Source organism: Streptomyces sp. CRCS-T-1, assembly GCF_024442335.1.
Classification (GTDB): Bacteria; Actinomycetota; Actinomycetes; order Streptomycetales; family Streptomycetaceae; genus Streptomyces; species Streptomyces koelreuteriae.
The window spans coordinates 5803620-5861290 of record NZ_CP101651.1 but is presented as its reverse complement, the minus strand read 5'-3'; the positions used below and the strand labels follow the sequence as shown (position 1 = coordinate 5861290).

Annotated in this window: 47 protein-coding genes and 3 tRNA genes (1 of these 50 only partly in view); 34 read left to right on the top strand and 16 right to left on the bottom strand. The window is 72.6% G+C overall.

The window, feature by feature from the left end:
* Nucleotides 1-214 carry the final stretch of a TerD family protein gene (locus tag NNW99_RS26535; protein WP_215121637.1) on the top strand. Its footprint begins 1835 nt before the window's first position, so 214 of the gene's 2049 nt are visible here — the last part of the coding sequence; its start codon lies beyond the left edge, outside the window; its stop codon occupies nucleotides 212-214.
* A 45-nt stretch (nucleotides 215-259) separates the two neighbouring features.
* Here the strand turns inward: NNW99_RS26535 and NNW99_RS26530 are convergent, their stop codons facing one another.
* Nucleotides 260-1504 carry a CdaR family transcriptional regulator gene (locus NNW99_RS26530; RefSeq protein WP_215121636.1) on the bottom strand — a complete coding sequence of 415 codons (1245 nt, stop codon included), beginning with the start codon at nucleotides 1502-1504 and terminating at the stop codon, nucleotides 260-262.
* Between the two features lie 2 nt (nucleotides 1505-1506).
* Entirely contained in the window at nucleotides 1507-1659 is a 153-nt protein-coding gene (locus tag NNW99_RS26525) for a hypothetical protein (protein ID WP_215121635.1), read from the bottom strand.
* A 214-nt stretch (nucleotides 1660-1873) separates the two neighbouring features.
* On the opposite strand from NNW99_RS26525, the gene NNW99_RS26520 reads away from it, so the two are divergent.
* The 10 genes from NNW99_RS26520 (at nucleotide 1874) to NNW99_RS26475 (ending at nucleotide 13751) form a co-directional block, all read left to right on the top strand.
* Complete coding sequence (locus NNW99_RS26520; RefSeq protein ID WP_215121634.1) at nucleotides 1874-2869, top strand: DUF3068 domain-containing protein; 996 nt, start codon at nucleotides 1874-1876, stop codon at nucleotides 2867-2869.
* A gap of 240 nt (nucleotides 2870-3109) precedes the next feature.
* Complete coding sequence (locus NNW99_RS26515) at nucleotides 3110-4261, top strand: glycosyltransferase family 4 protein (RefSeq protein ID WP_215121633.1); 1152 nt, start codon at nucleotides 3110-3112, stop codon at nucleotides 4259-4261.
* On the top strand, nucleotides 4258-4983 hold the full coding sequence (locus tag NNW99_RS26510; protein WP_215121631.1) for a bifunctional 2-polyprenyl-6-hydroxyphenol methylase/3-demethylubiquinol 3-O-methyltransferase UbiG: 726 nt from the start codon (nucleotides 4258-4260) through the stop codon (nucleotides 4981-4983). The genes NNW99_RS26515 and NNW99_RS26510 overlap by 4 nt, the downstream gene beginning before the upstream one ends.
* Nucleotides 4980-9092, top strand: coding sequence for an alpha-(1->3)-arabinofuranosyltransferase (locus NNW99_RS26505; RefSeq protein ID WP_215121630.1), 4113 nt, complete (start codon nucleotides 4980-4982; stop codon nucleotides 9090-9092). The genes NNW99_RS26510 and NNW99_RS26505 overlap by 4 nt, the downstream gene beginning before the upstream one ends.
* Complete coding sequence (locus NNW99_RS26500) at nucleotides 9089-10450, top strand: condensation protein (protein WP_215121628.1); 1362 nt, start codon at nucleotides 9089-9091, stop codon at nucleotides 10448-10450. The genes NNW99_RS26505 and NNW99_RS26500 overlap by 4 nt, the downstream gene beginning before the upstream one ends.
* Nucleotides 10447-11220, top strand: a complete 774-nt coding sequence (locus NNW99_RS26495; protein WP_215121627.1) for a bifunctional 2-polyprenyl-6-hydroxyphenol methylase/3-demethylubiquinol 3-O-methyltransferase UbiG — start codon at nucleotides 10447-10449, stop codon at nucleotides 11218-11220. The genes NNW99_RS26500 and NNW99_RS26495 overlap by 4 nt, the downstream gene beginning before the upstream one ends.
* A gap of 15 nt (nucleotides 11221-11235) precedes the next feature.
* Nucleotides 11236-12141, top strand: a complete 906-nt coding sequence (locus NNW99_RS26490; RefSeq protein ID WP_215124469.1) for a hypothetical protein — start codon at nucleotides 11236-11238, stop codon at nucleotides 12139-12141.
* Complete coding sequence (locus tag NNW99_RS26485) at nucleotides 12138-12359, top strand: Trm112 family protein (RefSeq protein ID WP_215121625.1); 222 nt, start codon at nucleotides 12138-12140, stop codon at nucleotides 12357-12359. The genes NNW99_RS26490 and NNW99_RS26485 overlap by 4 nt, the downstream gene beginning before the upstream one ends.
* Nucleotides 12356-13183 carry an FkbM family methyltransferase gene (locus tag NNW99_RS26480; protein WP_215121624.1) on the top strand — a complete coding sequence of 276 codons (828 nt, stop codon included), beginning with the start codon at nucleotides 12356-12358 and terminating at the stop codon, nucleotides 13181-13183. The genes NNW99_RS26485 and NNW99_RS26480 overlap by 4 nt, the downstream gene beginning before the upstream one ends.
* Nucleotides 13149-13751: a hypothetical protein gene (locus tag NNW99_RS26475; RefSeq protein WP_215121622.1), complete on the top strand. Its 603-nt coding sequence runs from the start codon at nucleotides 13149-13151 to the stop codon at nucleotides 13749-13751. The genes NNW99_RS26480 and NNW99_RS26475 overlap by 35 nt, the downstream gene beginning before the upstream one ends.
* On the opposite strand, the gene NNW99_RS26470 is transcribed toward NNW99_RS26475, so the two are convergent.
* Nucleotides 13742-15118, bottom strand: a complete 1377-nt coding sequence (locus tag NNW99_RS26470; protein ID WP_215121621.1) for an MFS transporter — start codon at nucleotides 15116-15118, stop codon at nucleotides 13742-13744. The genes NNW99_RS26475 and NNW99_RS26470 overlap by 10 nt on opposite strands.
* 57 nt (nucleotides 15119-15175) lie before the next feature.
* Nucleotides 15176-16060: a RimK family alpha-L-glutamate ligase gene (locus tag NNW99_RS26465; protein ID WP_215121620.1), complete on the bottom strand. Its 885-nt coding sequence runs from the start codon at nucleotides 16058-16060 to the stop codon at nucleotides 15176-15178.
* Between the two features lie 167 nt (nucleotides 16061-16227).
* On the opposite strand from NNW99_RS26465, the gene NNW99_RS26460 reads away from it, so the two are divergent.
* Nucleotides 16228-17313 carry a MerR family transcriptional regulator gene (locus NNW99_RS26460; RefSeq protein WP_215121618.1) on the top strand — a complete coding sequence of 362 codons (1086 nt, stop codon included), beginning with the start codon at nucleotides 16228-16230 and terminating at the stop codon, nucleotides 17311-17313.
* A gap of 10 nt (nucleotides 17314-17323) precedes the next feature.
* Here the strand turns inward: NNW99_RS26460 and NNW99_RS26455 are convergent, their stop codons facing one another.
* Nucleotides 17324-18031: a FadR/GntR family transcriptional regulator gene (locus NNW99_RS26455; protein WP_215121617.1), complete on the bottom strand. Its 708-nt coding sequence runs from the start codon at nucleotides 18029-18031 to the stop codon at nucleotides 17324-17326.
* A 192-nt stretch (nucleotides 18032-18223) separates the two neighbouring features.
* Here NNW99_RS26455 and NNW99_RS26450 point away from each other — a divergent pair, with 192 nt between their 5' ends.
* From NNW99_RS26450 to NNW99_RS26415, 8 genes are all read left to right on the top strand, one after another.
* Nucleotides 18224-19495, top strand: a complete 1272-nt coding sequence (locus NNW99_RS26450; RefSeq protein ID WP_215121616.1) for an SLC13 family permease — start codon at nucleotides 18224-18226, stop codon at nucleotides 19493-19495.
* A gap of 82 nt (nucleotides 19496-19577) precedes the next feature.
* On the top strand, nucleotides 19578-21044 hold the full coding sequence (locus NNW99_RS26445) for an acyl-CoA synthetase (RefSeq protein ID WP_215121615.1): 1467 nt from the start codon (nucleotides 19578-19580) through the stop codon (nucleotides 21042-21044).
* A gap of 22 nt (nucleotides 21045-21066) precedes the next feature.
* Complete coding sequence (locus NNW99_RS26440) at nucleotides 21067-22434, top strand: carboxyl transferase domain-containing protein (protein WP_215121614.1); 1368 nt, start codon at nucleotides 21067-21069, stop codon at nucleotides 22432-22434.
* 97 nt (nucleotides 22435-22531) lie between these two features.
* Nucleotides 22532-22885 carry a CU044_2847 family protein gene (locus tag NNW99_RS26435; protein WP_215124468.1) on the top strand — a complete coding sequence of 118 codons (354 nt, stop codon included), beginning with the start codon at nucleotides 22532-22534 and terminating at the stop codon, nucleotides 22883-22885.
* On the top strand, nucleotides 22882-24579 hold the full coding sequence (locus NNW99_RS26430) for a trypsin-like peptidase domain-containing protein (RefSeq protein WP_215121612.1): 1698 nt from the start codon (nucleotides 22882-22884) through the stop codon (nucleotides 24577-24579). Before NNW99_RS26435 ends, NNW99_RS26430 begins: the two co-directional genes overlap by 4 nt.
* Nucleotides 24580-24652: 73 nt before the next feature.
* Nucleotides 24653-25681, top strand: a complete 1029-nt coding sequence (locus tag NNW99_RS26425) for a MoxR family ATPase (protein ID WP_215121611.1) — start codon at nucleotides 24653-24655, stop codon at nucleotides 25679-25681.
* The gene (locus tag NNW99_RS26420) at nucleotides 25671-29114 is read left to right on the top strand and encodes an SAV_2336 N-terminal domain-related protein (RefSeq protein WP_251057947.1); all 3444 of its coding nucleotides are present in this window, start codon (nucleotides 25671-25673) and stop codon (nucleotides 29112-29114) included. Before NNW99_RS26425 ends, NNW99_RS26420 begins: the two co-directional genes overlap by 11 nt.
* Before the next feature lie 137 nt (nucleotides 29115-29251).
* On the top strand, nucleotides 29252-30289 hold the full coding sequence (locus NNW99_RS26415; RefSeq protein WP_215121610.1) for a rod shape-determining protein: 1038 nt from the start codon (nucleotides 29252-29254) through the stop codon (nucleotides 30287-30289).
* A gap of 15 nt (nucleotides 30290-30304) precedes the next feature.
* Here the strand turns inward: NNW99_RS26415 and NNW99_RS26410 are convergent, their stop codons facing one another.
* The gene (locus NNW99_RS26410) at nucleotides 30305-31258 is read right to left on the bottom strand and encodes a sensor histidine kinase (RefSeq protein WP_215121609.1); all 954 of its coding nucleotides are present in this window, start codon (nucleotides 31256-31258) and stop codon (nucleotides 30305-30307) included.
* Entirely contained in the window at nucleotides 31255-31605 is a 351-nt protein-coding gene (locus NNW99_RS26405) for an STAS domain-containing protein (protein WP_251057946.1), read from the bottom strand. Before NNW99_RS26405 ends, NNW99_RS26410 begins: the two co-directional genes overlap by 4 nt.
* Before the next feature lie 192 nt (nucleotides 31606-31797).
* Between NNW99_RS26405 and NNW99_RS26400 the strand changes: the two genes are divergently transcribed.
* Together NNW99_RS26400 and uppS are read left to right on the top strand one after the other, a co-directional pair.
* Entirely contained in the window at nucleotides 31798-32478 is a 681-nt protein-coding gene (locus NNW99_RS26400) for an ANTAR domain-containing protein (protein ID WP_215124466.1), read from the top strand.
* 193 nt (nucleotides 32479-32671) lie between these two features.
* Entirely contained in the window at nucleotides 32672-34417 is a 1746-nt protein-coding gene (gene uppS, locus NNW99_RS26395; RefSeq protein ID WP_215121607.1) for a polyprenyl diphosphate synthase, read from the top strand.
* Between the two features lie 21 nt (nucleotides 34418-34438).
* Here the strand turns inward: uppS and NNW99_RS26390 are convergent, their stop codons facing one another.
* Nucleotides 34439-35326, bottom strand: coding sequence for a helix-turn-helix transcriptional regulator (locus tag NNW99_RS26390; protein WP_215121606.1), 888 nt, complete (start codon nucleotides 35324-35326; stop codon nucleotides 34439-34441).
* A 134-nt stretch (nucleotides 35327-35460) separates the two neighbouring features.
* On the opposite strand from NNW99_RS26390, the gene NNW99_RS26385 reads away from it, so the two are divergent.
* The 3 genes from NNW99_RS26385 to NNW99_RS26375 all read left to right on the top strand — a co-directional run bounded on the left by NNW99_RS26385 (nucleotide 35461) and on the right by NNW99_RS26375 (nucleotide 39268).
* On the top strand, nucleotides 35461-36735 hold the full coding sequence (locus NNW99_RS26385; protein ID WP_215121605.1) for an MFS transporter: 1275 nt from the start codon (nucleotides 35461-35463) through the stop codon (nucleotides 36733-36735).
* Between the two features lie 39 nt (nucleotides 36736-36774).
* Nucleotides 36775-37818: a zinc-dependent alcohol dehydrogenase family protein gene (locus NNW99_RS26380; protein ID WP_215121603.1), complete on the top strand. Its 1044-nt coding sequence runs from the start codon at nucleotides 36775-36777 to the stop codon at nucleotides 37816-37818.
* 190 nt (nucleotides 37819-38008) lie between these two features.
* On the top strand, nucleotides 38009-39268 hold the full coding sequence (locus NNW99_RS26375; protein ID WP_215121602.1) for an aromatic acid exporter family protein: 1260 nt from the start codon (nucleotides 38009-38011) through the stop codon (nucleotides 39266-39268).
* Between the two features lie 24 nt (nucleotides 39269-39292).
* Here the strand turns inward: NNW99_RS26375 and NNW99_RS26370 are convergent, their stop codons facing one another.
* Nucleotides 39293-39955, bottom strand: a complete 663-nt coding sequence (locus NNW99_RS26370) for a response regulator transcription factor (protein ID WP_215121601.1) — start codon at nucleotides 39953-39955, stop codon at nucleotides 39293-39295.
* 165 nt (nucleotides 39956-40120) lie between these two features.
* On the bottom strand, nucleotides 40121-41956 hold the full coding sequence (locus NNW99_RS26365) for a sensor histidine kinase (protein ID WP_215124465.1): 1836 nt from the start codon (nucleotides 41954-41956) through the stop codon (nucleotides 40121-40123).
* Between the two features lie 265 nt (nucleotides 41957-42221).
* Between NNW99_RS26365 and NNW99_RS26360 the strand changes: the two genes are divergently transcribed.
* From NNW99_RS26360 to NNW99_RS26350, 3 genes are all read left to right on the top strand, one after another.
* Nucleotides 42222-42770 carry a hypothetical protein gene (locus tag NNW99_RS26360; RefSeq protein ID WP_215124464.1) on the top strand — a complete coding sequence of 183 codons (549 nt, stop codon included), beginning with the start codon at nucleotides 42222-42224 and terminating at the stop codon, nucleotides 42768-42770.
* 36 nt (nucleotides 42771-42806) lie between these two features.
* Nucleotides 42807-43766 (top strand): Clp protease N-terminal domain-containing protein, encoded by a 960-nt coding sequence (locus tag NNW99_RS26355; protein WP_215121600.1) that lies wholly within the window; start codon nucleotides 42807-42809, stop codon nucleotides 43764-43766.
* A gap of 106 nt (nucleotides 43767-43872) precedes the next feature.
* Nucleotides 43873-44829 carry an ankyrin repeat domain-containing protein gene (locus NNW99_RS26350; RefSeq protein ID WP_215121598.1) on the top strand — a complete coding sequence of 319 codons (957 nt, stop codon included), beginning with the start codon at nucleotides 43873-43875 and terminating at the stop codon, nucleotides 44827-44829.
* Between the two features lie 125 nt (nucleotides 44830-44954).
* Here the strand turns inward: NNW99_RS26350 and NNW99_RS26345 are convergent.
* From NNW99_RS26345 to NNW99_RS26335, 3 genes are all read right to left on the bottom strand, one after another.
* Nucleotides 44955-45031: transfer RNA gene (locus NNW99_RS26345), tRNA-Ile, on the bottom strand.
* Between the two features lie 190 nt (nucleotides 45032-45221).
* Nucleotides 45222-45294 (bottom strand) — tRNA-Asn (locus tag NNW99_RS26340).
* A gap of 5 nt (nucleotides 45295-45299) precedes the next feature.
* A tRNA-Asn gene (locus tag NNW99_RS26335) sits at nucleotides 45300-45372 on the bottom strand.
* 160 nt (nucleotides 45373-45532) lie between these two features.
* Here NNW99_RS26335 and NNW99_RS26330 point away from each other — a divergent pair.
* The 4 genes from NNW99_RS26330 (at nucleotide 45533) to NNW99_RS26315 (ending at nucleotide 51220) form a co-directional block, all read left to right on the top strand.
* Nucleotides 45533-45838, top strand: coding sequence for a YtxH domain-containing protein (locus tag NNW99_RS26330; protein ID WP_189725003.1), 306 nt, complete (start codon nucleotides 45533-45535; stop codon nucleotides 45836-45838).
* 155 nt (nucleotides 45839-45993) lie between these two features.
* Nucleotides 45994-47445 (top strand): FGGY-family carbohydrate kinase, encoded by a 1452-nt coding sequence (locus tag NNW99_RS26325; protein WP_215121597.1) that lies wholly within the window; start codon nucleotides 45994-45996, stop codon nucleotides 47443-47445.
* 113 nt (nucleotides 47446-47558) lie between these two features.
* A complete protein-coding gene (locus NNW99_RS26320) occupies nucleotides 47559-49292 on the top strand; it encodes an ABC transporter ATP-binding protein (protein ID WP_215121596.1) in 1734 nt (577 codons plus the stop codon).
* Nucleotides 49292-51220 (top strand): ABC transporter ATP-binding protein, encoded by a 1929-nt coding sequence (locus NNW99_RS26315; RefSeq protein WP_215121595.1) that lies wholly within the window; start codon nucleotides 49292-49294, stop codon nucleotides 51218-51220. The genes NNW99_RS26320 and NNW99_RS26315 overlap by 1 nt, the downstream gene beginning before the upstream one ends.
* 103 nt (nucleotides 51221-51323) lie before the next feature.
* On the opposite strand, the gene NNW99_RS26310 is transcribed toward NNW99_RS26315, so the two are convergent.
* Entirely contained in the window at nucleotides 51324-52598 is a 1275-nt protein-coding gene (locus NNW99_RS26310; protein ID WP_215121593.1) for an RNA polymerase sigma factor, read from the bottom strand.
* Between the two features lie 138 nt (nucleotides 52599-52736).
* Between NNW99_RS26310 and NNW99_RS26305 the strand changes: the two genes are divergently transcribed.
* Together NNW99_RS26305 and NNW99_RS26300 are read left to right on the top strand one after the other, a co-directional pair.
* Complete coding sequence (locus NNW99_RS26305; protein WP_215121592.1) at nucleotides 52737-53357, top strand: hypothetical protein; 621 nt, start codon at nucleotides 52737-52739, stop codon at nucleotides 53355-53357.
* Entirely contained in the window at nucleotides 53354-54349 is a 996-nt protein-coding gene (locus tag NNW99_RS26300; protein WP_215121590.1) for a nucleotidyl transferase AbiEii/AbiGii toxin family protein, read from the top strand. The genes NNW99_RS26305 and NNW99_RS26300 overlap by 4 nt, the downstream gene beginning before the upstream one ends.
* A gap of 6 nt (nucleotides 54350-54355) precedes the next feature.
* Here the strand turns inward: NNW99_RS26300 and dnaG are convergent, their stop codons facing one another.
* Nucleotides 54356-56278: a DNA primase gene (gene dnaG, locus NNW99_RS26295; RefSeq protein WP_215121589.1), complete on the bottom strand. Its 1923-nt coding sequence runs from the start codon at nucleotides 56276-56278 to the stop codon at nucleotides 54356-54358.
* 29 nt (nucleotides 56279-56307) lie between these two features.
* The gene (locus tag NNW99_RS26290) at nucleotides 56308-57573 is read right to left on the bottom strand and encodes an NAD(P)/FAD-dependent oxidoreductase (protein WP_215121587.1); all 1266 of its coding nucleotides are present in this window, start codon (nucleotides 57571-57573) and stop codon (nucleotides 56308-56310) included.
* Nucleotides 57574-57671 lie beyond the last annotated feature (98 nt).

Sequence of the window (57671 nt, the reverse complement as noted above, 5' to 3'; positions counted from 1 at the left end):
GCTCCCGAGGGACGGCTCCACCCGGATCACCGGCTTCCGGCTGTCCCTCTTCAAGGGCATGGGCAGCGGGCGGGGCAGCGCCGAGTCCGGCTTCATCCGCAGCGTCGACGACGCCGTGCAGCGGTTCTATTCGTCGGTGGTGGTCCACTTGGACGCCCCGGTCTCCGGGCGGGCGGCGGCGACGGCGACGGCGAAGGAGCGGGCGTCGGTGTGACATCCGCCGGGGGGGAGCATGGCCGGGGGCATCGCCGGGGGGCGGTCATCGCCGGGTGCGCATCGCCCCCAACTGCCCCCGCAGCCGCTGGGCCCGCAGCACCAGTTCCAGTTCGAAGCGGCGGTCGGGGTCGTCGATCTCGTCGCCCCAGAGTTCGCGGATCTGGCGCAGGCGGTAGCGGACCGTCTGGGGGTGGACGCCCAGGCGGGCCGCGACCTCCGGGGCTCCGCCCCTGGTCTCCAGCCAGGCGAGGAGCGTTTCCGCGAGGCGGCGGCCGTGGGTGGGGCCGCAGTGGGTGAGGGGGGCCAGGCAGCGCAGGGCCAGGTCGTCGATCAGTTCCTCCGGCTGGAGGAGGACCAGCGCCTCGGTGTGCTCGGTGCAGTAGAGGACCTCGCCCGAGGGGAGCAGCTCGCGTTCCATCAGGCGTACCGCCGCCTCGGCCCAGCGCAGTGACTTCGCCGCGTCGGCGAGCGGTACGGGCGGGCCGATCGCGCCGGACCAGCCGGCCAGGGCCCGGTGCAGCAGCTCGGGGCGGCCCGCCGCGCCCGGGTCGGGCACGACCATGCGGGGCTGCTCGTACTCCATGTCGAGCAGCACACCCTGGCCGACCGCGGGGGCCATGGCCTCCCGGGCGGGACGCAGCAGGACGCCGACGGCGACCTTGGCCGGGAGGGGCCAGCCGATCCGGGCGGCGCGTTCCGTGAGGGCCTCGGAGGGGTCGCCGCGATGGTGCTCGACGAGGAGAAGCTCCATCAACCGGCGCTGCAGACGCAGGCGTTCACCGGCCTGACGGGCCGCGGCCTCGGCGTAGCCGCGTACGGACTGGTCGACGAGGCCGTCCAGGTACTCGTAGCCCGCGTCGACGAGTTCGTACATCGCCGGGGGCGGGATCTCCACGCGCTGGCCGATGTCGGCGAAGCGGCGCCAGGCCAGGCGTACGCCCATGCGGTAGATGGCCTGGAGGGAGTCGAGGGAGCGGCCGTTCAGGCCCTCGCCGCGGCCGAAGTCCTGGAAGACGCCGGGCGGGACGGTGGGCCGCCCCTCGGAGTGTTCCAGGTGCTGCACGAAGACCTCGATGGCGCGGCGGATGCCGACCAGGGCCATGGGCTCGCCCGAGTCGTCGACGACGAACGGCAGATGGGGGTACTCGCGCTGTATCTCGCGGAGGATCTCCTCGGCGAGCTCGGGCGCCTCGGCCATGGCGATCGCCGCGAACCGGCGTACCTGGAAGCGCGGTACGTCGTGCCAGGCCGAGCGTGCGGTGACGGTTCCGGTGCGGGCAGCCGTCACCGTCAACTCCCCTGGCCCGCTTGCTCGTACGTGATCAAGGGGGTGTTCGGCTGGTCGGGTGTGGCCTGGAGCAGCGCGACCACGCCCAGCGCGGCGCCCACGGCAAGGGCGGCGGCGAGCGCGACGGTCAACGCGGCAGCGAGCAGTCTGGACATCGCAGGGTCAGCCTCTCTGTCCGGATTCGTCCGGTGTTCGTCCGGAGGTCGCCCCACCTTGGCGTCCCGTCCCTGCCTGTCGCGCCCAGTCTCGACAAGCATTGACACCCCGTCAAGAGCCGCCTACGGTTCCCGGCCCAACCGCATGCGCGCACTTCGTCGCCGTGCCGGTCTCCTCGTACGTCGAGCCGTCCCAAGCCACTGGAGTGCCCGGATGCGCCGTACAACCTCTCCGTTTTCCCTGGTCCTGCTGGGTCTCGGCACGTTCCTGCTGGTGCTGGCGCCCCTGCTCGCCTGGTATGTGCAACCGCGTGCCGCGGTGAATCCGATCGACATCGACACGACCGCCGTCTACACCGGCCGGGGCAGCGTCTTCGACACTGACCGGATCGAGACGGTTTCCGGCCGGAAGATCACCGTGACGCAGCGGGTCCGGGGCAATGTCGAGGCCAGTGAACGCAGCGGCAACGCCGTCTGGGACGTGATCACCACGGTCGACACGGACAAGTCGCTGCCCGCCGCCGATCCGCACGACGCGCTGGACTTCACACCGCACCGCTGGGTGATGGACCGCGAGACGACCCGTCCGGTGCACTGCTGCGGCGAGAAGCCGTACATCGAGGGCGAGGCCTATCTGAAGTTCCCCTTCGACGTGCAGAAACGCTCCTACCAGTGGTGGGACAACACCCTCGGCGACACGGTCGTGCTGCGCTACCGGGGCACCGCGAAGGTCCAGGGCTACACCGGCTACAAGTTCACCGGATCGGTGCCGCCGACCAGGACCGGCACACGGATGGTGCCCGGCAGCCTCGTCGACGAGCCGGGCCGGCCGCAGGTGCTGGCCGAGGAGTGGTACTCCAACCACGGGTTCGAGCTGATCGTGGACCAGGCCACCGGCCGGGTGATCTACGCGCAGACCGGGCCGAAGCGGACCCTGCGGGCGCCGGGCGGGAAGAAGGACGCGGCGGTGCTGCTGGACAGCCGGAAGGTCTCCTTCACGACCGCGACGCAGAAGGAAGCGGTGCGGCAGGCGAAGCGGGACAGCCGCCAACTGCGGATGGTGGGCGTGACGTTGCCGATCGGGGCGGCGGTGACCGGTTTTGTGCTCGCGGTGGTGGGTGGGCTTCTCGTGGCGCGTGGGCGGAAGGAGCCGGAGCAGCCTGTTCCGTCCGAAAAGCCGGACATGCCCCAGCCCACCCTCACGATGTGATGTGACGTCAGCTCTAACAAAGCCCGAAATTGTCACGCCGGTGAGTAGCCCTGACGAACGTCCGGGCGAAAACTGTCCAACCCCACCCGAGCACATCCCGTCCACACTCCCCTCCCAGGAAGAGCTCAGGCCCCCCCACAGGCCGACTTCTTCAAGACTCCCCTTTCAGACTCCCCTTCCGGACAGACCCTCACATTTTCCCACGTTGACTTCCGCACCCCGAGACGAGTTGGAGCACCCATGCCCCAGCACGTACCGTCCCGGCTGCGCGCCGCCTCCACCAGTGCGCAGCGGGCCCTTCCGGCGCTCCCCCCACATCCGCGCCGGATCGTGTTCCTCGCCCATCGTGATCTGGACAACCCCTCCGCCGGCGGCTCCGAGCTGCTGGTCGACAAGCTCGCCGACGGGCTGACCCGGCTGGGTCACCAGGTGACCCTGCTGTGCGGAGGCCCCGCGGCCTTCCGTGACTACCGGGTCGTGTCGGCGGGCGGCCCCTACGGGCACTATCTGCGCGCCCGTTCCGCCTTCGCCCGCCAGATCGGCGACTGCGATCTGCTGGTCGAGGTGTGCAACGGCATGCCGTATCTGGCGCCGCTGTGGCATCGCGGTCCCACGCTGTGTCTGGTCAACCACGTCCATACGGATCTGTGGAAGATGCGCTTCGGCGGGCCGCTGGCCCCGGCGGCGCGCATCGGCCGAAGACTCGAGCACTGGGCGCTGACCGGTGCGCGGCAGGGCGGCCTGATGGTCGCCGTGTCCCCTTCGACGGCCCACGCGCTGCGGGCGATCGGGGTGGAGCGGGACCGGATCCGGGTCGTGCACAACGGGGTCGAGGAGCCGGGGCCGCGAGCCGAGCGCTCGGCGGAGCCGTTGTTCGTCGCCGTCGGGCGGCTCGTCGAGTACAAGCGGATCGATCTGCTGCTGCGGTTGTGGGAGCGGGTGCGGCCGGTGACCGGCGGGCGGTTGGTGATCGTCGGGGACGGGCCGGAGCGCGAACGGCTGGAGCGGCTGGCCGGGCCCGGTGTGGAGTTCACCGGGTATGTGTCCGAAGCCGAGAAGCATCGACTGCTGTGTGCGGCCTGGCTGTTGCTGCATCCCTCCGCCGTGGAGGGATGGGGGCTGGTCGTGACGGAGGCCGCGACGCGGGAGACGCCGAGTGTGGCCTTCGATGTGCCCGGGCTCAAGGACTCCGTGGTCGATGGTGAGACCGGGGTGCTCGCGCGGGGTGAGTCGTCGTTCGCCGCCGCGTGGTGTGCGCTGGCCCTGGCCGGGCGGGAGCGGGAGTTGATGGGGAAGGCGGCTCGGGAGCGGGCCGCTTCCTATCGGTGGGACCGTACGGTTCGGCAGTTCCGGGTGGTGGCCGCGGAGGCGGTGAGGGGCTGGGGGCCGTGAAAGACCCCTCGTTTCGAAGATCTGTTGCCCTGTTCCGTGCCTTCCTCCGTGAACAGGACGATCCCGAGTACTGCTACTCGCTGCTCGCCCGTGACGCCGCCGACCAAGTCGAGGCGTATGACGGGCCCGTCGCCGGGCGTACCGTCCTGGACATCGGTGGGGGCAGTGGCTACTTCACCGAGGAGTTCCGGCGTCGCGGGGCCCAGGCCTATCTGTTCGAGCCGGACATGGCCGAGCTGGGTGAGAAGCCGCCCGGCGGTGCGGTGGTCGCCGACGGGTATCTGCTGCCCCTGCGGGACGGCATCGCGGATGTCACCTTCTCCTCCAACGTGCTGGAGCACGTGGCCGATCCGGAGACCTTTCTCAGTGAGCTGGCCCGGGTGACGCGCCCGGGCGGGCTGATCTATGTGTCGTTCACCAACTGGCTGTCGCCGTGGGGCGGGCACGAGTGGGCCCCGTGGCACTACTTCGGTGCCGAGCGGGCCCGGGCCCGCTATCTGCGGCGGACCGGCCGGCCCGCCAAGCACACGCTCGGCGAGAACCTGTTCGCGGTGCACATCGGCTCCACCCTGCGGCAGGTGCGTGCCCGCGACGACGTCACGGTCGTCTCGGCGCGCTCCCGCTACTGGCCCTTCCTCGCGGAGACCGTCGTCAAGGCGCCCGGGATCCGCGAGTTCGCCACCTGGAACCTCCTCCTCATTCTGCGGCGGTGTCCTACATGACAACCACGGTCCAGGCTCCTCCCCCCACCGCGACCGCGGCGGGTCCCCCCGAGGGCCCGCGGTCGCGACGCTGGCTGCTGGGTTTCTGGGCTGTGGTGTTCGTGTTGTTCCTCGCGGTGCAACCCGGGCGGCAGACCTTCGACACCAAGCTGGGCGTCACCGTCGACCCGGGGCAGTTCCTCGCAGATCTGGGCCAGTTGTGGCACGACCGGGCCGGGTTCGGCGGGATCCAGGACCAGTACGTCGGCTATCTCTGGCCGATGCTGCCGTTCTACTGGCTGTGCGACCTCGTACAGCTGCCGGTGTGGCTGGCGGAGCGGCTGTGGATGTCGGTCGTCGTGTCCGTCGCCTTCTGGGGTGCGCTGCGGCTGGCGGAACGGCTGCGGGTGGGCAGTGGGACGTCCCGGCTGCTGGGGGCCGTGGCGTACGCGCTGTGGCCGGTGTTCACGACGGTCATCGGGTCGACGTCGGCCGCCGCGCTGCCCGGCGCTTTCCTGCCGTGGGTGCTGCTGCCGCTGACGAACGAGCGGTACGCGGCCCGGGTCGCGGCGCTGCGGTCGGCGCTGCTCGTGCCGTTCATGGGCGGGGTGAACGCCTCGGCGACCCTGGCCTCGCTGCTGCCGGTCGGGCTGTATCTGCTGTCCCGGCCGCCCGGGCCCCGGCAGCGCAAGCTGATCGCCTGGTGGGCCCCGGCCGTGATCGTCGTGACGGCCTGGTGGTGGGTGCCGCTGCTGCTGCTCGGGGTCTACGGCGAGAACTTCCTGCCGTACATCGAGACGGCCCAGACCACGACGGACACCATGTCGGCGACCGAGGCGCTGCGCGGCGCCGGGAACTGGGTCGCCTATCTGCACTTCGGTGAGGCGTGGCTGCCCGCGGGGTGGGCCGTGGCCTCCTCGGTCCTCGTGATCGTGAGCTCGGCGCTGGCGGCCGGGCTGGGGCTCGCCGGACTCGCCCGGCGGGACGTGCCCGAGCGGCGCTGGCTGGTGCTGACCGTGCTGGTGGCGGCGCTGGTGCTGCTCGCCGGGTACGGCGGGGCGTTCGGGGCGCCGTTCCACGGGGTCGTGCAGGGCTGGCTGGACGGGTGGCTGTCGCCGTTCCGGAACATCTACAAGTTCCAGGCGGGCATGGCGCTGGCGCTCGTGCTGGGCCTGGTCCATCTGGTGGGTGTGGCAGCCGAGCCGCGCGGGGCCCGCCGGGTGCGCGGCCGGCGTCTCGCCCCGCTGATCGCGGCCGTGCTGGTCCTGCCGGGGCTGCTGCTGCCGTATCTCAACGGCTCGATCCTCAACCAGGGTTCCTTCCAGAAGCTGCCCACCTACTGGCAGGCCACGGCCGACTGGCTGGAGAAGTACTCCCCCGACTCCCGGGCCCTGGTCGTCCCGGCGACCGCGCACGGCATGTACACCTGGGGCTCCCCCATCGACCAGCCGCTCGACGTGCTCGCCGAGTCGCGCTGGGCGCAGCGCGACTACGTCCCGTTCGGCACGCCCGGCAACCGGCGCGCGATGGACGCTGTCGAGCAGGCGCTGCTGACGGGCGGCGAAGTCCCCGGTCTCGCGGACTACTTGAGCCGGGCGGGGCTGTACTACGTCGTCGTACGCAACGATCTCGATCCCGACCAGATCGGCGCGGTGCCGACCGCGACGGTGAAGCGGACGCTGGAGCAGTCCGGGTACGAGCGGGTGACGGGGCTCGGTCCGGTGATGACCGGCGGGCGGATCGCGCAGGACGCCCCGCTCCAGGTCGAGGGGCTGTACGCGCGGCAGCGGGCGGTGGAGATCTACCGGCCGGCCGACGCGGACGTGCTCCGGCCCGGGCAGGCGGGACTGGCCCCGGTCTCCGACACGGCCGTGGTGTCCGGCGGCCCGGAGGCGCTGCTGCCGCTGGCGTCCCGGCTGCGTGGGCGGGCGAGTGTCCTGACCGGCGACAACCATCCCGGGCTCGGCACCCCGGCCGTGCAGGTGGTGGGCGACGGGATGCGGCGTGCCGACACCCGGTTCGGCCTGGTCAACGCCGGTACGTCGTACACGTACACGGAGGACGAGCGCAACGCGCCCGACGCCCAGCAGGACCCGGGCGAGAAGCCGCGGCAGATCCTGCCCGCCGAGGGCACCGACCACCAGACCGTGGCCGAACTGCGCGGCGCCGCCTCGGTGACGGCGTCCTCGTACGGCAACTGGCTCTTCCATCTGCCGCAGTACGACCCGGTGAACGCCTTCGACGGCAACCCGGACACCGCCTGGGCGGAGGGCGCGCCGGACACCCCGGACGGGCAGTGGCTGCGGGTCGGCTTCACCGGCCCCTATGACATGCCGTCCTCCTTCAAGGTCACGCCGTTGCCGCAGGAGAGTGTGCGCGCGGCGGCCACGAAGGTACGGGTCGAGACGGAGAAGGGCTCGAAGACGAGCTTCCTCCAGCCGAACGGCAAGACGCAGCGGATCAAGGCGCCCGAGGGCACGAGCCGCTGGATGAAGCTGACGATCGTGGACTCTGTGGAGCGCCGGGCCGGTCTGACGGGCGCGGGCTTCTCCGAGATCGACCTGCCGGACATCCAGGTGACGCGGCTGCTGAAGCTGCCGGCCGACGCGGACAACGCCACCGCGGCCGCCACCGTCGTCTCCCTGCACCGCGCCGCCGACCCGACGGGCCTGTCCGCGACCGGCACGGAGGCCGGACTGCACCGCCGCTTCACCACACCGGCCGCCGGAACCTACGAGGTGAAGGCGAACGCGGTGCCGGTGCCGGGCGAGGAACTCGACCGGCTGCTCTACGAGGTCGCACCCGAGCAGCAGACCAGGATCGTCGCCACCGCCGACTCCACGGCGAGCCTCGGCGCGGGCCTGACGGCACGCAACCTCACCGACGGCGACCTCACGACGGCCTGGATCGCGGGCGACCGGCCGACGATCCACCTGAGCTGGGAGGGCAAGCAGCCGGTCGGCGAAGTCGTCCTGGCCCCCGCGGGCGGCCTGTCCACCCGCGCCTCCCAGGTGAGCATCAGCTCCCCCGACGGCGCGACGATCGCCGGCGTCGACGAGAACGGCTGGGTCCGCTTCCCGCCGATCACCACCGACCGGCTCGACATCACCGTCACCGAGACCGCCCCGCTGACCCTGCACAACCCGGTCGCCGACGAGGATCTGCGCCTCCCGGTGGGCCTGACGGAGGCGTACGTCCCCTCCCTCGACCAGTACCGCACCCCGCAGCCGGACGGCACCCGGAAGTTCTCCCTGCCGTGCGGCAAGGGCCCGGACGTGGCGCTGGACAGCGAGCTGTACCGGACGAGCGTGAAGGGGACGGTGCGGGATCTCGTGGAGCGGCGGGGCGTCGAGGTGACGCTCTGCCAGGAGGGCCGGGGCGACTCCGAGGTGCGGCTGCCCGCCGGCGAACACCGGCTGGAGGGCGGTGACGCGGGCCCGCTCGCCCTCACGGACGTGACCCTGACCCGCGGGACGGTTCCCGAGGCCGCGGCGGCCGGGCGTGAGCTGGAGATACGGGACTGGCTGGGCGACCGGCGCGAGGTCACGGTCGGCTCCGGCACGGCCTCGTACCTGACGACGTACGAGAACTTCAACGACGGCTGGAAGGCCACCCTGGGCGGCAAGGAGCTGACCCCGGTACGGCTGGACGGCTGGCAGCAGGGCTGGCGGGTCCCGGCCGGGGCGGGCGGCGCGGTCAAGCTGTCGTACGAACCGGCCACGACCTACGACGTCGGGCTGATCGGCAGCGGCGCCGGCATCGCGGTGCTGCTGGGCCTCGCCCTGTGGCGCCGCCGCGCCCCCAACCCCGACGCACCGCAGCCGGTTCCGCCGCTGCCCGGGCTGTGGCTCGGCACGGTGGCGCTGACGCTGGTCGCAGTGGTGATCGCGGGCTGGTTCGCGCTGCTGGTCCCGGCCCTGGCACTGCTGGCCTCGCGGCGGCACGCCCTGCTGGTGCCGATCGCGTTCGTCGCGCTGGCGGGAGCGGGTGTGCTTGCCGCGTTCGGGGCCGGGGAGCCGGTGGGGTCGGGCACGGGCGCGTTCGGGCATGTGGCCCAACTGCTGGCTTTGATCGGCCTGTTCGCGGGCCTGGTGAGCCTGCGAGAACCGGGGAAGGAAGAGCCCGCATGACCGCACCGGTACGCATCCCGTTCCCGGTGGTGGACGAGGTGTCCCGGCACTGCCTCCAGGAGCAGGAACCGGAAACGGTCCACATCGAGGTCCACCTCCCGGGCCCCCTGGAACCCGCCCGCCTGCGCAAGGCCTTCACCGAGGCCCTGCACCGGCATCCCCGCATCCTGATGCGGGAGGCAGGGGGGCCGTGGTTCCGCCGCCGCTACGAGTGGGAGCTGACGACGGAGCCGGACACGGAGGTGGTGACCTTCACCCCGGCGGGGCCGAGGGCGTTGCAGGACGCCAGGACGAGGGCACTGGCGGAGGCACCGCCCTTGACGATGTCGCCGCCGATCCGACTCGAAGCAGTCGCCGCCCTAGCTGCGGGCAATCGTGCCGCTGGGGCGGCACGGGTGGGCGCAGCGGCACCTCGCCCCGCCGAGCTGCGGACCCACCCGGCCCCAGCACCATCCCCGAGCACCACCCAAGGCACAGTCCTCCTCCTCACCATCAACCACACCGCCCTCGACGGCCCGGCCTGCCTCCGCATACTCGCCACCGCCGCAGAGCTCTACGGAGGCCAGGACAACAACCCCACCGCGCCCCCCACCCGCGCCGCGGAACCCGGAAAAGAACCCCCGGACACCCCCACCACCTGGTCACCCCCCGCGCGGGTAGCGCAAGGCACACCCGACCCCTCCCCCGGCAACGGCATGCTCGTCACCGAACTCCCCCTCCCGCACCGCCCCAAGGGCTCCCCCTACACCGTCAACGACCAGCTCATGGTCACCACGGCCCTGACCATCGCCCACTGGAACAGGGAACACGGCGCCCGCCCCCGCCCCCTGCGCATCACCATGCCCGTGGACGACCGCCCCCGCGACACCACGATGCCCATCGGCAACGGCACCCGCCTGGTAGAAGTGCCTTTCTCACCAGGTGAGTTGAAGGCGGAGATGTCCACCCTGCTCCGTCGCACCGCGGAACGCACCCGCGCGCTGAAATCCCAGCCCCGCCCCCAACTGGGCCACGGCGCCGCCCTGCTCACCTCCCCCTGGGCCCCGGTCGCCGCCCGCGCCGCCCTCACCCGCGGCCTGCGCAGGGCCGCCGCGCCCTGGACGTCGACGACCCTGCTCAGCAACATCGGCCGTATCCCGTACCCGCTGGACTTCGGCGAGGAGGCGGGCCGCGCGCACGCGGTCTGGTTCTCGGCGCCGGCCCGGATGCCGCGCGGCCTGACCGTCACCACCGCCTCCACGGCCGGCCGTCTCCACCTGGCCCTGCGCTGGTCCCGGTCCCTGCTCAGCCACGGCGACGGCGCCCACCTCCGCGACCTCTTCGAGCACTATCTGCACACCACGGAGGTCGCCCCATGACACCGACACCGGCCACGACACCCGCGACGACAACGACCACCGCCGGACGACGCCCGCCCCGCGACCTGCGCGACTTCTACGAGAACCCCGCCGTCCCGGTGGCGTCCGGCACCCCCCGCAGCCTCCGCCAGGCCCGCATGCTGGCCCGGGCCCTCGGACCGGCCGGCGACCGCCCCCGCACGGTCCTCGACATCGGCTGCGGCGACGGCACCGCCGCCGCCACCGCCGCGCCCCTGCTGCCCGGCCACCGTGTCATCGGCGTCGACTGGTCCCAGGACGCCCTCAGACGCGCCCGTACCCGCATCCCGTACGCGGTCCGCGGTGAACTCACCGGCGGGGGACTGCCGTTCGCCTCCGAATCCGCCGACGCGGTGCTGTTCAGCGAGGTGATCGAGCACCTCGTCGACCCGGACGCCGCGCTCGACGAGATCCGCAGGATCCTGCGCCCCGGGGGCCATCTGATGCTGTCCACCCCGAATCTGGCCGCCTGGTACAACCGCGCCCTGCTGCTCGCCGGGGTGCAGCCGGTCTTCTCGGAGGTCAGCCTGCGCGGCATCCACGGCCGCCCGGGCAAAGAGGTCGTAGGACATCTGCGCCTCTACACCGCCCGCGCGCTGAGGGAGTTCGTCGCCGCGTCCGGATTCACGGTCGTAGGACTCGAAGGCGCTCCCTTCCACGGCGTACCGCGCCCGCTTCGGCCGCTGGACCGGCTGGCCTGCGCCCGGCCGAAGCTGGCGTCGATCCTGCTGCTGCACGCCAGGAGGACGTAGCCCATGTGGTGGGGAGTGGCCGCGGCCCTGCTGGCGAACGTCCTGTACAGCACCGGATTCGTCCTGGAGAAACGCGCGCTCGCCGCCCTGCCTGAAGTATCGATCCGGCAGCCCGCCCGGCTGCTGCGGCTGGTGCTCGGCAGCCCGCTGTGGATCGGCGGTTCGCTCTCGCTCGCGGCCGGGTTCGCCGCCCAGCTCGCGGTGTACCGGACGCTGCCGATCGCCGCCGCGCAGGGCATCTTCGTCTCCGGCCTGGTGCTGCTCGTGCTGCTGTCGGCCCGGCTGCTCGGCGAGGAGACGACCGGCCGTGAGCGATACGCGCTGGGCGCGATCCTGCTCGCGCTGCTGATGGTGGTGCTGTCCCTGCGCGAGGGCTCGGACTCCGTCAGCCAGGAGGCGCCCTATCCGCTGATCCTGCTGGTGTGCGTGCCGTCGCTGGCGGCCGGGGTGTGGCTGTACGGCTCCGCCGAGCGCCGCGCCCGCAACCGGCACCGGCGCCCGACGACCGGCGTCGAGTACGGCGTGGCCGTGGGCCTGCTGTACGGCGTCAGCTCGCTGGCCATCAAGGGCGTGTCGAGCCATCTGACGACCAGCGGGATCGGCGGCGCGGTCCTGGATCTGCTGGCCTCCCCTTATCCGTATCTGCTGCTGTTCACCGGTGTGTTCGGACTGGTGATGTCGCAGGCGGCGCTGCAGCGCTGCCGGGCCTCGCTGATCGTGCCGGTGTGCACGACCGTGACCTGCCTGTTCACGGCGGTGCTCGGCACCCTGTCCTTCGGCGAGGCCCTGCCGGACGACCCGCTGCGGCTCGCGCTGCGGGTGGCGGGCACGACCCTGGCCGTCGCCGTACTGCTGACCATGCCCAAACACGACTCCGCTCCCCAAGAGCCCTCCCCAGCCAAGGAGTTGGCATCCCCATGAAGCCCGACGACCCGCTGCTGAAGATCCTGGCGTGCCCGCTCGACAAGGGCCCGCTGCATCTGCTGGCCGAGGAGACCGAGCGGGAGGAGGCGCTGTACAACCCGCGGTTGCGCCGCCGCTATCCGATCCTCGACGGCATTCCGCAACTGCTGCCCTCGTCCGGGGAGCAGGTGCCGGACGAGGAGCACGAGGAACTGCTCAAGAGGATGTCGCCGTGACCAGCCTGGCCGCCCGCCTCGCTCCCCTGCTGCCCACCCGGCTGGTGGCCGCGACGGCCCGGGCGCTGTATCCGCGGTTCGAACCGGAGCTGGCCCGGCTCGCCGAGCTGTGCCCGCCCGGGTGCCGTACGGCGGTGGATGTGGGCGGCTGGTACGGGCCCTGGACGCACCGGCTGTCCGGCCGCGCCGAGCAGGTCGTGACGATCGAGCCGGTGCCCCATCTGGCCCGGCTGCTGGCCGCCGCCGTCCCGTCGAACGTACGGGTGATCCGCGCGGCGGCCTCGGACCGTCCGGGCCTCGCCCGGCTGTGGCTGCCGTCGGACGACTCGGGCGACCGGGGCGTGTCCTCGCTGGTCCGGCGGGACATCCACGGCCGGGCGCTGGACGTCCCCTGTGTCACGCTGGACGATCTGGGGCTGCGCGACGTCGGCTTCATCAAGATCGACGTGGACGGCAACGAGCCGGCGGTGCTGCGCGGGGCGACGGGTCTGCTGGCCCGCGACCGCCCGGCCCTGTTCGTGGAGCTGGAGTCCCGGATCCAGCCGATCGCGCCGGTGGTGACCTATCTGGCCCTGCTGGGCTACGACGGCTGGGTGCTGCCGGGCGACACCTGGGTGCCGCTGGCCGAGTTCCCGCTGGAGGACCACCAGGCCGACGCCTCCTACGTCGTCTCCCACGGCCTGCTCCGCCGCGTCCTGCCCTCGCCGCTGCTCAGGGGCCCGCGCTACGTCAACTCGGTGCTGTTCCTGCCCGACGGCCGCCGCCCCGGCAGGGCCCCGGTGGGCGACGATGGGTCCCATGCCCTCCGGAAAGCGCCCCGCTAGCCCCTTCACCCCGCTCGATTTCCAGCTGGTGCTGCTGCGCCGCATGGCCGACCACAATCCCGGCCTGGTGGAGGACGCCCGGCACGCGCTGGGAGTCTCCCTGGCGGACATGCGCGAGGCGAACAAGCGCTGGCAGGCGATGATCCGCTCCCCGCGCCCGGCCTTGTCCCGCTATCGCTCGGTCCTCGGCGACGCGGAGTCCCGTACGCCCCGGCGCATCGGCGACCTCGACTGCGAGGCGTGGCTGTGGCCCGTCCCGCTCTGGCCCGACCTGCGCTTCGAGGTCCTCACCGCCCCGAACGGCGCCGTGTGGAACGAGTGGCTGGTCCGCGCGCCGGGCGCCGAGGGCCCGGAGCCGCGCACCCTCGACGATCTCGCCCCCTGGTCCTGCACGGTGGACGAAGCGGCCCGTGCCTTCGCCCCGGCCCGTCCCCTGGAGGGTTCGGCACCGACCCGGTGGGGGCTGGCCTTCACGGCGCCGGACGGGGCGGGGGCGCGGTGGGAGGTCGTCGCGGAGTTCACCTGGGGGCTGCTGCAGCGGATGGCGGTCACCGGCCGTCAGGACTGAGAGGGCTCCGGGGCCGCGCTCTTCGCGGGCACGCACCGCCAGGCGAGGACCGCTGCGGTCATATAGGCGAGCGCGCCGATGAACATGCTGGTGCGGATCCCGGTGCCGTAGTCGCCGGCCGAGGCGAGCAGGGAGCCGCCGAGTGCCACGCCGGTGGCGCTGCCGATCTGGCGGGTGGTGTTGAACAGGGCGGAGGCGGCCCCCGAGTAGGCCTCGGGGGCGGCGCCCATCACGGTGGCGGTCGAGCCGGTGAGGGCGAAGGACGTACCGAACCCGGCGGCCATCATCGGCAGCACCAGCAGCCCGTAGGCGGGGTTGGCGCCCGCCGCGGCCCAGCCGGCCAGCCCGAGTGCGGCCAGGAGCATGCCCGAGACCACCAGCGGGCGGTCGCCGGTACGGCGGGACAGCCGGCCCGACAGGACGGAGGCGAACATGGTCATCGCCACCGCCGGGAACAGCGCGAGCCCGGTGCCGAGGGCGCTGTAGCCGCGCTGGTGCTGAAACTCCAGGCTGGCGGTGAACACCATGCCGTAGAAGCCGAAGTTGAACAGCAGGCCGATGACGGCCCCGCCGCTCATGGCGCGCGAGCGCAGCAGGCCCAGCGGCAGCACCGGGGAGCGGGCCAGTCGCTCGCGGAGCGCGAAGGCCGCGGCGGCCAGTACGGCCAGGCCGAGACCGGCGAGCACGGCCGGGTCGGACCAGCCGCGCCGCCCGGCCTCGTTGAGCGCCGCCGTCAGCAGGGCCACCGCCGCGACGACCGCGACCTGGGCCGGCCAGTCCAGGGGCCGGTCGGCGCGCCGGGGCGAGCGGCCGACGTGCTTCAGCGTCAGCGCCAGACAGGCCGCGCCGACCGGCAGGTTGATGAGGAACACCCAGCGCCAGCCGACCGTGGAGACGAGCAGCCCGCCCAGGAGCGGCCCGGCGGAGGCGGCGATGCCCGCCATCGAGCCCCACAGCCCGAAGGCCCGCGCGCGGACGGCCTTCTCCGGATAGGCCTGCTGGAGCAGCGCCAGGGACCCGGGCACGATAAGCGCCGCCCCGAGCCCCTCCACCAGCCGGGCCACCACCAGGAACGGGGCGCTCGGCGCCAGCGCGCAGGCGGCCGAGGACACGGTGAACACCGCGACGCCCGTGCAGAACACCCGCCGGTTGCCCAGCCGGTCCCCGAGGGCTCCGCCGGTCAGCAGGAACCCGGCGAAGACCAGGGTGTATCCGTCGGTGATCCACTGGATACCGGTGAGCGAGGCCGACAGCTCCCGCCCGATCACCGGCACGGCGACGTTGATGACCGTCACGTCCAGGATCACCATGAAGTACCCGGCGCACACCGCCAGCAGCGGTGCCCAGGACCGTCGCTCGGAGGGCATGGCCCTACAAGGTACACCAAAAGCCTCACCGAGGGACGTATGCCCCACGCGTCGTGATCAGCCGGCGGCGGCGAGAACCGCCTCGACCACCCTCGGCACCGACTCCGGGTGCAGCCACAGGAACAGATTCGGCTCGATCAGCTCCAGCTCCATCACGCACGGCTCCCCGTCCGGCCCGGTGACGAGGTCCACGCGCGCGTACAGCAGCTCCTGATCGCCGGACAGGGGCACGGCGGCCAGGGCCCGCTCGGCGACGGCCACTTCGGCGGGGGTCGGCTCCCAGGGCCGGAGGTCGGGGTGGGCGATCTTGTCGGCGTCGTACGGGGTGTCCGGCGCGAGGACGGCGCCCTTGCGGCTGGCGTGCAGCAGACGTCCGCCGTAGAACTGCAGGGCCCGCTCGCCGTGGGTGTCGATGCTGGTCAGATAGGGCTGGAGCATGACGGTGAAGCCCTCGGCGTGCATCCGCTCGACCTGGCGCAGGGCGGCGTCCCGCTCCCCGGCCGGGTAACGGGCGGCGTAGCGGGCACCGGCGCCGGAGGTGGGCTTCACGACGTACTCGTGGTCGTCGGGCAGGTCGACGGGGTCGCCGGGCGCGAAGTAGCGGGTGGGGACGGCCGGCACCCCGGCCTCCGCGAGCAGGCCCAGGTACCGCTTGTCGGCGTTCCACCGCACGATGTCCACCGGGTTGGCGAGCCGCGTCGCCTTCGCGCACCGCTCGGCCCACGCCGTGAACTCCTCGGCCCGCCAGCTGTAGTCCCAGGTGGACCGTATGACGACGAGGTCGAACCCGGCCCAGTCGACGTCGGGGTCGTCCCAGAAGACGACGGTGGTCTCGGCCCCGGCCTCCCGCAGCGCGTCCGCCAGCACGGGCAGGTCCTGGTCCTTGCTCACCTCGCCGGCGGGGTCGTAGGTGACGAGCGCGATGCGCGGGGTCCCGGCCACGGCGACTCCATTCTCGGGCAAACGATCGATTCCGGAGCAGGCTAACAAGGGCCGACGGAACCTCGACACACTGTTTGACCTTCACCTTTGGTGAAGCCCCAGCATCGGTGGCGGAACGAGGAGCGCGACGAGCGCCCTGACGGGCGCGCGGAAGGCGGGGGGCACACATGGACATGCTGACGATCGGCGCGTTCGCGAAGGCCTGCCGGCTCTCGCCGAAGGCACTGCGCCTGTACGACGAGCTGGACCTGCTGCGGCCCGCCCGGGTCGACCCGGACTCGGGATACCGGTACTACGCGGTGGACCAGCTGGAGCAGGCCCGGCTGGTGGCGTGGCTGCGGCGGCTGGGCATGCCGCTGGCGGAGATCCGCCGGGTGGCCCGGCTGTGCGCGCACGACTCGACGGCCGCCGCCCGCGAGATCCGCGCCTACTGGGCGCGGGTCGAGGCGCAGACGGCGGTGCGGCGGGACCTCGCCGCGTTCCTGGTCGATCACCTGACGACGGACTCGCGAGAGCCAGGAGAGGACACCACCATGCTGGAACTGCGTTACTCCGCCCACTCGGACACCGGACGCGTCCGCCCCGCCAACCAGGACACCGCCTACGCGGGCACCCGGCTGCTCGCCGTCGCCGACGGCTTCGGACCGGCGGGCGCGCCCGCGAGCAGCGCCGCCGTGGAGGCCCTGCGCTTCCTGGACACGGACGAGGTCCCGGCCGGCGGAGTCCTCAACCTCCTGGAGGACGCGGTACGGGGCGCGGCCCAGGCCGTCCAGGACGTGGCCGACGGCGCCGACGACATCGGCACGACCCTGACCGCCCTGCTGTGGACGGGCTCACGGCTGGCCCTGGTGCACATCGGCGACTCCCGCGCCTATCTGCTGCGCGACGGGGAGCTGTTCCTCATCACCCACGACCACACCGTCGTCCAGTCGATGATCGACGAGGGACGTCTGACGGCCGAGGAGGCCGTCTCCCATCCGCAGCGCGCCTTCCTTCTGAAGGCGCTGACGGGCGACGGGGCGACGGTGGTCCCGGACCTCCGGCTGCACGACGCCCAGCCGGGCGACCGCTATCTGCTGTGCTCCGACGGCCTGTCGAGTGTCGTCCCCGAGGACCGCGTCCTCGGGCTCCTCACCGCGCGGACCGGCCCGGACGAGACGGTCAGGGCGCTGGTCGATGCGGCGAACCAGTCCGGCGGCCCGGACAACGTGAGCTGTGTGGTGGCGGACGTGGTGGAGCGGGCAGCCGCCTGACCCCGGGCTGTTACTCCTCTTCCCCCGGCTCCCAGTCCAGCAGCCGCACCTTCGCCACCGTGCGGACATGGCGGCGCATGGCCGTGGCCGCCCGGCGGGGTTCCCCGTCGGCGATCGCGTCGAGGATGGCCTGGTGCTGGGAGAGGGAGCGGGAGGGGCGGCCGGGCTGACGGAGCGACTCGGTGCGGCTCTCGGCGATCTGCTCGGCGATGGAGCGCATGAACTCGGCGAGCAGGGCGCTGTGGGCCGCCGCCGTCACGGCCGCGTGGAACAGGCGGTCGCCCTCCACGCCGTGACCGTCCGCCTCGATCTCCTCCGCCATGTGCGCGAGCGCCGAGCGCATCGCCGCGAGGTCGTCGTCCGTGCGCCGCTCGGCGGCCAGTTCGGCGAGCTTCGTCTCCAGCGCCTCCCGGGCCTCCAGGACATCCGGGAGGCGCTTGCGGCGCTCGACCATCCGCTCGACGGGCTCGGTGTCGAGACTGTCCCGCACGAGGTACGTACCGCCCCCGTGCCGGGCCTCCACCAGGCCCTGGACCTCCAGCACCACGATCGCCTGCTTCACCGAGGCCCGGCTGACCCCGAGCCGCTGCGCGAGATCACGCTCGGGCGGCAGCCGGTCGCCGGCGCGCAGCCCGCCCTCGGCGACGTACTGGCGCAGCCGCTCCAGCACCTGTTCGTAGAGGCGCTGTTTCGTCATGGGGCGCAGGGCGTCGGTCACGGAGTCCCCCTCTCGCCGGGAGCGTAGCACCGGCCTGCCCGGTGGCCGAGTGGCTGAACCAATTGTCGCGCGACCCCTTGACGGGCGCCCGGGCCGCACCCACGCTTTCAGCCAACGCGGCACAAGTGGCTGAGCCACTCGTCCATTCTCAGGTACTCCCAACCGCTCCGGGGCCCAACGACGGGAGCCCGTATGTCCCCCGAACTCATCTCGATCCTCGTCCTCGTCGTGGTGTTCGTCATCGCCACCACCCGTTCCGTCAACATGGGCGCGCTCGCCTTCGCCGCGGCCTTCGGGGTCGGCGGGCTCGTCGCCGACCTCGACGCGGACGGCATCTTCGCCGGGTTCCCCGGTGACCTGTTCGTCGTCCTGGTCGGCGTCACGTACCTCTTCGCGATCGCCCGCGCCAACGGCACCACCGACTGGCTGGTGCACGCCGCGGTACGGCTCGTGCGGGGGCGGGTGGCGCTCATCCCCTGGGTGATGTTCGCGCTGACCGGCGCGCTCACGGCGATCGGCGCGGTCAGCCCCGCCGCGGTCGCGATCGTCGCCCCGATCGCCCTGAGCTTCGCCACGCGCTACGGCATCAGCCCGCTCCTGATGGGCGCGATGGTCGTCCACGGCGCCCAGGCCGGCGGCTTCTCCCCGATCAGCATCTACGGCTCGATCGTCAACGGCCTGGTGGCCCGCGAAAACCTCCCGGGCAACGAACTGGTCCTCTTCCTGGCGTCGCTGGCGGCGAATGTGGTCATCGCCGGGGTGGTGTTCGTGGTGTGCGGAGGACTGAAGCTGTGGGCGCAGGGCGCGGTGGACGACGGCGGCAGTCCCGCCCCAGACACCCCCACCCTGAGCCCGGAAGAAACCACCCTCACCCCACCCCGCATAGCCACCCTCACCTCCCTCCTCGCCCTGGTCATAGCCGTCCTGGTCTTCGACCTGGACGCAGGCCTCACCGCCATCACCCTCGCCGTCATCCTGAGCACCGCCTGGCCGGAGGACAGCCGCAAGGCCACCACCCAAATCGCCTGGCCCACCGTCCTCCTCATCTGCGGCGTACTCACCTACGTAGGCGTCCTCGAAGAGATGGGCACCATCACCTGGGCCGGCGAGGGAGTCGGCGGCATCGGCATCCCCCTCCTCGCCGCCCTCCTGCTCTGCTACATCGGCGCCCTGGTCTCCGCCTTCGCCTCCTCCGTGGGAATCATGGGCGCCCTGATCCCCCTGGCCGTCCCCTTCCTGCAACAAGGCGAGATCGGGGCCATCGGCATGGTCGCCGCCCTCGCCGTATCGGCGACCGTCGTGGACGTGAGCCCGTTCTCCACGAACGGCGCCCTGGTCCTGGCCGCCGCGCCGGACGTCGACCGTGAGCGTTTCTTCCGGCAGCTGATGGTGTACGGAGGAGTTGTGGTGGCGGTCGTACCGGCGGCGGCATGGCTGGTGATGGTGGTCCCCGGCTGGGGATGACCGGCCGATGCCCCAAGAACGGACAGACAGGCAACACAGGCAACACAGGCAACACAGGCAAGAAAACTAAGGAGACGGACGCGTGCCCCCTCTCTTCCCGGCCCTGACCGAAGCCCCGGCCGACCGGCCCGCCCTGAGGTTCGGCGAGCGCTCACTGACGTACGGAGAACTCGCCGCCGCGGCCGGCGCCCTCACCGGTCGTATCGGCGAGGCCAGGCGGGTCGCCGTCTGGGCGACGCCCACGATGGAGACCGCCGTCGCGGTCGTCGCCGCCCTGCTGGCCGGCATCCCCGCCGTACCGCTCAACCCCAAGTCGGGCGAGAAGGAACTCGGCCACATCCTGTCCGACAGCGCCCCCGACCTGGTGCTCACGGCCCCGGAGGACCAACTCCCCTCCCCGGTACGGGACCTGCCCCGCCTCGACGTGGACGTAGACATCGACCTACACGGCACCGGCCCCGCCCCCGCTGCCGTCGAGAAGCACGCCGATGACACCGCCCCGGCCCTGATCGTCTACACCTCCGGCACCACCGGCCCGCCCAAGGGCGCCGTCATCCCACGCCGGGCGATCTCCTCGACCCTGGACGCGCTGGCCGACGCCTGGCAGTGGAGCGGGGACGACGTCCTCGTCCACGGACTGCCGCTGTTCCACGTCCACGGCCTGGTCCTGGGCACGCTCGGCCCGCTGCGGCGCGGCGGGTCGGTCCGGCACCTGGGCCGGTTCAGCACCCAGGGCGTGGCCCGCGAGCTGGCCGGCGGGGCGACGATGCTGTTCGGCGTGCCGACGATGTACCACCGGATCGCGGAGGCGGTGACGAGTGACCCGGATCTGGTGAAGGCCCTGACGGGGGCGCGGCTGCTGGTCTCCGGTTCGGCCGCGCTGCCCGTGCACGACCACGGTCGGATCGCGACGGCGACGGGACGGCGGGTGATCGAGCGCTACGGCATGACGGAGACGCTGATGAACACCAGCGTCCGCGCCGACGGCGAGGCCCGCCCGGGCACGGTCGGGGTGCCGCTGCCGGGCGTGGAGCTGCGGCTGGTCGAGGAGGACGGCTCGGAGGTCGGCGCGTACGACGGGGAGACCGTCGGCGAGATCCAGGTGCGCGGCCCGAACCTGTTCACCGAGTACCTCAACCGGCCCGACGCCACCGCCGCCGCCTTCACCTCCGACGGATGGTTCCGCACGGGCGACATGGCGGTGCGCGACCCCGACGGCTATGTGCGGATCGTCGGCCGCAAGGCCACCGACCTGATCAAGAGCGGCGGTTACAAGATCGGGGCCGGTGAGATCGAGAACGCGCTCCTCGAACACCCCGGGGTGCGGGAGGCGGCGGTGACCGGGGAGCCGGACCCCGACCTGGGCGAGCGGATCGTGGCGTGGATCGTGCCCGCCGATCCCCAGTCGCCGCCCGCCCTGGCCGAGTTGGCCGACCATGTGGCCCAGCGCCTCGCACCGCACAAGCGCCCCCGGGTCGTGCACCATCTGAACGCGCTGCCCCGCAACGACATGGGGAAGATCATGAAGCGGGCGCTGACCCATGAGTGACCGGCCGATAAGTGACCAGCCGATGAGTGACCGGCCGCTGAGTGACCAGGCGACCGGCCGCCATTCGGCTCGCGAGATCGTCACCCTCGTCACCGACGACTCCACCTTCGCCGAACTCCCCCTGTCCATAAGGAACCCCAGGCCGGACGGCCCGCTCGCCTGGCCGGGCTACGACGCCTCCCTCGCCCGTGCCGCCGAACGCACGGGCGAGCAGGAGTCCGTGGTCTGCGGCACCGCCCGGATCGGCGGTGCCCGGGCCGTGCTGATCGCGTTCGAGTTCGGCTTCCTCGGCGGCTCCCTGGGACAGCGCACCGGCGACCTGCTGGAGGCGGCGTACACGTACGCCCGTGAACACCGTCTCCCGGTGGTGCCGCTGGTCGCCACCGGCGGCAGCCGGATGCAGGAGGGCATGCTCGCGCTGACCCAGCTCCAGCGGGTGGCCCGGCAGTCGGCGCTCACCCGGGAGGCCGGACTGGCGCAGGTCGCCGTGGTGCGCGACCCGACGACCGGGGGCGGCTGGGCCACCCTCGGCGCGGGCGCGGACGTGGTCCTCGCGCTGCCCGGGGCGCAGGTCGGCTTCGCCGGCTCCCGGGTGCGGCCGGCGGACGCGGACCCGGCGGCGTACACGGCCGAGGCGCAGCTCGCGGCGGGGGCGGTGGACGCGGTCGTACGGCCGGAGGAGCTGCGCGAGGCGCTGGGGCGGTGGCTGCCGCTGCTGACGTCCCCGTCCGGCACGCCCGCCCCGCCACCGGAACCGCTCGGGGGCAGCGGGGGCCTGCCCGGCACCGGCTGGGACGCCGTACGGCGTGCCCGCTCGCCCCGGCGGCCGCGCGCCGCCGCCTATCTGGACGCCTACTTCACCCATCGGGTCGCGATCAGCGGCGACCGCTGCGGCGGCACCGACCCGGACGGCATGCTGTGCGGGTTCGGTGAACATCGGGGCCGTACGGTCGCGTACGCGGCGCAGACCGGGACCGCGACCCGCCCGGCCGGTTATCGCACCGCCGCCCGGCTGATCCGGCTCGCGGACCGGCTCGGCATCCCGGTGCTGACCCTCGTCGACACCCCGGGCGCCGCCAACGACGCGGAGGCGGAGCGGGAGGGCGCGGGTGCGGCGATCGCCGATCTGTTCGTGGCGGTGGCGGGTGCCCGTACGCCGGTGACGTCGCTGGTGATCGGCGAGGGCGGCTCCGGTGGCGCGCTGGCCCTGGCCGCGCCGGGCAACACCTGGGCCACGGCGGACAGTTACTTCTCGGTGATCGCCCCGGAGCTCGCGGCGGCCATTCTCAAGCGTCCGCCGCGCGAGGTGGAGCCGACGGCGGACCAGCTCCGCATCCGGCCGCAGGATCTGGTGGAGCTGGGGGTGATCCGGGGGACGGTGGGTCCGTAGGCGTGGTGGGTCCGTGAGTCCGGTGGATGGCCCACGGAACATCAAGTACCTTCCGTAACAATGGAAATGCTCAGTGCAGTGGGACGACGGGGGTGCCGTGGACGGGTTGGTCGAATTCAGGACCGGTGACGGTGCCGTGGTCGCGGTCGAGGGGACGGAGGAGCGGTCCGGCTCCCGACTGGTCTCCCGAGGCGACGGCACGGTCCAGGCGACCCGTACGTTCGAGGGCGCCCTGGACGGGGTGCGCTCCGCCGCCGAGTCCGCGCTGCGCGTCTTCCGGGACGGCTCGCTGAAGCCGGACGGTGTGGAGATCGAGTTCGGGGTGAAGCTGTCCGCCGAGGCGGGCGCGTTCATCGCCAAGGGGACCGCCGAGGGGCATCTCGTGGTCAAGCTGTCCTGGTCCCCGGCCGCACCGGAGGCCGGTGCTCGGGAGGCCGACGCCGCCTCATGAAGAGCGCCGAGTGGCACGCCCGGATCGAATTACACGGCCAGGTCGCCGGAGCGGGCTTCCTGGTCACCCCCAGCACGGTGCTGACCTGCGCCCATGTCGTGCAGGACGGCGACGGCCCGACGGTGACCTTCACGGAGCTGCCCGGCTCCCCCGCCGTACCCGCCCGGGTCGTCGCGCACGGCGGCTGGAGCGGCTCCAGCACCGACCTCGGTGACCTGGCCGTGCTGGAACTGGACCGGGAGATGCCCATCGCCCCGGCCGCGCTCGCCCCCGTCGACGCCGCGCTCGGCACGAGCCCCCGCAAGCTCGTCGTCTACGGCTTCCCGGCCGGTTTCGACGAGGGCACCCTCGCCGAGTACCGCGTCACCGCACCGCAGTTGATCAAACGGGAGTGGCTCCAGCTGGAGGCCTGGCATCCCGGCGGCCAGGCCCTGGCCCCCGGCTTCAGCGGGGCGGCCGTCACCCTGGCCGACACCGGCGAGGTCGTCGGCATGGTCACGGCGGCGGCCGGCAGCCGGGACGTGCGCAACGGCCGGATGATGCCCACCCAGGTCATGGCCCGCTACTGGCCCGGCCTGGAGAGCCTCGTCCCCACCTCCGACCACGCCAGTGCCGACCGGGCCCGGCTGCGCGGCCTGGTGGAGAAGGCGGCCCGCGCGGGCGTCGACTGCGACCCGGCCCGGCTCTACTCCGCCGCCGCCGACCCCTTCGACCCGCCGCCGCCCGAGGAGGGGTTCGCCTCACTGTGGTCGGCGGCCCTGTTCGTGCTGTGCGAACTCGACGGGCCGGGCGCCGCGCGGACCGTGTCCCGGTTCGCCGACCGGCTCGAAGCCCTGCTGCACACGCCGGTCGTGGAGCCGTCGGCGCCCGACTGGTCGCCGATCCTCGTCGAACTCGGGCACAGCGGAGCGGGCGACGGACTGGTCCGGGTCGAGGTGTCCGCGTACAGCGAGGGGCGACGGCACCCGGTGGACTCCGGCACGGTCGAACAGCACCGGCTGCACGCCTACGTACGGGACCGGATCGAGGCGGCCTTCCGGTATCTGACGCCCGGCGCCGACGAGTTGGTCGCGTTCGCGCTGCCCCGGGACTGGCTGGACTGGCCCGTCGACCTCTGGGAGAGCGCCCCCGACGACACGACGCCGCTCGGCTGCGTCTACCCGCTGGTCGTCACCGACCACGCCCGGCGCAAGGCCAGCACTCGGCATGTCCTGACCCGGGCGTGGAAGCGCCTGGACGCTTTGCCGGGCGCGCGGATGCACCGTGTGGAGTGCGGCGGCCCGGAGGAGCCCGGGCGGCTGCGGATGCGGATGCGGCGGCCCGACGCCTGTCTCGCCGGGTTCGGCACCGCCCCGGCCGCCTCCCGTACCAGGCCGCACTTCGACACCTCGCTCACCGCGCCGGCCCCGGTCATCGTGTGGTCGCGCGACGGCTGCGACTCGGGGCAGGAGGAGTGCGCGGGAGCGGACGGCTGCACCGGCAAGGCCTTCCTCGACGCGCTCGACGCCTGCCTCTCGGCCGTACCGCCCGCCGAACTCCCGCGCCACATCCTGGCCCTGCGCGAGGAGGCCGACGCGGAGGAGGACCACTGGGCGCACGGCATCCAACTGCTCTGGGACGACCCGCGCGTCTTCACCGACCCGCACGCGGTCGCCGCCGCGCACGCGGGGTCACCGGTGTCGCCGGTGTCCTGACCCACCCCACTCGGACACGGTCCGGGGCGCCTTGAGAACACCAGCACGAAAACGGAGAGCGGAGAGCACCCCCATGCCGCACTGGTCGGTCTACACCGGCAGGAACGAGCCGCACGACGGCATCGACCACCTCCCCGTCCCCCCGCCCTGGCGCGACTTCGACGGCGGGCCCGCCCTGCCGCCGCCCGGCGACGCCGACGACGCCACAGCCGTCTCGCCCGACCGCCTGCACCGGGCCAAGTCCTATGTGGCCACGGCGGAGAGCGTCCGGCTCGTCAACGCCGCGCTGTGCCTGCGCCGCCCCCTGCTCGTCACCGGCCCGCCCGGCACGGGCAAGTCCTCACTGGCGTACGCAGTGGCGCGCGAGCTGCGGCTCGGCCCGGTGCTGCGCTGGAACATCACCAGCCGCAGCTCCCTGTCCGACGGCCTCTACCAGTACGACCCGCTGTCCCGGCTGTACGCGGCCCGGGAGCGGCAGGGCCGGGAAGAGCGGGACCGTCCGGCCGCCGGCGATGTCGAGGACCATCTGCGCCTCGGCCCGCTCGGCACGGCCCTGCTCCCCTACGACCGGCCCCGGGCCCTGCTCGTCGACGAGATCGACAAGAGCGACCTCGACCTGCCGAACGACCTGCTGAACGTCCTGGAGGAGGGCCAGTACGAGATCCCCGAACTGGTCCGCGCCGCCCGCCACTCGGACGATACGGCGGCCGAGGTCCTCGCCGACGGCACCGACACCCCCGTCGCCGTCCGGCGCGGCCGGGTCCGCTGCCGGGCCTTCCCGTTCGTCGTACTGACCAGCAACGGCGAACGCGAGTTCCCGCCCGCCTTCCTGCGCCGCTGCGTCCGGCTGAAGCTGCGCCGCCCCGACCGCGAGCAGCTCACCGAGATCGTCCGCGCCCACCTCGACACCCCGGACGCCGCCGCCGACCGTCTCATCACCCGCTTCCTGGAGCGTGCGGGCGGCGGCGAACTCGCCACCGACCAGCTCCTGAACGCCCTCTACCTCACCGGAGTCTCCGGCCTGGACGCGGCGTCCCGTGACGACCTCGCCGAGCAGCTGATGCCGTATCTCAGCGCGACGGCCGACGGCGATGGCTTCTGACCCCGAGCGGGAGCGCCCTCAGCCGGACCGGGCAGGCGCCGCCTCGGGCGCCCCCGGCGGCGGCCCGTCGGCGGTCAGCGACCACGCGGCCGGAACTCGGCCCCCACACGCCGATCGCGAGGCGCGTGGCGGCCCCTCGCCGGTCGGCGACCGCACGGCCGGGTCCCGGCGCGCACCCGCCGATCGCGAGGCGGGGCGATCCCCCGTAGCCCGCCTGGCCGCGGCACTGTCCGCCGCCGGTGCGTCGCCCACACCCCGGGAGCTGGCGGAACTGCTGTGGCTGGCGGGCCTGTTGGAGGCCGACGGGACGTCTGGGGAAGACCCCCGGCCCGAGCTGCCCACGCCGCGCACCACGCCCGAAGAGCCTGCCGAGGCCGACCCCCCGGCCGCTCCCGTGCCACCACCCCCCTCCGAGCCTCCCCCGACCGCCCCGGCGACCGACCGCGTCCCCCTGCACCTGCCCGCACCACGCGCCCCGGGCCCCGCCGAGGGGGACGGAACCGGAGGCGGTTCCCCCCTGCTCGCCCCCGCACCCCCGATGCTGCCCCACCCGCTCGCGCTGCAGCGTGCCCTGCGCCCGTTGCAGCGCAAGGTGCCCTCCCCGCATCTGCGCGTGCTGGACGAACGGGCGACGGCCGACCGGATCGCCCGGCTCGGCGCCCACCCCGACATCTGGCTCCCGGTGCTGCGCCCGGCCCCCGACCGCTGGCTGCGGCTGAACCTCGTGCACGACATCGGCCCCACCATGCCGGTCTGGCGCCCTCTGGTGAGCGAACTGCACACGGCCCTCGCCCAGTCGGGCATCTTCCGTACGGTCACCCTGCATCCGGCCACACCCGACGGCCGGGCCCGCCAGGTCCCCGTCCTCGACGACGGCCGTACGGTCACCCTCGTCGTCAGCGACTGCATGGGCCCGCAGTGGCGCCCCGGCGAGGCGGGCGAGCGCTGGTACCGCACACTGCGGCACTGGGCCCGCCGCATGCCGCTCGCCGTGGTCCAGCCCCTGCCGGAACACCTCTGGCCGACCACGGCACTCCCCGCCGAACCGGGCCTGCTGACCGCGCCGTCCACGGCGGCGCCCTCGGCGACCCTCGCCTTCGCCCCGTACGAAGCCACGCCCGCCCCCGACCGGGCCCTGCCCCTGCCGGTGCTGGAACCGGGCGCGCCCTGGCTCGCCCACTGGGCGGCCCTGGTCTGCGACCCCGGCGGCGTCCGCACCCCGGGCGCGGCGGCCTGGCTGCCGCCCGCCCCCGCGCCACCCGCCGAACCGGTCCCCGACCTCGCCTCGGCGTCCCCGGAGGACCTGGTGCTGCGCTTTCGCGCGACCGCGTCCCCGGAGGCCTTCCGTCTCGCGGGGCATCTCGCGCTGGCGGTGCCCTCGGTGCCGGTGATGCGCCTCGTCCAGCGCACCGTGGACCGCGACCCGCACCCCCGGCATCTCGCCGAGGTGATCCTCAGCGGCATGCTCGCGGCAGCCCCGGGCCCGCCCGGCTCCTACGAATTCCGGCCCGGCGTACGGGAGTTGCTGCTGCGCTCCCTGCCGCGCACGGCCCGGGGCCGGACCCGGGAGTTCCTCGAACGGGTCGGCGGTCTGATCGACGAACGCGCGGGGCTCGCGGCCGGGGAGTTCCGGGCCGAGACGGACGGCGGACAGAACGGCTCGGGCCCGGCGTTCGCGACGGTGAGCGAGGAGACGGTACGGCGGCTGGGCGGGCCGGGCCTCGGGACCACCCGGGCCGAACCGGAGCGGACGGCGCCCGAAGAGGCCGCCGGCCCCACGATCCTCTTCGAGGCAGACGACCTCACCGGTCACCCCGAGGCGCGCATCACCCTCGAGTACGCGGTGCACGAGATGCTCTCCCGGGGCGCCCTCGCCGCCCACCAGACCGACGTCCGGGTCCGCGGCAACGGCTACGTGGTCCACACCGAGCCCGGCACCTACGTCCTGCCCGTGCTGGTCGCGGTGGTGCGCTGGCTTCCCGAGGTGCTGACCGGGCTCGTGGACCCGCCACCCCTCACCGTGACGTTCTGGGACGGACCCACCCCGCCGGAGGTGACGGCGCCCGTGAACGCCGACCTCCAGGTGGTCGTCTCCCCTGCCGTGTACGAGCAGTTCGCCGGCAGCTCGGCGGCCCAGGGGCCCCGGCGCTTCCAGCCGCTCTACCAGGGCGGCGCCACGGACACCCCGCCCGTCGCCTGGTACTGCCCGCTGTCCCCCTCCACGGCCCCGGAACCCGAGGACCGCGACCTGGTGCGGGGGCCCTTCATCACCCACGATCTGCGCCGGCTCGGCATACCGGCCCCGGGGCGCACGGCCGTCGTCCACACCCAGCCGGACGGGCCGCTCACCCTCCTCAACCCCGCCAGGCCGCACGGCGCCCGGCCACCGCGGCACGTCACGTACTACGAGGTGGACCTCACCACGCGCCAGTCCCACCACCGGGTCTCCCTGCCCAGCTCCGGCAAGGGCGCCTTCGCCGCCGCGGTCGAGCTGTCCTGGCACGTGGACGATCCGGTCGCCTTCGTGCGCGGCGAGGTCGCCCGGGTGTCGGAGCCGCTGCTGGAGCATCTGCTGGAGGAGGCGGCCAGGATCACCCGTAGGCATCCGCTGCGCCGGGCGGGCGCGGCCCAGCGCGCGGTCAACGCCGGGCTGCGCCGCTGGCCCGTGCCGGGGCTGTCGGTGACGGCGTCGGTGCAGCTCGCCCCGGAGGGGGCGGCCCTGCCCGCGCCGCAGGGCCCGGCCCCGTCGGCGCGCCCGCTGTCCGCTCTCCTCGGCGACGCCGAGAGCGTGCTGCTGGGCTTCGACGGTCCGGTGGCCCGCCTGTTCTCGGCGACCACCGCGCGCGAGGCCGCCCTCGACCTGCTCGCCCTGGTCGCCGAGCACCGCGACCCGAAGGACACCGTGGGCGGGGCGGGTCCGGAGACGTTCGTCCATCCGCTGGACGTCCTGCGGGCGTTCGCCCACGACCGGCTCGGCCCGCTGCTCCGGGACCGCCTGGACCAGCTCGAACTGCTGGCGCTCCCCGCCGCGCCGACCACCCACAACTGTGTGCCGCTGGTCCGCGCCCTGCACGACTGCGGACGCCGTGTCAGCGTGGTCACGGACGTGGGCGCCCCGGCCGTCCACCGCTACCTTCAGCCCTACCACCTCCCCCTGGCCGGGGTCCACGGCCGCGGCGAGGACCTCGCCCTGCTGACCCCGCACCCCGACTGTCTCCTGCGCGCGATGCACTCCTCCGGCGGCGCGGCCGCGACCGGTGTGCTCATCGGCTCCACGGTCGCCGAACTCACCGCCGCCCAGCAGGCCGGCCTGCGCTTCATCGGCCTCGCCCGCAACGCCACGGCCGCCCGGCACCTCGGCGAGGCGGGCTGCGAGACCACCGTCACCTCCCTGGCCCCCCTCCTGGAGGCCGCGCGCTCGCTGCGGTCGTAGCCGCGCCGAACCCCCCGTTCGGCGGCACCCCACCCGGCCCCCTCGGAAAGGCGGCCCCGGCCCCTTGCGCGCACGATGGCGAGGGAGGCCCGCCGTCTGGCGGCCCTCCACGGTCTGCGCTCTCGGGAGGACCTGCCATGACCGCCAGTCTGGAGCAGTTGCGCCGCTGCCACTTCGCCGTCGACCTGGGTGCGGCCCGTACGCGCGTCTACGTCAAGGGCGCCGGGCTCGTCGTCGACCAGCCGTCCGCCGCCGCCGTGAACACCCGCACCGGCGCCCTGATCGCGGTCGGCGAGCTCGCCGAGAAGATGACGGGCCGTACACCGCACTACATCCGGGTGGTCCGGCCGGTCTCCGGCGGCACGGTCGTGGACATCGAGATGGCCCAGCGCATGCTGCGGCACCTGCTCGGCGACAAGATGCGCCGCAGCCTGCGCCGCAAGCCGATCCTGCGCGCCGCGGCCTGCACCCCGCACGACGCCGATCCGCTGGCCCAGCGCGCCGCGATCGAGACCCTGGTCGGTCTCGGGGCCCGCCGGGTGGAGCTGGTCGACACGCTGATCGCCGCCGCCGTCGGCTGCGGGCTGCCCGTGGAGCAGCCCGAGGCCACCATGATCATGGTGTGCGGGGCGGCGGCCACGCAGGTGGCCGTGCTGTCCCTGGGCGCGATCGTCACCGCGGAGCGCATTCCGGTGGGCGGCGAGGCCGTCGACCACGCGATCGTGCAGCACCTGCGTCACCAGCACGAGCTGATGCTGCCGAGCCAGTCCGTACGGCCGTTGCAGCTGGCCCTGTCCGGCAACGGCCTCACCCCGCACGGCCCGGCTTCCACGGAGATCCACGGCAGGGACGTCGCCACCGGCCTGGCCCGCTCGGTCCAGGTCGACACCGCCGCCGTACGGGACGCCATCCAGACGCCGCTCACCGCGATCCTCGACGGCATCGGCAAGGTGCTGCGGGACTGCCCGCCCGACCTGGTCGCCGACCTGGGCGAACGGGGCATCATGATGGTCGGCGGCAGCGCCCTGCTGCCGGGCCTGGACGAGATGCTGCGCGAGGCGACCGGGATGCCCGTGCGCATCGCCGAGCGCCCGGACGTGTGTGCCGTACAGGGCCTCGGCGCCATGCTGGAGGGCAAGATCGAACCGCTGGCGCTGGATCCGCTGGGCGCCTGAGCCGCCCCGGGTCCGTCAGCGGACGAACCAGCAGCGCACCGTCGTACCGCCGTCGCCCCGGTGCACCCGCACCAGGTCGGCGATCAGGTTGACCAGGAGGATCCCGCGCCCGCCGCGCTGGTCACGGGGGACGGGCCGGCGCCCGGCCAGAACGTCGGCGAGCCGTCCCCCGTCGCGCACCTCGCAGACCACGTACCCGTCCTCGGTCCACATCCGCAGCACACCCGAACCACCGCCGTGCACCACGCTGTTCGTGGTGAGCTCGGCCGTGGCCAGGGCCAGGTCGTCCAGCTTGACGCCGGTCAGTCCGAGCCGCGCCGCCTCGCCGACGGCCACGTGCCGGGCCGGGGAGAGCGAGTCGGAGTCGAAGGGGAACGTCAGCGCGTCCGGCACGGGCGGCAGCGGCTCGTTGTAGCGGTCGACGACGGCCCAGGGGGCGTACGCCTCGCTGTCCTGCTCCGCCCGGGAGCCGGAGGGGATGACGGTGGGGTGGGTGGCGTGCGCGTCGGCGAGGACGTGCTCGGGGAGTTCCTGGACGTCGTAGGGACACAGGATGGTCGCCGTACGGCCCCGGAAGGCCGCGTTGATGAGCGCCTCGTGCTGGGCGCAGGCGGGATACTCGGTGGCGGAGCGCCCGGCCCAGACGGGCTCGCCGATGATGCGTACCCGGCGGCCGGACGGCTGGGCGTCGGCGAACGCGCGGAGCACGCCCGGGATGATCCGGCCCGGGTTGCGCCCGGCCTCCCGCATGTCCAGGAACCTCACGGCGTCCGCGGCCTCGCCCAGGGCGTCCCGGATGAGCGCGAGGTTCTTGCCGGGCACCGCGACCGCCACGGGCTCGCCGGCCGCGAGGCCGTCGCGCACGAAGGGCACGGTGCCGTCGAGGTACTCCTGCTCGTCCCGGTAGAAGAGCGCGGGGTGGACGAAGGGGGCGAGGGGCCCGAAGGGCTCGGTGAGGGCGGTGGTCATGACGTCGACACCTCGATTCCCTCCTGGTCGGGCCACAGCAGATCCAGCGTCCGTCGCAGGGCCGGCGGCGGTCGGCGCACCACGAACCTGCGGCCGTCCCTGAGCTGCCCCGCCGCGGCCGCGAGCGCGCCGGCGCCCGCGACGTCGACGAACGTCACGTCGGACAGCTCCAGGTAGTACACGTCCTCATCCTCGCGAACGGCCTGCTCCAGTACGCCTTCCCAGATCGCGCGGGTCGTCAGGCCGACTTCTCCCGCCGCCCTGACCCCCTGCCGCCCGGCCAGCGGAAACACCGCCAGGCCCGGCACGCGGGGTCCGGCGGCAGGCACCTGATATGGAGTGTTCAAGCCCCTCTCCCCACGCTCGCGGACCACAGCGCTCGTACCCGCCCGGGAAAAACCCATGCCCCCGAAGCGGGTGTAGTACGCCGTGAGGCGGGCAGGCGCACGTCACACCGACGTCCACCGGGGGGGCGACGTGATCGTTGCACAGTCCGGCGGGGACCGATGACGACCGACGAGGACCGACAGGGCGGTGACATGACGTCAGCGGCATCACCACACCTCACAGGAGGGCTGAACACCCTGGTCATCAGTGGCCGCGTCGACGCGGACCGGGCCGAGCTCACCCCGCGCGGTGAGCTCGTCCAGGGCTGCGCGGACATCCTGGCGAGAACCCTGGCCGAGCTGCCGGCCACGATCACCCGGGTCGAGCTGGACATGGGGCGCGTGCACTTCATGGACACGGCCGGGCTGCGGTTCCTGGACGTGCTGGGCGACTACGGCCGTCAGCGTGCGACGACGACGATCACCACCACGAACTGGAACGGCCAGCCGCGCCGGATCCTGGAACTGGCCGGCCTGGACACCACGGACCCGCTGCGCACCGCGCCCCACGACCCGGCCGCCTCGCCCCTCTCCGCGGTCGCCCTGGAACGCGCGGAGCGCCTGCACGTCCTGCAGTCGGAGGTCGAGCAGCTCCGCCAGGCCATCGCCTCCCGCCCGGTCATCGACCAGGCCCGCGGCATCCTCATGGCCACCCACGGCTGCACCTCCGACCAGGCCTGGCACATCCTCCGCGAGACGTCCCAGCTCTCCAACACCAAGCTCCGCGACGTGGCCGCCGCGGTCACCGCCAGCGCCCAGTCCGACGGCCCTCCCCCACCCCCCGAACTCCGCACAGCCCTGAACAAGGCCCTGACCCGCCACCACCACAACTGACGACGGGCCCGGGACCCACCCACAGGGGGTACGCCGCGGCAGCCGCCTGTCGGACCAGACCCCGGACAAACCCCCCTCCCCCGCAGCAACCCACTTGATCAGCGCAATACCTGGACGTACCGCTCTCGTTGTGAGCGATGTGCCTCCCGCGACCCCAGACCCGGCAGACCGACGCACGACCGCCGCTCGGACGGTGATCGGCGACGACCCGGCGCTGCGGGCGGCCTACCGGCTGTGCCGGGTCCGGACCAGGCGGGAGGACCCCGCGGAGTACGCCCTGATCCAGCTGGTGCCCGCCCCGCTGCGCCCGGCGCTGCACGCCCTGTGGGCGGCGGCCAACGCGCTGGACGACCTGGGCGACGACCGCACCGCACCGGCGGCCGACCGGGCCGTCCGGGTCGAGGAGTGGATCAGCGCCCTGCACCGCGAACTGCCCACCGGCACCAGCCAGGACCCCGTCCGCCACGCCCTCGTGGACACCGCGGGCCGCTGGCGCCTGGACCTGTCGGAACTGCAAGCCGCCATGGTCCAGGTCCAGGAGGACACCGAGGGCAGGCACTTCACCGACTGGACCGAGTGGCGCACCTGGGGCCGGGACAACCTGCTGCCCTGGTTCGGCCAGGTCCGCACGCTCTTCGACCGGGCCGGGGTGCCCGTGGCGCTCCGGCTGGACACCCGGGAGACCTACGAGGAGTTCCTCGACGGCGTCCGGCTCACGGACATCCTCACCGACCTGTCCGCCGACCTCGCCCAGGGCGACCTCCTGCTGCCCGGCGAGGCCCTCGACAACCACCCCGGATCCGCCGCCGACTTGGCGCACCGCCGCTGGAGCCCCGCCGTGTCCGCCCTGGTCACGGAGCTGACCGGGCTGGCGCGCCGGTGGGTGACCCAGGAGAGCCTCAGCCGCGGCATGCACCCCGGCCCCGCCACCGTCCTGCACACGATGGCGGCCCTGCTGCGCGCCCAGCTCGACGCCATCGACGCCGCCGGACCGGGCGTACTCCAGGCCCCGCCCCGGCCCGCGCCCCTCACCCGCGCCCGGATCCTCGCCCCCGCCCGGGCCCGCGCGGCCCTGGCCTGGAGCCTGACCCCCCTGACGGTGCCGCCCGCACACCAGCCCGCCCACGGCAGACGCCCCGCCCTCACCCGCCCGGCCCCCACCACGGCGTTCCGCTCCCCACCACCCCACCCGACCGGCGAACGCCCTCCGGAGATCCCGCCCGTCCATCTGCCCGCCCACGTCGCCGTGATCATGGACGGCAACGGCCGCTGGGCCCAGCAGCGGGGCCTCCCCCGCCACGAGGGTCACCGCGCCGGCGCCACCGCCGTCCGCGAAGTGGTCCACGGCGCCCTGGACATCGGCCTACGGCACCTGACGCTCTACACCTTCTCCACCGAGAACTGGCACCGCGACACCGAAGAGGTCGACGCGATCCTCGACCTCCTGCGCGGTGAACTGACCGACGACCCCTTCCGCGACCTCGACGTCCGCCTGACCTGGCACGGCCGCCCCGGCCGCCTGCCGCCCGACCTGGTCGACCTCCTCCACCTCCGGGAGCGCACCACCCGCTCCCGCACGGGCCTGACCCTGACGATGTGCATCGACTACGGAGGCCGGGACGAACTCACCCGAACGGCCGCCGCCCTGGCCCGCCGCACCCGGGCCGGCCACCTGGATCCCGACCTGATCACCGAGGACGACTTCGCCCGGCACCTCCCCCGCCCCGACCTGCCGGACGTCGACCTGCTCTGGCGCACGGGCGGCGAACACCGCGTCTCCAACTTCCTGCCCTGGCACACCGCCTACGCCGAACTCCACTTCACCCCCGCCCTCTGGCCCGACACCGACCGCCGCGACCTCTGGCACGCCCTCACCACCTACACCCACCGCCAACGCCGCCACGGCACGACTCCGGCCACCACGGGTCCACTGGAATAGACGCGTGAGCCTCCACGAGGCTCAGGTCGACCGCGCGGGAGTAGCCGCCAGGCTGGCGAGGAGTTTGAGGCGGTCTTCGGAGGTCGTGCCCGGTTCGGCGGTGTAGAGGCTCAGGTCGTGCACGGCTCGGGGGGAGACGGGCAGGTCCAGGGAGTGGAAGGTCAGGTCCAGGAGGCCGACCTCGGGGTGCTGGAGCCGTTTGGTGCCCTCGTGGCGGATGCGGACGTCGTGCGCGGCCCACATGGTGCGGAAGTCGGCGCTGGCCGTGGACAGTTCACCGATGAGTTCGCGCAGGGCCCGGTCATGCGGTTCGCGCCCGGCCTCGGCACGCAACAGCGCCACGGTCATGGCGGCGCCGGAGGCCCAGTCGACGAAGAAGTCCTGTGAGCCCGGGTCGAGGAAGTGGTAGCGGGCGAAGTTGGCGCGGCCCCGCGAGTCGGCGGTGGGGCTGGCGAACATCGGCGCGTGCAGGGCCCTGGCCAGCGGGTTGGTGGCGACGACGTCCAGGCGGCCGTTGCGTACGAAGGCGGCGGACAGGGCGACGGAGTCCAGCAGCCACTGGATGCGGGGCGGGACCTCGACGTCCCTGCGGCGGGACGGCGTGCGCCGGGCGGGCCGGGCGGCGCGTGCCAGGTCGAACAGATAGGTGCGTTCGTCGTCGTCCAACTGCAGGGCCTGGGCGACCGCGGCGAGCACGTCCTCGGAGACGCCGCTGATGTGGCCCTTCTCCAGGCGGGTGTACCACTCGGTGCTCACCCCGGCGAGCACGGCGACCTCCTCGCGCCTGAGCCCCGGCACCCGGCGCCGGGCACTGGTCGGCAGCCCGGCCCGCTCCGGCGTGATCTTGGCGCGGCGGCTGGCGAGAAAGTCCCGGATCTCCGTGCGGTGGTCACTGCTGTGGTCGGCCATGCGTTCCACGGTAGCCACCGCGGGGTGCGGAGGGAGGTTGAGCTTGTACCCCCCATAAACGCAACCTTCTCCACCCGCCGCAGGGCCGGTTTCGTGGGTTCCGCACACCGGACAGCACCCCACGGAGTTGATGCATGAGTACGCGAGGAGCGACCCTCCACGCCCCCGCCGAGACCGTACGGGCCGACAACCCCGAGCCTTCGTCCGCCCGGCTGCCGCTCGTCGTCCACGTGCTCGCGCTCGGCACGTTCCTGATGGGCACCACCGAGTTCGTCGTGGCCGGCCTGCTGCCCGAGATCGCGGGCGATCTGCGGGTCGGCGTGGCCCGGACCGGGCTGCTGATCACCGTCTTCGCCGTCGGGATGATCGTCGGCGCCCCGCTGATGGCGATGCTGACGCTGCGGCTGCCCAAGCGGCTGACCCTGATGCTCGCCCTGGGCGTCTTCGCCGCCGGGCACGTCGTCGTGGCGCTCGGCTCCAGCTTCAGCCTGCTGCTGGCGGCACGGTTCCTGACCGCGATCGCCACCGGCGCGTTCTGGGCCGTGGCCAACGTGGCCGCCGCGCACGCCGCGGGCCCGGCCGCCCGCTCCCGCGCCCTCGGGGTCGTCGGGGCCGGAGCGATGCTCGCCAACGTCGTCGGCGTACCGCTGGGCGCGTTCGCCGGGCAGCTCATGGGCTGGCGGGGACCCTTCTGGGCCCTGGCCGCCGCCTCCGCCGCGGCCATCGCGCTGATCGCCCGCACCGTCCCCGACGACGGCCCGGACCGGTACACGGGCTCGATCCGCTCCGAGCTGACCGCCCTGCGCTCCGGCCGCCTGTGGCTGGTCCTGGCCGCCTGCGCGACCACGACCGGCGGTGTCCTGGCCGCGTACTCCTACATCGCGCCCCTGCTGACCGACCGGACCGGTCTCGCCGCCGGGCTGGTGCCGCTGGTCCTCGTCGGCTTCGGCGTCGGAGCCCTCGCGGGCTCGATCATCGGTGGCCGTCTGGGCGACCGCCGCCCCCACACGGTGACCGTCGTCGCCGCCGCGGGCGCCGCCCTCCTGCTGATGGCGATCGTCCTGCTGGCCGGCTCCGCCCCGGTCACGGTCGTCCTGATCGGCCTGCTGGGATTCTTCGGCCTCGGCGCCAACCCGGTCCTGATGGCCCTGGCCGTCCGCTACGCGGGCCGGGCACCCACCCTGGCCTCCGCCCTGACCGTCTCGGCGTTCAACCTCGGCACCGCCGCCGGCTCCTGGACCGCCGGACTCACCCTCGACTCCGGCCTCGGATCCACGGGCCCCGCCGTCGTCGGCACCGCCGTCGCCGCCCTCACCCTGATCCCCACCCTCACCCTCGCCCTGCGGCGGCACCGCCGCACCGGCGCCGCCTCCCGGAGTGCGGCCTCCGTCCACGCCGACCAGGCCTGACCCGCTCGTCCGACCAGCACGACAACACTGGAGCACCTCATGCGCGCGACCCTCCTGTACGGCGCCGGCGACATCCGCGTCGAGAACGTCCCCGACTCCGTCATCCAGCACCCCACCGACGCCCTGGTCCGTATCACCGCGTCCTGCGTCTGCGGCAGCGACCTGTGGCCGTACGGCTCGATGAAGCCCGAGGACGGTCCCGCGCGGATGGGCCACGAGTTCATCGGCGTCGTCGAGGACACCGGCTCGGAGGTGACCACCGTCAAGCGCGGCGATCTCGTCGTCGCCCCGTTCGCCATCTCCGACAACACCTGCGCGTTCTGCCGCGCGGGCCTGCACACGTCCTGCGCCCACGCCCAGGCCAACTTCTGGGACGGCGAGGCGGACGAGGGCGGCCAGGCCGAAGCGGTCCGCGTCCCGCTCGCCGACGGCACCCTCGTCAAGCTCCCCGTCGCCCCGGACTCCGCCCTGATCCCGTCCCTGCTGACGCTCTCGGACGTCCTCGGCACCGGCCACCACGCCGCCGTCGCGGGCGGTGTCGATCAGCGCACCCGTGTCACCGTGATCGGCGACGGCGCGGTCGGCCTGCTCGCGGCCCTGTCCGCCAAGCGCCTCGGCGCCGAGCAGATCATCCTCATGGGACGTCACCGGGCGCGCACCGACCTCGGCCGCGAGTTCGGCGCCACCGATGTCGTCTCCGCCCGCGGCGAGGAGGGCGTGGCGGCGGTCCGCGAGCTGACCGGCGGACACGGCACGCACGTGGTCCTCGAGTGCGTCGGCAACATGCCCGCCTACGAGCAGGCCCTCGGCGTCGTCCGCCCGGGCGGTGTGATCAGCCGCGTCGGCGTTCCGCAGTACGAGGAGGCACCGGTCGGTTTCGGCAGCCTCTTCCGGCACAACATCCGCCTGGCAGGCGGCCCCGCACCGGTCCGCGCCTACATCGAGGAGCTGATGCCCGACATCCTCGACGGCACCATCGAGCCCGGGAAGGTCTTCGACGCCACCACCGACCTCGACGGCGTCCCGGGCGGCTACCGGGACATGGCCGACCGCAAGAGCCTCAAGGTCCTCGTCGAGAACTGACCCGACGCCCGTAGAGCCCCCGGCCGCCCCGGAGCACGCCGCGGCCGGGGGCTTTCCGCAGGCCACCGGCCACCCGGCGCGGGACGGGCGTGGCCCCTCGCCGGGTCTGCGCCGGCCCGCACGGGGTACCCCGTGGCCCGGCAGCCGTGGCCGAACGGACGCGGGAACGGGAGCGGGAGCGGGAGAGACGATGGGCGAAGCCGCTGCGGGAGCGCAGCGTGTACAGGCGGCATCCCAGGACTGGCCGGCCCGGGTGCGGCGATGGTTCCTCCGGGCGGGTTCGGACGGGCACGAGCGGCACACCCTGGCCCTCATCGGCAAGTGCACCCTCGCGGCCACCGTCGCCTGGGTGATCGCGCGCGATGTGATGGCCGCGCAGTCACCGGCGTTCGCACCGTTCTCCGCGGTGCTGATCATGCAGGTCACCGTCTACCGGTCGCTCGTGCAGGCCCTGCGCTACGTCGGCGCGGTCACCGTGGGCGTGGGACTGCAGGGAGTGCTGGGCCTGGTGGCAGGCCCCCACCTGCTCACGTTCATGCTGGTGACCCTGGCGGCCCTGGCGATCGGACGGTGGCGGCCGCTGGGCTCGCAGGGCTCCCAGGTCGCCACCGCGGCGTTCTTCTCCTTCTCCACCTACGTCGCGGCCACCAGCGACTCCCAGCGCTGGTCCCAGCTCGGGCAGATCATCGTGCTGGTGCTCATCGGCTGCGGCGTCGGCGTCGTGGTGAACACGCTGGTGCTGCCTCCCCTGCGCTACCGCAGCGCCGAGTACGGCATCCACACCCTCGCCCACTCGCTGTGCGACCTGGTCGGCGACATGTACCCGGCGCTGCGCGAGGGGAAGCTGGAGGAGGAACGCACCCGGCACTGGCGCCGGCGCGCCTCCGATCTGGCACCGATCGTGCAGCAGGCCCAGTCCTCGGTCCACACCGCCTGGGAGAGCACCCTCTACAACCCCGTGCGCCTACGGCGCCGTCATCGCCACCGCACCTCCTTCGACGGCTACCAGGCCGTCGTCGACGCCCTGGAACGCGTCTCCCACCAGGTGGCCTCCATGACCCGCAGCCTCGACCGGTGGCGCACCGACGCCGACTCCAGCCCCGGCCACGTCGACTTCGCCCGCTCCTACGGCGACTTCCTGGCCTCCCTCGCCCGGATCGCCGAGTTGCTCAGCCAGGTCGACGAAGACCGGCTGCGCGACCAGGCCGACGAGCTGTGCGAGGCCGCCGCCGAGGCTCAGCGGTGCCGCGACCGGCTGGAGGAGGAGGCCCGCGCCGGCTCCCTCCCGCTCAGCGACCCCGCGCAGCCGTACGGCATCCTCATGGCCGAGGCGTCCCGGCTGACGGACGAGTTCCAGCACACGTGCGACGTCCTCAAGCGGGGCGTCGACGAAGCCCACGCCACCACCACGACCGCCGCGGCGGGAAGCGAGCACGGCCGGGCCCGGTGAGACCGGCGGCGCCGGCCGGGTCGGTCACACCCCGCCCGTGTGCAGTCCGGCGTCGCGGGCGAGGAGCGCCGCCTGCACGCGGTTGTCGCAGTCGAGCTTGGTCAGGATGCGGCTGACGTAGGTCTTCACGGTGGCTTCGCTCATGTGCAGCCGCCGGCCCGTGTCCGCGTTGGACAGGCCCTCGCCGAGCAGGGCGAGGACATCGCGCTCCCGTGCGGTCAGTCCGTCGAGGCGGCGCGTGGCCTCCTCCGCGCGGGCGGTGGCCGTCGGGGAGGCGAGGGCGTCCGCCACGTGCCGGGTGGCCGCGGGCGAGAGATAGGCGTTCCCGGCCGCCGCCGCCCGCACCGCGTGGATCAGCTCGTCGGGCGCGGAGTCCTTGAGCAGGAAGCCCGCGCCGCCGTGGCCGAGCGCACGCAGTACGTTGTCACGCTCGCCGAACGTGGTGAGGATCAGCACCCGTACCCGCGGCGCGGCCCGGCCCAGCTCGGCCAGGGCCGTCAGCCCGTCCATCACGGGCATCTGGATGTCCAGCAGGGCCACGTCGACGGCGGTCTCACGGGCGTTGCGCACCGCCTCCCGGCCGTCACCGGCCTCGGCGACCACGTCGATGTCGTCGGCCGAGTCGAGGATCATCCTGATGCCGGCCCGGATGAGCGGCTCGTCGTCGGCGACGAGGACCCGGATCACACGGCCTCCTGCGCGGTGTCGGTCGGAAAGCGGATGGCATGGCCTCGCCATCATGCCTTGATCCGACCGGGTGTATCGCGCGGACGGCCCTACGGCGCGGGCCGGTTCACGTCCCGGCCCAGCGGATCAGCCACGCGGATCAGCCCCGCGGATCAGCCCCGCGGATCAGCTCTCGTCCTTGAAGGTCTGCTTCGCCACCAGCTTTCCGTCACGGAAGCAGAACCGGAAGACGGTCGAGAGGTCGTCGGGGTCGTCGGACGCGAAGTGGCGGCAGGTCGCGCCCTTGGGTGTCCGCGGGCCCCCGTCCCCCAGATCCGCCGTCAGGATCGAGTCCCCGTCGGGCAGTTCGGCCTGCACCTCGGCCTCGGGATCGCCGGTCTTCGCCGACTCGTACACGCTCACCGGGATCGTGGACTTCTCCACCTCGTCCATCAGCGCGCTCACCCCCCAGATGCCGAGGCCGATCACGCTGACGACGAGGACTACGGCGGTGACGGCGCAGCCGATGGCCACGTTTCTCTTGCTGCTCATGATGGCGGCGAACTCCCCGTGCTGGTCGGAACGGTCGATGACCGCTCCACTGTTGCCCGCCGGCCATGCGCCCGGCTGTCCCCCAAAGTCGTCGTCCGGGCCGACGATGGTCGCGACGCCCGGGCGGGCCGCGAGTTCGCCGCGGCGGGGCCCGGTCTCGCCGTGCCCGGTGCCGTAGGGAAGCATCCCGGCGATGCGGAAGCCGCCGTCCGAGGTGGGGCCGGTGTGCACCATGCCGCCGATGAGCCGGGCCCGCTCCCGCAGGCCCGCCAGTCCCTGACCGCCGCTGACCACCGCGGGCGCGTCCGGCGCCCCGGCCGACGCGGGCCCGTTGGCGACCTCCACCACCAGGCTGTCCGGCTCGTAGCGCAGGGCGAGCGTGATCGGAGCGCCCGGGGCGTGCTTGTGGGCGTTGGTCAGTCCCTCCTGGGCTATGCGGTACGCCGCGTGGTCGGCGGCGGGCGCCAGGGGCCGGGCGGCGCCGGACCGCCGCAGTTCCACGGTCGCGCCCGCGGCCCGGGACGTCGCGACCAGGCCGTCGATGGAGGCCACCGCCCGAGTGAGCGGCCGCCCGCCGCCCGAGGCAGACGAGTCCCCGGCACCCTTCCCGGCAGGCTCGGTGCGATCCTCGACCGCGTTCCGGTCCTGCCGGTCCTGCCGGGCCTGGGAGTCCTCCGGCTCCTCCCGGTCCTCGTGGAGGATGCCGACGGCCTCGCGCAGCTCCCCCATCGCGGCCACGGAGGCGTCGCGCAGGATCCGTACTCCTTCCCGCTGGCGGTCGGTCAGATCCGGATCGACCTGCAGGGCGCCCGCGTGCACGGAGATCAGGGCGAGTTGGTGACCGAGGCTGTCGTGCATGTCCTGGGCGATGCGGCCGCGCTCCAGCAGACGCGCCTGCCGTGCCACCATCGCCTGCTCCCGCACGAGCTGGGCGTTGTTCCGCCGCAGCGCGTCCAGCAGTGAGCGGCGTTGCGCCCGGTAGCGGGACACCAGCCCCGGCACGATCCCCAGCGTGAGGAACGCCGCCGCGCTCAGCGCGGCGGTGATGACGGGCAGCGACAGTCCGGAGTGACTGCTCTCCTCATGGACGGACAGCGCGGTATGGAGGACGAGCGCGGCGGCGAACGCGGCGACCACCCGCCCGGGTCTGACGATGCGGCTCCCCGCCGACCAGCTCACATAGACCATCAGCGGCACCGCCGACAGCAGTACCGCTGCCGCGCCGGCGGAGACGACCAGCACCGTCGACGGCAGCGCGCGCCGGGCCAGCGACAGCACGGCAACGCCCGCCACGACAGCGAAGGTTCGCAGACCGAGACCGGCGCTCGTCGCTTCGGACAACACCGCGCACCCGGCGAGGGCGGCGGTGAGCACGATCTCCCCGGCGATCCTTCCGCGGCTCCAGGGGGATGCGGCGGCAAGCCGGGCACGGAGCGGCCGTACGGCGCGGGCGGTGTGTGCTTCGTCCAGTTCCACGGGCCGACGATAGTCAGCGCCCGGAAGCGCGGCATCATCCCTGCGTCGTGGAGGCGAACGACGAAAGTCGACAACGACGGGTGCGCCGGACGCGACTTCCGGGGACTGCTTCGAGCGGCCCGTAGCGGTGACGATGGCTCAGGCGGGCAGTTCACACAACGGGGGCCCGCACCAAGGATGAAGAGGCGGGAGCCGTCACGTGGACAACGCACAGCTGCAGACGCACGATCGGTTCGGCGTTCGCCAGAAGACGACCCTCATGGCCAACCAGTACGTGGTGACGGCGGCCCGCCCCGACGGCTCGGCCGGCTCCGACGGCGAGGTCGTCGCCTTCGCACAGCAGAAGCGGATGGCGCTCAAGGAACAGGTGACCCTCTACACCGACGAGTCCAAGGACCGCGTCCTGTGCACCTTCGAGGCCGACCAGGTCCTCGACATCGGTGCCGTCTACACCGTGCGGGACGAAGAGGGAAACCCCATCGGCTCGTTCCGCAAGAAGTCTGTCGCCTCCTTGCTGCGCTCGACGTGGGTCCTGGAGCAGCCGGGCACGATGGAACTCGCCGGGCGCGAGCGCAATCTGTTGGTGGCCGTACTGCGCCGCGTCTGGGAGTTCATTCCGGTCACCGATTTCGTGCCGTTCATATGGCCGTACCACTTCGATTTCACCGAGGGCGGCAAACGGTTGATGGCGTTCGACAAGAAATTCGGGCTGCGCGACCGATACGTGCTCGACATCGCGGCCCCCACCCTCGACCGCCGCCTCGCCATCGCCCAGGCCGTGGCACTGGACGCCCTGCAGTCACGCTGAGGACGAGATCCGAAGGGATCCGAAGGGAACGGCCACATGGAAGCGATCAAGGAACCCGACTGGAACACCATCGGAATCCTGGGAGCCGCCCGCGGCGCCCGGGGCTCCACCGAGGGACCGATGGGTACCGAGCACCTGCTCGCCGGCATCACCACGGCCAGGGGCCCGGCGCGCACGGCGCTCGACGACGAAGGAGCGACCAGGACCGCTCTGCTGGCGGTGCTGCGGGACACCATGGACCGTGACGACGCGTGGACCGGCACCGACGACGCCGAGGCAAGTGTCGCCGCACAGGACGTACTAGGGGAGGACGGCGACCGTAACCGCCTCACGGGCGCCGCGGCCAGGTCCCTGACGACAGCGATGAATCAGGCCCAACGGGAGGGCGCGGCGAAGTTCACCGCCGTCCACCTGCTGCGGGCGTTGCTGGAGGAGAACAACCGCGCGGTCGAACTGCTGACCGCGTGCCGCGTCTCACCACAGGCCGTACGCGCACGACTCGACGGCGAACCCACAGGCGTTCAGGACGACCTCAGCCCCCTCCTGCACCCCACCCGCGACATCCTGCTCGGCCGCAGCCACTACCGCCACCTGCCCTTCTGGCAACGCTGGATCCTCAAATTCGCCGGAATGAACTGGGCCTCGAATCCGGCCTGGTGGGTCTCCATGGAAACCCACGCCCAAGCCCACCGCCTCGACAACGGCCCAGTCGGCACCGAGCACGTCCTCCTCGCGATCCTGGCCACCCACGAGGTCGCACTCCACTACCCCCACCTGTCAAAGAACAGCACCCCCGACGCGGACGGCGACCACCTGACCCGCCTGGGCATCAACTACACCTCGGTCCACACCGCCCTGACCAAGTCCCCCATCCACCTGACACCCGACCCCCACCCCACGCGGAAATACCTCGAAGAGACCACGGGCCCCCTGATCGAAACCCTCCTGCGAGAAGACACACGCGCCCGACAACTGATCGAAGCGCTGACGTCCTGATCTCCGTCAGCTCCGGCACGCTGCTGCTCGGGCTGGCCGCTCCCAATGTCAGACCCGCGTGCGAGTGTGGAGCGCGCATGGCACGCGACGTGTTGGAGGGGGATCGGTGGCAGAACGTTGGGGTGGTTGGCCCGGCAAGGGTTCGGGCTGGACGGATGTCGAGGACATTCGCCGGCGTCTCGACGGAGGTGCCGACCCGGACGAATGGCGCGGCGGCCGGCCGCTGCATCGTGCGGCGGTGTTCGGATCCGCCGAGGTCGTCGCGGAGTTGGCGGGTCACGCCGCGGATGTGGACGCCCTGGAGGAAGGGGTGACGGCACTGTGGGAGGCCGTGATGTCCAGGAAGCCGGAGAACGCACGAGCCCTCGCCGCGGCCGGGGCGGATCCTTGGCGGCCGTCGATCGGCGGCTGGTCACCGGGGCGGCTGAGCCTGGCCGGCCCGACGCCGGACCTGTTCCCGATACCGGAAGGGGTACGCCTGACCGACACGGAGCGCGCGGCAGCGCAGGAGGGCCGGCGGCTCACCACAGCGCTGGGCGAATTCCACTACGACGGTACGGGGCTGGCCTGCGTGGCCGGAATCGACGCGGCCGAGGCGGTGCGCCGTCTGGGAGCGACGCCGGTGGCGGACGAGGTCATCGACGAGCTGCTGGAAGACCCGTACGCCTACGACATGGACGCGAGCCTGCAGATCATCGGCGTGACATCCGTGCCGGGCGGCTGCGTCGTGACACAGCCCTGGGGCTACGCGCCGGAAATGCCGGGCGTACTGACCCGGTTGTCCGCCGGCACGGTCTGCTACGGCCTGTACGCCAACCCCAAGAGCGGCAACCAGGGCAGCATCGTCCGTCAGGGAATCGTCGAGGGCTCGGACCTGCACCCGGGCGGAGGACCGTACGAAAACGACTCCTCCGAGGAAGTGTTGGCCTCCTACCTCTACCAGCACAACGCCGTGGCCTACTCCTGCGCCTTCGCGGGACTGCGCCTGCCCGACAGGCGCGCCGTGTGCGGACCCCCCGACGCGTGGGTCGAACTGCCACGCCGCGGTTACTGGAGACACTGACGAAGGCGGCCCCGAGAAAAATCGTACGAGGCTACGGTGTGGCTCCCGTATGGCGAACACCGCCACGGTTACTCTCGGGGCCCTGACCTATCCGCAGGTCAGATCGTTCCTGCACCAATGGTGCCTGGTGGGGCGGGTGGGACTCGAACCCACGGCCGACGGATTATGAGTCCGCTGCTCTAACCGGCTGAGCTACCGCCCCATAGCGGCGTGTCGCGTACATGTGTGCGCGCCGTCTGCCGCAGCATAGCCGCTCATACGATCTCCTGCTTCGGATGGTCGGCTTCGCACGGCCTTCGTGACCATGAGGACCGCGACGGGCTCCGAGCGGTTCCCAGGAGATCGAAACCGGCATGAAAAAGGACCCCTGAGTGGGGTCCTCGTTCACCTTGCTCCCCCGACTGGACTCGAACCAGTAACCTGCCGGTTAACAGCCGGCTGCTCTGCCAATTGAGCTACGGAGGACCGAGCTCCCCGGACTGGACTCGAACCAGTAACCTGCCGGTTAACAGCCGGCTGCTCTGCCAATTGAGCTACCGAGGAATGCCTCGTTGCATCGAACGTACCTACCTGGGTATCCGCCAGGGGGCGCTCGCTCGCTGCGACACATACATTAGCGCAAGCAGGGGGGTGCTCCGCCAATCGGTACCCCGCGGGGCGTCGACTCCGCACCGGAGACCTACGCAAGGGAAGGGTGGTCGCCATGCGTTACCGGCTCACGTTCGTCGCGGGAGTCGTCCTGGGTTACGTGCTGGGCACGAGGGCCGGACGCGAGCGCTACGAGCAGCTGAAGAAGACGGCCCAGCAGTTCGCGCAGAACCCCGCCGTCCGCAACACCGCCGAGTCGGCGGCCCACCAGGGCCGAGAGTTCGCGGGCAAGGCGTACCACGTGGTGAGCGACAAGGTCGGGGACCGCGTCCCCGAGTCCGTCGCCGACCGCGTCCGCCACCTCCGCGACCGCGCCACCCACAACGGCGGCGAAGACGACTGGGGCACAAGCAACACGTAACAGTTCCTTTTCAGACCCCGAGCACGCACCCGCGCCCCTGAGGGGCGCGGGGAACTGCGCGACCAGCCACGACGCGCCCGCACCCGAGGCCCGGCGACGCGCCCCCGCGGCGCCCACGGCCCGACCCGAGCGGAGCGTGCGGCAGAATTTTGGCCATGGGGATAGTCGCCGGGTTGGACAGTTCACCCGATTTCACTCGTATCGTCGTCTGTGACACGGACTCCGGAGCCGTGCTCAGGCAGGGGTATGCGCAGCATCCGGTGGAGAGCCCCGAGGGCGGCGGCCGGCCGTCCGACGTCGATCCGCAGGCCTGGCTGCTGTCCCTGGGCGAGGCGGCGGGCGGCGGGCTCCTCGAAGGTGTGCAGGCCATCGGCGTGTCGGCGCAGCAGAACGCCGTCGTGCCACTGGACGCGCAGGGCAACACCGTGCGGCCCGCGATGGTCGGCGGCGACAAGCGCACGCAGGTCGCGGCGGCCGATCTGGTCGACGCGCTCGGCGGGCGCGAGGCGTGGGCGCAGGCGGTGGGCTGTGTGCCGCAGGCCGCGCAGCCGGTGACGAAGCTGCGCTGGCTGGCCCGGACCGAACCCGAGAACGCGCAGCGCACGGCGATCCTGCTGCAGGCGCACGACTGGCTGGTGTGGCAGCTGCTGGGGAGGCCGGTCAGAAGAACCACCGACCGGGGCGGGGCGTCCGGCACCGGGTACTGGTCGGCGGCGACCGGCGGCTACCGGACCGATCTCGTCGAGCTGGCGCTCGGGCAGCAGGCGATGCTGCCGGAGGTGATCGGCCCGGCGGACGCGGCCGGCCGGACGCCGGAGGGGCTGCTGATCTCCGTAGGGACCGGCGAGACCATGGCGGCGGCGTTCGGGCTGGGCATCGGGCTCGGGGACGCGGTCGTGTCGCTGGGCGCGTCCGGGTCCGTGATGGCCGTACACCCCGAGGCGCTGGTCGACGGCTCCGGGATGATCACCGCGCTGGCCGACGCGACGGGCATGCACCTGCCGGTCGTCACCACGCTGAACGCCGTACGGACGCTGCGCGGGACCGCCGAGCTGCTCGGGCTGCCCGATCTGGAGAGCCTGTCCGATCTGGCGATGAAGTCGACGCCGGGGGCGCACGGGCTGGTGCTGCTGCCCTATCTGGAGGGCGAGCGGACGCCGAACCTGCCGCACACCGCCGGGACCCTGGCGGGGCTGCGGCGTGAGTCGATGAAGGCGGAGCATCTGGCGCGGGCCGCGTTCGAGGGCATGCTGTGCGGGCTCGCGGACGCGCTGGACGTGCTGCGCGGCCGGGGTGTGGAGGTGCGGCGGGTCTTCCTGCTGGGGTCGGCCGCCGAGCTGCCCGCCGTGCAGGCCGCCGCGCCCTCGCTGTTCGGGACGCAGGTCGTGGTGCCGCAGCCGGCGGACTACGCCGCGATCGGCGCCGCCCGTCAGGCGGCCTGGGCGCTCGGCGTGTCGCAGGGCTCGCTCGACGCACGGACCCCGCCGGTCTGGCAGGGCGCGGTCGCCCAGGTGCTGGAGCCCGGGGAGGAACTGGCCGTGGGGCAGGCGGTGCGGCAGCAGTTCGTTGCGGTGCGCGAGCAGACGCACCCGGGGGCGCTGCGGTAGGAGGCCCGGGTGCCCTGTTGGGTTAATTCGGTTGAGGTAACGCGGGTGGAGTGTTCGACGATAGGGGCCAGGGGCAACCAACCGGCCCTGTCGCCCACTCCGAGAGAAGCAGCGTGCTCATACGACTTCTGCGGACCTATCTCAGGCCCTACAAGAAACCCATAGCCCTGCTGGTGCTGCTGCAGTTCCTGCAGACCTGCGCCACGCTCTACCTGCCCACGCTGAACGCGGACATCATCGACCAGGGTGTCGTGCACGGTGACACCGGCTACATCATGGGCTACGGCGGCCTGATGATCGGCATCTCGCTGGTCCAGGTCGTCACCAACATCGGTGCCGTGTACTACGGCGCCCGTACGGCCTCGGCGCTCGGGCGGGACCTGCGGGCGTCCGTGTTCGACCGGGTGCAGTCGTTCTCCTCGCGTGAGCTGGGGCATTTCGGGGCGCCGTCGCTGATCACCCGTACGACGAACGACGTCCAGCAGGTGCAGATGCTGGCGCTGATGACGTTCACGCTGCTGGTGTCGGCGCCGATCATGTGTGTGGGCGGCATCGTGCTGGCGCTCGGGCTGGATGTGCCGCTGTCCGGGGTGCTGGTGGCGGTCGTGCCGGTGCTGGGCGTCTGCGTGACGCTGATCGTGCGGCGGCTGCGGCCGCTGTTCCGGGCGATGCAGGAGCGGCTGGACACGGTGAACCGGGTGCTGCGCGAGCAGATCACCGGCAACCGGGTGATCCGGGCCTTCGTCCGGGACGAGTACGAGCAGCAGCGCTTCCGGAAGGCCAACACCGACCTCACGGACTTCGCGCTGGGCACCGGCAATCTGCTCGCGCTGATGTTCCCCATCGTGATGACGGTGGTGAATCTGTCGTCGATCGCCGTGGTGTGGTTCGGCGCGCACCGCATCGACAGCGGCGGGATGCAGATCGGTGATCTGACGGCGTTCCTCGCCTATCTGATGCAGATCGTCATGTCCGTGATGATGGCCACCTTCATGTTCATGATGGTGCCGCGCGCGGAGGTGTGCGCCGAGCGCATCCAGGAGGTGCTGGACACCTCGTCGAGTGTGGTGCCGCCGTCGGCGCCGGTGCGGGAGCTGCGCCGGCACGGGCATCTGGAGATCCGGGGGGCCGGCTTCCGCTATCCGGGTGCCGAGGAGCCGGTGCTGCGGGCCGTGGACCTGCTCGCCCGGCCGGGCGAGACGACCGCCGTCATCGGCTCGACGGGCAGCGGCAAGTCCACGCTGCTCGGGCTGGTGCCGCGGCTGTTCGACGCGACCGACGGGCAGGTGCTCGTGGACGGTGTCGAGGTCGCGGAGATCGATCCGGTGCTGCTCGCGCGGACCGTCGGGCTGGTGCCGCAGAAGCCGTATCTCTTCGCGGGCACGGTGGCGACGAATCTGCGCTACGGCAATCCGGACGCCACCGACGAGGAGCTGTGGCACGCGCTGGAGGTGGCGCAGGGCAAGGAGTTCGTCGAGCGTCTGGAGGGCGGGCTCGACGCGCCGATCGCGCAGGGCGGGACGAATGTGTCCGGTGGTCAGCGGCAGCGCCTCGCGATCGCCCGGACGCTGGTGCAGCGGCCCGAGATCTATCTCTTCGACGACTCCTTCTCCGCGCTCGACTACGCCACCGACGCCGCCCTTCGGGCCGCGCTCGCGCAGGAGACCGCCGAGGCGACCGTGGTGATCGTCGCCCAGCGGGTGGCGACCATCCGGGACGCCGACCGGATCGTCGTCCTCGACGAGGGCCGGGTCGTCGGCACCGGCCGGCACCACGAGCTGATGGCGGACAACGAGACCTACCGGGAGATCGTGCTCTCCCAGCTCACGGAAGCGGAGGCTGCCTGATGGCCGGGCCGATGGGGCGGATGATGGCCGGGGGCGGCCCCGACCAGCGCTCGCTCGACTTCAAGGGGTCGGGCAAACGGCTGGTCGCGCGGTTCCGGCCGGAGCGGCTGACCATCTGTGTGCTGCTGCTGTGCGTGGTGCTGAGCGTCGGGCTCAGCGTCGTCGGGCCGAAGATCCTCGGCAAGGCGACCGACCTGGTCTTCGCGGGCATCGTCGGGCGGGGCATGCCAGAGGGGGCGAGCAAGGAGCAGGTCCTCGACTCCATGCGGCAGCGCGGGGACGGTGACGTCGCCGACATGCTGCGCAGCACCGACTTCACCCCGGGCCAGGGCATCGACTTCACGGCCGTGGGGCATGTGCTGCTGCTCGCGCTGGGCGTGTTCACGGTGGCCGGGCTGCTGATGGCGGCGGCGACGCGGCTGGTGAACCGGGCCGTGAACCGGACCATGTTCCGGATGCGGGAGGACGTGCAGACGAAGCTGTCGCGGCTGCCGCTGTCGTACTTCGACAAACGTCAGCGCGGTGAGGTGCTGTCCCGGGCGACGAACGACATCGACAACATCGGGCAGACGCTCCAGCAGTCGATGGGGCAGCTCATCAACTCGGTGCTGACCATCATCGGTGTCCTCGCGATGATGTTCTGGGTCTCCTGGATCCTGGCGCTGGTCGCGCTGGTGACCGTGCCGCTGTCGTTCGTCATCGCCACGCGCGTGGGCAAGCGGTCGCAGCCGCACTTCGTGCAGCAGTGGCGTACGACGGGACAGCTGAACGCCCACATCGAGGAGATGTACACCGGGCACACCCTGGTGAAGGTGTTCGGGCGGCAGGAGGAGTCGGCCCGGCAGTTCGCCGAGCAGAACGACGCGCTGTACGAGGCCGGGTTCCGGGCGCAGTTCAACAGCGGGGTCATGCAGCCGCTGATGATGTTCGTGTCGAACCTCAACTACGTCCTGGTCGCGGTCGTGGGCGGGCTGCGGGTCGCCTCGGGCTCGCTGTCCATCGGCGACGTACAGGCCTTCATCCAGTACTCGCGGCAGTTCTCGATGCCGCTGACGCAGGTCGCGTCCATGGCGAACCTGGTGCAGTCGGGGGTCGCCTCGGCGGAGCGGGTCTTCGAGCTGCTGGACGCGGAGGAGCAGGGCGCCGATCCGGTGCCGGGCGTGCGGCCCGAGGAGCTGCGCGGGCTGGTGGCGCTGGAGCATGTGTCGTTCCGCTACGACCCCGAGAAGCCGCTGATCGAGGACCTGTCGCTGAAGGTCGAGCCCGGGCAGACGGTGGCCATCGTCGGGCCGACGGGGGCCGGGAAGACGACGCTGGTGAATCTGCTGATGCGGTTCTACGACGTCACCGGCGGGCGCATCACCCTCGACGGGGTCGACATCGCGCGGATGTCCCGGGACGAACTGCGGGCCGGGATCGGCATGGTGCTGCAGGACACCTGGCTGTTCGGCGGGACGATCGCGGAGAACATCGCGTACGGGGCGTCCCGGCAGGTGACCCGGGGGGAGATCGAGGAGGCGGCCCGGGCGGCGCACGCGGACCGGTTCGTCCGTACGCTGCCGGACGGGTACGACACGGTGATCGACGACGAGGGGACCGGGGTCAGCGCGGGCGAGAAGCAGCTCATCACCATCGCCCGGGCGTTCCTGTCCGACCCGGTGATCCTGGTGCTGGACGAGGCGACGTCGTCGGTGGACACGCGGACCGAGGTGCTGATCCAGAAGGCGATGGCGAAGCTGGCGCACGGGCGTACGTCGTTCGTCATCGCCCACCGGCTGTCGACGATCCGGGACGCGGACGCGATTCTCGTGATGGAGGACGGGGCGATCGTGGAGCAGGGGACGCACGGGGAGTTGCTGGCGTCGGACGGGGCGTATGCGCGGTTGTACAAGGCTCAGTTCGCGCAGGCGGTGGCGGAAGTGGACTGAGTCGCGTTCGGGGTGCCATGTGGTGTCGTGGGGCGGCTGCGGGTCCGTTGTGGCTGGTCGCGCAGTTCCCCGCGCCCCTGGGGTGGGTGCAGCCGACGCCCCTTCAGTCCAGATAGCCCCTCAGTTGATCCGCGAAGGCATGGTCCCTCAGCTTGTTGAGGGTCTTGGACTCGATCTGCCGTATCCGCTCCCGCGTCACTCCGAAGATGCGGCCGATCTCCTCCAGGGTGCGGGGGCGGCCGTCCGCCAGCCCGTAGCGGAGCTGGACGACTTTCCGCTCCCGCTCCCCCAGGGTCGACAGGACCGCTTCCAGGTGCTCCCTGAGGAGGAGGAACGCGGCCGACTCCACGGGGCTGGTGGCGTCGCCGTCCTCTATGAGGTCGCCGAGGGCGACGTCGTCCTCCTCGCCCACCGGCGCGTGCAGCGACACCGGCTCCTGGGCGAGACGCAGGACCTCGCTGACCCGCTCCGGCGCCAGGTCCAGGTGCGCGGCGACCTCCTCGGGCGTGGGCTCGTAGCCCCGTTCCTGGAGCATCCGCCGCTGCACCCGGACGACGCGGTTGATGAGTTCCACGACGTGGACGGGGACCCGGATGGTGCGGGCCTGGTCGGCCAGGGCGCGGGACATGGCCTGGCGGATCCACCAGGTGGCGTAGGTGGAGAACTTGTAGCCGCGGGCGTAGTCGAACTTCTCGACGGCCCGGATCAGGCCGAGGTTGCCCTCCTGGACGAGGTCGAGCATGGTCAGCCCGCGGCCGACGTACCGCTTCGCCACGGACACGACGAGCCGCAGGTTCGCCTCGATGAGCCGGCGTTTGGCGACCCTGCCCATGACGACGAGCCGGTCGAGGTCCAGCGCCAACTGGCTGTCCAGGTCGGGTGTGTTGCTCAGCTTCTCCTCGGCGAACAGGCCGGCCTCGACGCGGCGGGCGAGTTCGACCTCCTCGGCCGCGGTCAGCAGGGGGATACGGCCGATCTCCCGCAGGTACTGGCGGAAGAGGTCCGAGGAGGGGCTGCCGCTCTCGGTGCGGACCGGCGGCCTCACGACGGCTTCGGGAGCCTCGGCCGTCTCGAGGGCCTCGGCGGGCGGCTCCTCCGGCTCCGGTTCCGTCTCGGGGTGGTGCACGACGAGGCTCTGCGCCGGAACCGCGGGCAGGGCATCGGCCTCCGCGTCCGGCGCGCCATCGGCGTCGGTCTGGGTGAGGGTCTGGGTCTGCACGGGGGCGACCTCCAGGATGATCGCTGCCAAGGCGGGCGGCAGCGGTACTTCGGGGGCGGAGTCGGCCTCGCCGCTTTCCGTCCCGTACGCGATGAGCGGAACCGCGGGGGTCTGGAACCCGTCGGTGACGGATCGGCCGCGCTCCGAGGACTCAGGCACCGCAACCCAGTGTGGGGGAAGACACATCGTCGCCACGAGGGGCGTGCGATGACTTTTTGCGTTCGGGACGTGACCGCGTGGTGACCCTCCCGGGAAACCCGGGTGCCCCTGCTACCACTGATCTGGCACGATCCGCGGGTGTCCGCTTCCCTGTACGAAACACATGTGACCGTCCGCTGCTCCGGTACCGGCGTATCGGAACGGCTGGGCCGGTGGGCGGCCGCGGCCGGACTCAAGCTGACGCACATCGTGCTGGCCCGGGGCCGGATGCGGGACCAGCCGATGCTCACCCTGTCCGGTTCGGCGTCGTACGCCGAGGAGTCCCGGCGGGCGCGGGAGGTGACGGCGGGCCTGCGGGCGGACGGCTTCGAGCCCGTGCGCGTGAAGATCGAGTCGTCGCCCTGGGCGCCGGAGGTGCCGCTCGGGCCGTGCGCGGACGGACGGTACTTCGAGCACCATGTGAAGCTGCTGCTCGCCCCGGACACGGACCTCGCGGCGCTCGCCGCCAGTGTGCTGCCGCACGGCGCCCATCTGTCGTGGAACGCCCGAAGGGTGCGGGACGCGGCCCGGCACGAGCGGTTCGTGACCCAGCGGTGCCACGGGGTGGACGCGCAGGGCGCCGGGCTGGCGCTGGAGGGGCTGCTGTCGGCGCTCGCCGGACTCGAAGTGCTCCAGGTGGAGCGGGAGTTCGTGCTGCACGACAGTGATGTGTCGGTGGACGACGGATGGCTCGGTGAGCCGGTGGGGGTGTCGGAATGAAACAGTCGTGGACGGGCTTCGGCTGGGCGAACACGGAGATTCCCCGTGAGCCCCTGGACGACGCCATCCGCAGGGCCGAGCAGCTTCCCAAGTCGCTCCGGCCCGTGCCGGGGGACGACGTGGTGCAGCGCCCGGTCTTCGACCCGGCCCTGAAGCAGTACCAGAACGCCTACCGCGCCACCGACCCGCGCTTCGCCGACCCGGCACGGGGCGAGGCATGGCGGGCGGCCCGCCGCCGGGCCCTGCACCTGGTGCTGGACGCGATCGCCGACTCGGAGTGGGTGGACGCGCTGGTGCTGCGGGGCAGCGTGCTGATGTCGGTGTGGTTCGGGGACGCCGCCCGCGAGCCCGGGGACCTGGACTTCGTCGTCGTACCGCACACCTGGCGGATCGACGACGGCCGTACGGACCGGATGCTGACCGGGATCGCCGAGGCGGCGCAGGCACTGGCCGACGCCCGCGGGCGCGAGGTCGGGATCTCGGCCCGGGGCGCGGTGGTCGAGGACATCTGGACCTACGAGCGGGTGCCGGGCCGCCGGATGCTGCTGCCCTGGGGCGCGCCCGGGCTGCCCGGCGGGCACGTCCAGCTCGACTTCGTCTTCAACGAGCGGCTGCCCGAGGAGCCCGAGCCGGTCGAGCTGCCGGGCGGCGCGCTCGTGCAGGCGGCGACGCCGGAGCTGTCGCTGGCGTGGAAGCTGATGTGGGTGATCAACGACACGTACGCGCAGGGCAAGGACCTGTACGACGCCGTGCTGCTGGCCGAGCGGCATCCGCTGCGCCGGGAGCTGCTGCACGAGGTGTTCCGGCTGTCGGGCGAGTGGCCGTACCCGTACCGCGAGGAGATCCTTCTGGAGGATGTGGTGGAGGCGGTCGGGTACGTGGAGTGGAACCACTTCGTCACGGAGTATCCGCGGTACAGGGACGACGAGCAGGCGTTCGCCGACCGGTTGGTGCGGGCCGTGACCCCGACGTTCCAGGGTGCCGGGGCCTGACCCGGTCTACAGCGCGGCGGCGCCGTGTTCGCGCAGGGTCTGGTCGTACTGCTGGAGGACCCAGAGTTCGTTCTGGACGGCGGCGAGCTGGGCCGGGTCGCCCTGGGTGGCGACGCGGGTGAGCTGGCCGGTGATGTCGCGGATGCGGCGCTCCACGGCGCGGCGGCGGACGGTGACCAGTTGGGCGCCGGCGTAGGGCTCGTCGACGCCCTTCACGCCCTTGTGGAGCATGATCGCCTCGACGGCCAGTTCGGTGACCATGGCGCGGACCGCGTCGTCGGGGGCGGCCTCGCGGACCTTGACCAGGTAGTCCTGGGGGTCCTCGACGCCCAGTTCGGCGCCGCCGGCGTCCAGGATGGCCATGCGGACGGCGGCGTAGGGCGGGGCGGTGAACTCGTCGGCTCCGTAGGCGTCGAAGGCCGGGGAGACCAGTTCCGGGCGCTGGAGGGCCAGTTTGAGGAGTTCGCGTTCGGTGGCGAAGACGGGGTTGCGGAGGTTGAGGGCGGGGCCCCGGGGGGCGGCGGACGGCTGGGCGGTGGCGTACTGCTGGGACGACTGCTGGTGGCGGTCCGGGGCCGGGCCCTTGCCGCCGCGGTCGCGGGCCCAGCGGGCGAGCTGGGCCACGCGCTTGACCACGAACTGGGTGTCGAGGATGCCGAGCATGCCGGCGAGCTGGACGGCGACTTCGTGCTGGGCGCCGCTGTTCTTGATGCGGGCGACGACGGGGGCCGCCTCGTCCAGGGCGGCGGCGCGGCCCGCGGGGGTGTCGAGGTCGTAGCGGGCGACGATCTGGCGCAGCGCGAACTCGAAGAGCGGGGTGCGGGGTTCGACCAGGTCGGCCACGGCCTCGTCGCCCTTGGCGAGGCGCAGGTCGCAGGGGTCCATGCCGTCGGGGGCGATGGCGATGTATGTCTCGGCGGCGAACTTCTGGTCGTCCTCGAAGGCGCGCAGGGCCGCCTTCTGGCCGGCGGCGTCGCCGTCGAAGGTGAAGATCACGCGGGCCGAGCCGTTGTCCATCAGCAGGCGGCGGAGGATCTTGATGTGGTCGCCGCCGAAGGCCGTGCCGCAGGTGGCGATGGCGGTGGTGACGCCCGCGAGATGGCAGGCCATGACGTCCGTGTAGCCCTCGACCACGACCGCGCGGCTGGACTTCGCGATGTCCTTCTTCGCCAGGTCGATGCCGTAGAGGACGTGGGACTTCTTGTAGATCGCCGTCTCGGGCGTGTTGAGGTACTTGGGGCCGTTGTCCGCCTCGTAGAGCTTGCGGGCGCCGAAGCCGACGACGTCGCCGCCGATGTCGCGGATGGGCCACATCAGACGGCCGCGGAAGCGGTCGATGGGGCCGCGGCGGCCCTCCTGGGAGAGGCCGGAGAGGAGGAGCTCCTTGTCGGTGAAGCCCTTGCCGCGCAGGAAGCGCGTGAGGTGGTCCCAGCCCTGGGGGCTGTAGCCGACGGAGAAGTGCTGGGCGGCGGCCTGGTCGAAGCCGCGCTCGGCGAGGAAGATCCGGCCGGTGTCGGCCTCGGGGGATGTCGCGAGCTGTTCCGCGTACCACTCCGCCGCGATCTTGTGGGCCTCGACCAGGCGGATCCGTTCGCCGCGCTGGTGGGAGGGGTTGTACCCGCCCTCCTCGTAGCGCAGGGTGACGCCCGCCTGGCCGGCCAGGCGCTCGACCGCCTCCGAGAAGGAGAGGTGGTCGATCTTCATCACGAAGGTGATGGTGTCGCCGCCCTCCTGGCAGCCGAAGCAGTGGAACAGACCCTTGCTGGGGCTGACCTGGAAGGACGGTGACTTCTCGTCGTGGAACGGGCAGAGACCCTTCAGGTTCCCGCCGCCCGCGTTACGCAGCTGGAGGTACTCGGACACCACGGCGTCGATCGGGACCGCGTCCCGTACCGCCTTCACGTCCTCGTCGTTGATCCGTCCTGCCACGCGTGAATTCTACGGGGGCCGGAGCGGGCCTACGGCGCCAGGCTTTCCAGCGGAACGTGCGGGTCCGCCAGGGACTCGGTATTCACCTGGGCCTTGGTGCGGATCAGGTGCTGGATCTTGTCTGTGACGTCCCACACGTTGACGTTCATCCCGGCCAGGACGCGGCCCTCCTTCACCCAGAAGGCGATGAACTCGCGCTTGCCCGCGTCCCCGCGGATCACCACCTGGTCGTAGGTGCCCGGGGGCGCCCAGCCGGAGTACTCCATGCCCAGGTCGTACTGGTCGGAGAAGAAGTAGGGCACCCGGTCGTACGTCACGTCGCGGTCGAGCATGCAGCGGGCCGCCGCCGGTCCGCCGTTCAGCGCGTTGGCCCAGTGCTCCACCCGCAGACTGGTCTCGAAGAGGGCGTGGTGGAAGGAGGCCACGTCACCGGCCGCGTAGATGTCCGGGTCGGAGGTGCGCAGCCGCTCGTCGACCTTGATGCCGCCGCCGTGGGCGCGGTCGGCGATCTCCAGTCCTGCCGCCTCCGCGAGGTGGGTGCGGGGGGCGGCGCCGATCGCGGCCAGGACGTCGTGCGCCGGGTGCTCCTCGCCGTCGTCGGTGCGGGCCGCGAGGACCATGCCGTCCTGGCCGACGATCTCGGTGAGCCGGCCGCCGAAGTGGAAGCGGACGCCGCGCTCGCGGTGCAGCTCGGCGAAGAGCCCGCCGAGCTCCGGGCCGAGAACGCCGTGCAGCGGGGTCGGCTCCGGCTCGACGACGGTGACCTCCGCGCCGTACTCGCGGGCCGCCGCCGCGACCTCCAGGCCGATCCAGCCGGCGCCCGCGATCACCAGGTGGCCGTTGTCACGGCCGAGGTTGGTCAGGACGTGCCGGAGGCGCTCGGCATGGGCGAGGCGGCGCAGGTGGTGCACGCCCGCCAGGTCCGTGCCCGGGATGTCGAGGCGGCGGGGCTCGGCGCCGGTCGCCAGGAGCAGTTTGTCGTAGCGGACGACGGTGCCGTCCTCGCCGAAGCGGACCGTCTTGGCGGTGCGGTCGATCGCGTCGACGGTCTGGCCCAGGTGCAGCTCGATGTCGTTGGCCGCGTACCAGGCGGGCTCGTGCACGAAGACGCTGTCGCGTTCCTCCTTGCCGAGGAGGTAGCCCTTGGACAGCGGCGGGCGCTCGTAGGGGTGGTCACGTTCGTCGCAGATCAGTATCACGCGGCCGGTGAAGCCCTCCGTGCGGAGCGTCTCGGCTGCCTTGGCGCCTGCCAGTCCGCCTCCGACGATGACGAATGTCTGATCCGCGTCGACCACTTGATGCCTCCTCATAACGATGTCGCCACTTGCGAGCGTCCCGCACGGAGCGTGATGCGGGAAGAGGGAGTGACCCGATCAGGCCACGGAGGGTCACA

What these genes read in the sequence shown, in the direction of transcription:
- NNW99_RS26525 (WP_215121635.1), bottom strand. Translation starts at nt 1,659, where the DNA reads ATGTCCAGACTGCTCGCTGCCGCGTTGACCGTCGCGCTCGCCGCCGCC.
- NNW99_RS26520 (WP_215121634.1), top strand. Translation starts at nt 1,874, where the DNA reads ATGCGCCGTACAACCTCTCCGTTTTCCCTGGTCCTGCTGGGTCTCGGC.
- NNW99_RS26515 (WP_215121633.1), top strand. Translation starts at nt 3,110, where the DNA reads ATGCCCCAGCACGTACCGTCCCGGCTGCGCGCCGCCTCCACCAGTGCG.
- NNW99_RS26505 (WP_215121630.1), top strand. Translation starts at nt 4,980, where the DNA reads ATGACAACCACGGTCCAGGCTCCTCCCCCCACCGCGACCGCGGCGGGT.
- NNW99_RS26500 (WP_215121628.1), top strand. Translation starts at nt 9,089, where the DNA reads ATGACCGCACCGGTACGCATCCCGTTCCCGGTGGTGGACGAGGTGTCC.
- NNW99_RS26495 (WP_215121627.1), top strand. Translation starts at nt 10,447, where the DNA reads ATGACACCGACACCGGCCACGACACCCGCGACGACAACGACCACCGCC.
- NNW99_RS26485 (WP_215121625.1), top strand. Translation starts at nt 12,138, where the DNA reads ATGAAGCCCGACGACCCGCTGCTGAAGATCCTGGCGTGCCCGCTCGAC.
- NNW99_RS26475 (WP_215121622.1), top strand. Translation starts at nt 13,149, where the DNA reads ATGGGTCCCATGCCCTCCGGAAAGCGCCCCGCTAGCCCCTTCACCCCG.
- NNW99_RS26470 (WP_215121621.1), bottom strand. Translation starts at nt 15,118, where the DNA reads ATGCCCTCCGAGCGACGGTCCTGGGCACCGCTGCTGGCGGTGTGCGCC.
- NNW99_RS26460 (WP_215121618.1), top strand. Translation starts at nt 16,228, where the DNA reads ATGGACATGCTGACGATCGGCGCGTTCGCGAAGGCCTGCCGGCTCTCG.
- NNW99_RS26450 (WP_215121616.1), top strand. Translation starts at nt 18,224, where the DNA reads ATGTCCCCCGAACTCATCTCGATCCTCGTCCTCGTCGTGGTGTTCGTC.
- NNW99_RS26440 (WP_215121614.1), top strand. Translation starts at nt 21,067, where the DNA reads ATGAGTGACCGGCCGCTGAGTGACCAGGCGACCGGCCGCCATTCGGCT.
- NNW99_RS26430 (WP_215121612.1), top strand. Translation starts at nt 22,882, where the DNA reads ATGAAGAGCGCCGAGTGGCACGCCCGGATCGAATTACACGGCCAGGTC.
- NNW99_RS26425 (WP_215121611.1), top strand. Translation starts at nt 24,653, where the DNA reads ATGCCGCACTGGTCGGTCTACACCGGCAGGAACGAGCCGCACGACGGC.
- NNW99_RS26420 (WP_251057947.1), top strand. Translation starts at nt 25,671, where the DNA reads ATGGCTTCTGACCCCGAGCGGGAGCGCCCTCAGCCGGACCGGGCAGGC.
- NNW99_RS26415 (WP_215121610.1), top strand. Translation starts at nt 29,252, where the DNA reads ATGACCGCCAGTCTGGAGCAGTTGCGCCGCTGCCACTTCGCCGTCGAC.
- NNW99_RS26410 (WP_215121609.1), bottom strand. Translation starts at nt 31,258, where the DNA reads ATGACCACCGCCCTCACCGAGCCCTTCGGGCCCCTCGCCCCCTTCGTC.
- NNW99_RS26400 (WP_215124466.1), top strand. Translation starts at nt 31,798, where the DNA reads ATGACGTCAGCGGCATCACCACACCTCACAGGAGGGCTGAACACCCTG.
- NNW99_RS26390 (WP_215121606.1), bottom strand. Translation starts at nt 35,326, where the DNA reads ATGGCCGACCACAGCAGTGACCACCGCACGGAGATCCGGGACTTTCTC.
- NNW99_RS26385 (WP_215121605.1), top strand. Translation starts at nt 35,461, where the DNA reads ATGAGTACGCGAGGAGCGACCCTCCACGCCCCCGCCGAGACCGTACGG.
- NNW99_RS26380 (WP_215121603.1), top strand. Translation starts at nt 36,775, where the DNA reads ATGCGCGCGACCCTCCTGTACGGCGCCGGCGACATCCGCGTCGAGAAC.
- NNW99_RS26375 (WP_215121602.1), top strand. Translation starts at nt 38,009, where the DNA reads ATGGGCGAAGCCGCTGCGGGAGCGCAGCGTGTACAGGCGGCATCCCAG.
- NNW99_RS26360 (WP_215124464.1), top strand. Translation starts at nt 42,222, where the DNA reads ATGGCCAACCAGTACGTGGTGACGGCGGCCCGCCCCGACGGCTCGGCC.
- NNW99_RS26355 (WP_215121600.1), top strand. Translation starts at nt 42,807, where the DNA reads ATGGAAGCGATCAAGGAACCCGACTGGAACACCATCGGAATCCTGGGA.
- NNW99_RS26330 (WP_189725003.1), top strand. Translation starts at nt 45,533, where the DNA reads ATGCGTTACCGGCTCACGTTCGTCGCGGGAGTCGTCCTGGGTTACGTG.
- NNW99_RS26325 (WP_215121597.1), top strand. Translation starts at nt 45,994, where the DNA reads ATGGGGATAGTCGCCGGGTTGGACAGTTCACCCGATTTCACTCGTATC.
- NNW99_RS26315 (WP_215121595.1), top strand. Translation starts at nt 49,292, where the DNA reads ATGGCCGGGCCGATGGGGCGGATGATGGCCGGGGGCGGCCCCGACCAG.
- NNW99_RS26300 (WP_215121590.1), top strand. Translation starts at nt 53,354, where the DNA reads ATGAAACAGTCGTGGACGGGCTTCGGCTGGGCGAACACGGAGATTCCC.